The sequence below is a fragment of the Tenacibaculum sp. E3R01 genome (assembly GCF_003318185.1).
In the GTDB taxonomy this organism is placed as follows: Bacteria; Bacteroidota; Bacteroidia; order Flavobacteriales; family Flavobacteriaceae; genus Polaribacter; species Polaribacter halocynthiae.
In genome coordinates this window covers 115,344-173,014 of record NZ_QOCC01000025.1, presented here as the reverse complement: position 1 = coordinate 173,014, position 57,671 = coordinate 115,344, and the positions used below count along the sequence as shown (strand labels likewise).

Below are 57,671 nucleotides of genomic sequence, written 5' to 3'. Positions count from 1 at the left end.
TTATGATTACTCCATTTAAAGGCAGCACTAATTAAATTTTTATAGTTCCCAAGACCTGGCCAAGAGGAATTATTAGTTTGTATTGGATACCCACTATCAGCTTTGTCTAAAGTTTTATTATAACGAACATACTTTATATCATCTCTAAAAAAGTAAGCTTTATTATTTATAAAATCATTCCAGTCTAAACCAGCAATAATATTTGTATTGTTTATAGCTACAGAACTAGTTTGTCCGTTTAATAACAACGTATAATTAGTATCTCCTTTAGAAGGTGCAGTATCTACATAGTATCCTTGTAAACTATTTACACTTGTTAAAAATTGATTGTTTCTATAAATTTCTATGTTGCCGGATGAAGAAGCATGCCAATACAAAGTATTCGAATTTTTCATCATTACTTTTTGAGCTCCTACCTCACCTATTAAAGATGTTGATGTTAATTGCCATTCTTTTTTTATTGGAATATTTAAATGTGTTAATACAGTTGGAATAATTGAAGTTTGTGCAACATTTCCATAAATACCATTAAAATCTTTATTAGGTATAGTTCCTATGTAATTATTAAATTCTGCATTCCCTAGTTTATTCATTCCTACAAAAATTGTTTTTTCAGACATGGTTTGGTTTCCATGACCATACCCACTATTTTCTCTTCCGTGATCAGTAGTAACAATAATAAGCCAGTCTTCATTTTTTGTATTTATTCTATTTTCTACAGCATCCATTATTGTACCTAATCGTTTGTCTGCTCTTGAAATAGCACTATTATAGTTTGAACCAAATCCACCTGAATGGCCAACTCCATCTACCTCATCTAAATGAACAAAAAGAAAATCTGGATTGTGATTTGTAAGCTCATTGACAGAATTTTTAACCGCATTATCATCATTACCTCCCTGATGTTTATAATTTATAAACTGTAATTGATCTCTTAAAAAACCATGAATAGGTGACCAAGTAGCAACACTTGCTGTTTCTAAATTATTATCATGTTCTTTTATAAATTGAAAAACGCTTTTAACTTTAGACTTATGTGAGCTACTATTGTTTGGTACTCCATGTTTATTTAACCATACTCCTGATAAAATAGTCGTCCAACCTGGTCCACTTTTAGTTTTTTGTTCAGAAGTTGTTCCTGTAATTCCTCCAGAGAACCCTTTATTTATTAATAACTTATCGAGATTAGGTGTGGCTGTATTACTAATTTTTTCTATTTGCAAACCATCAATTCCAACTAATAAAACTTTCTTTTTTTTAGAAGTTTTTTCTAGTACTACTCTTTTTTTTGTTTCTTTTGTACGATGAATTTCGTGCTCATTTTGACATCCAATAAATAATAATATTGTTATTAAAATAACTTGTTGAATGAAGGGTGATTTTCTCATAATTTATTTACTATTAGTTAATTTATGAGCCAAAAATATACTATTAGTAAACAATATTCAACAGTTTTTTATAGTCTTAAAAGAAACTTAATTTAGGTAACATTTAAACAATGATTTAAAAACAAGTACTTTACAATAATTTAATTTAAAGAATTGACATATTTCAATTAAGCTATCTTACGTATTTTCAAAATTTCATTTATTCTTTTTTAGTGATTTTAAGAGTATCTTACTAACTACTTAAAAATTGATTTAAAAGAAAACAAATACCCCATAACTCTTTATATTTTTTACTTAATTGAATAATCATATTTATATTGATACATTATCTATATCAACTAATGAGTTTACAATAAAATCAGGGTTCATTGATTCTAATTGTTCTTTCGTTTGTGCACCAGATAATACTCCTACAGTTATTCCACAATTAGCATTTTTACCTTCTTCTATATCAATTGCTGAATCTCCTGCTTTTAATACAAGTTTTGAATTTTCAATATTAAAAATTTTCATCGCTTTATATATCATATCTGGGTGTGGCCGTCCTCTTTCAACATCTGTCGCTGTTAATAATAAGTCATATTGTTTGTTTTCTTCCCATTTAAGTTTTTTAAGTAAAAAAGTAGCTATTTCTCTACTGTATCCAGTATTTAAAACAACTTTTATCTTTTTATTTCTTATTTTTAATAATACATCTTCTACCCCTTCAATTGGTATTACATTTAAATTCTCATAAGCTTCATTTAATAAAACTTTAAAGCGATTGAATATTACAAGTGATTCATTTATTTTATTCGATTTTATATGCTTTAATATGTCTTTTATAGCTTGATGCTTCTCTTTTCCTGCACCTATTTTTAATACTAAATCTAAATTTATCTCTACACCATGCTCTATAATAGCTTTATGTAATGTTTTATAAACTACATTTTGCTCATTTACTGTTGTTCCGGCCATATCAAAAACAACCATTTTAATCTCTTTTAACATCATTCTATTTATATAATTCTATAATATTTTGTTTTGAATACCCAGCACTACCAGTCATTCCTTTACCGCCTATTCCTGTTACTATGTGAATATTACTTCCAATAGTGTTCTCAAATAGGTCTTTTGTTTTACATTGACTATAAAAACCTGCCCATCTATGTTGAATTTCATAAGTAGGTAAATCGATGATTTTTTTAGCTTCATTAATCATAAAAGCATCAATTTCTTCTTTTAAATCAAACCCTAAACTATCTATATTATTTGCTGAAGCATATTCATGAGAATCACCAATAATAACAGATCCATCCATAGCTTGTTTAAATAATATATGTATCCCATATTTTTTTTCAAAACTATTCGGGCTTTCTTTCGTTTTCACATATTTCCATGATGAACATTCTTCAAAAGCCTCATACCTACGAATTGTTAATCCAGTTAATATTGAACCTTTTAATTGATAGTTTATTTGTGGTTTAGTTTGCATCATTTGCAATTTTGATACTACTAAATCACTTTTATTGTATATTGAAGGGAATAGCATTTTAAAATCATTACCATTACATATAATCGTTTTAACCGATTTGTATGTTTGTCCTTCAGCTGTATATACAATTGTTTCTCCATTTGACTCTTCAACATTAACAACTGAGGTATTAAATAAAATGGTAGCATTTAACTCTTTTTGCATATACATATGCAAACGATTAATCATTACCCTAGGCTCTACTGTTACTTCATCTGGAAAAAACAATCCTGCTTTACAATACTCTTTTTTAAGTCCACTATACTTATCTAAACATTGTTGTTTCGTTAATAATTGTGAACTATAATTATTGTTTTTATTAATTTGATGTAATTCTTCTATTAATTGTACTTCATCATCATTAGAAGCTAAATAAACGGTACCATTCTGTCTAATTGAAATATCAAATTGATCTTGGATTTCTTTATAAATATTTAAACTTTCTCTTCCATAGTTTTGCCATTTCTGATTCATCCCAGAAGGCACTACTTGACCAAAATTTCTAACAGTAGCACCTTGTGGCATAGTGTTTTTTTCTAAAATTGCAACTCGTAGCCCTTTTTTTAGTGCATGGTATGCATGAAATGTTCCTAAAACACCACCTCCTACGATTAATAAGTCGTATTTATTGTTCATAAACTAATTGCTTTATTGTAATTGATTTTTTTTGTTTTTTCTTAAAAAAGTAGATGCTATATATCGTTATTAGAAAACCTAAAAAGCCTAAAATATATAATGAATCTATAAAAAATGATAACCAGGAAATTGAAGCCTTTCCAAAGTTTTTATATATTAAAATTAAAATACTACCTAAATATCCAAATGCATCTGCTATGTATATTAAAAAACCAACATTTCCGTTTATTTTAAAAGTTGCAATCATTCTATCGAAAAATATTCCATTAAACGGTACATATGAGCTATATAAACCTAGCCCAGATATTATCATCCATATAAAAGGTGAAATAACTCCCAATTGAAATAAATAAGTTGAAATTAGTATTGATATTGAGCCTATAATTAATACATAATGATAATACATAAATGCTTTATAGTTTGTAGTAATACTACCTATATAACCTAATATAAAAAGAACTGTTAAGGCTATTGGTATTTCAGATATTGTAAAAATAGTTGCGTCTTTATAGCCTAATGCATCCCATATTTCACGTGCAAAATTGTCTCTAAAATCTCTTATTGAAGTTAAGGTTATGAAAAAGATTACAATAAGAGTTAATGGTGCGGCATATTGTTTAAATATAGTTCTACGTTGATTCTTATTTAATGGTTGTCGAATTGTTTTTAATAATTGATCCTCTTCTGTTGGTTGTGGTAATTTTTCTAATAAAAAAGCAAATAAAACTAAAGGTGTTATAAATAACAATCCAGTTACAAAAGGCATCCAGTTTTCAGAAACATTAAGAGCATCTATTGTCCATTTCCCTATAGATTTCACAACACCTGATGATACTATAAAACTAGATGATAAAATCACCCCTAATAATTCAGATGCCTTACGTCCTTCTATATAAGAAAAAACAATTCCCCAAATCATTCCTAAGGGTAATCCATTTAAAAATAAACATATGATTGTATAAGGTGCTGGAATAATAGCAAAACCTAATAAAGCCAATTCAGCAAATAGAATAAACCCAATTAAATATAGTATTCTCTTTTTTGATTTCATTTCAGAAATCACTTTTATTCCAAGAAATTTAGATATTGTATACCCTATTATTTGGGCAATAATTAATAGTATTTTGTAATCTATCCCCCAAAATACTTCATTTGAAAAAGTAGCTACTGTAAAAGGTTTTCTGAAGGCATACATACAAAAATATGTACCAAATGCTGCTAAAGATGCTTGTAGTATAAAACGTATATTCATAGTGTTTTTTTAGTCAAAAAAGCTCCATAAACGTTGAACTTATTTAAGTTAATAGAAATGGTGTTGTTATTGTATTATTGGTAAATTTTCTTGATTAACCTCAGCGCTAATAACGTTTACTTTTAACAATTTTTGAATAGTACTTGCTATTTGGTTGTTATATAACTGTAATTCATTTTTCATTTCACCTTTAGCTTCAATATTAGGCCCTAAAACTGCTAACCAAGTCTCATCTGAACCTTTTACTGTGAAATTTTGACCATGATATTTTAAATTTTGACCATGACTTTTCCAACTTTCTAATGGTACAGTACCCCTTCCATGGTCTGTTGTTATTATAAATGTGATTTTTCCTTTATAATATGTATTAGATTGACAATATTCCCATAATTCTTTAATCATGTTATTTGTATTTTCAATAGCTAATAAATAATGAGCGTAATCTCCATCATGAGCAAAATCATCAGTTTCGCCATAAGATATATATACTAGTTTAGGTTTACTCTTTTTTATAAACTCGAGTGCATAATTATGAGTAAACATATCTTGTCTAACTGTTTTCCATGGTTGTATAGCCTGTTTCTGTAACCCATTTAAATACTTCTCCTTCTTTGTTAAATCTTTTCCCTTAGCTTCTCTATATCCTGCATTAACATAAATTCCACTTCTTTCTTCATTAATTATATATGGAAAAACATCCCAACTTCCAAAAGCACCTACTTTACCTTTATAATCTGGTAAATTATTCACTAATTCTAAAATTGTTTTGTTAGGGTTATTTACTTTATCGTTACTATTAATTCTTGAATCATCAGCAAAGCCACATAAAATCTCACTATATCCTGGATAAGAAAACCAATGAGTATTCTTTAAATTTACTTTATTACTATATTTTCTGTTACCATATAACTGACCATTTTTAGCTATTTTATTCCAAAAGAAAGGTGATAATAACTGTTTTCTTTTATCTGGTGAAGTTTTCCAGTATTTTGATTTTATATAAGCTGAGTCTTTGGTATATTTAGCATTATTAATTAATAATGAATCTGCTCCTGTAAAAAGCTCTTGCCAACGAACTCCATCTAAAGTAATTAAAAATACTTTTTGACTTTTATCTTCGTCTTTTTTAATCTCCTTATTATCTTTTATAATTTGAGTATTGCATCCTATTAGAATAGATACAAAAACAACTAAATAAATTATTGTTTGTTTCATAATATAAATGCCCGTTATAAAAATAACGGGCAATGTTTAAATTTTTTATTTATCCCACCATGATTTAGAATTGTAGTCATTTCCACTATTTAGCCAACCTAAAGCTTGAGAGTTATTTGTTTTATTAGTAAAAGTTTCTTCTGTTGGATACTTAAATCTAACAGGAATTTTATCGCTATTACTATTATTTAAAGCTGGATTTAAAGTAGGAAAACCTGTTCTTCTATAATCAAACCATGCTTCATGTCCTGACATTATATTAGCTAAATATTTTTGATTTATAATGTTCTCAAGAGTTCCTTTCCATAAACCTTTAGAAGTGTTTGATAAATAATCAGAAGGAAGAGTTATTTTTTTATAGTTAAAATTCGCTTTTATAGCATTTTCATAATGCTGTTGAGCATTTGATGTTATGTATCCTTTTAAAGCAGCCTCTGCCAATATAAATTCTTGCTCATAGTAAGTTATAAATACCATATCTAATACATCTGCTGCTCTTAAATTACTACTTAACCCTGTATAGTTACCAGCTCTATCATTAGATCCTGGTACAATTCCTACATAATTACCTGCATCATTGGGTTTAAAGTAAAAAGCTAATCTTGGATCATCTTTATCTTTCAACATTTTTAGAACTGTTGTAGTTATACTGTATAAAGAAAAGTCTCCATCTCTTACTTTAGATAAAAACCAATGATTCGGTTCAGATTGAAAAGATAATATTGCATTATCTGTATTTGATGAAAAAATATTTCCTGAAGCTACAATTTGCTGAATTTTAGTAGCAGCTGCAGGGTAATTACTACTAACTCTTAATAAATAGCGTAATTGCAAAACATTAGCTAATTTAATCCAACGCTCTCTTTCTCCTGAGAACATTATATCTCCAACTATTGCTGAATTATCTGTAGAAAGTGTTGAAACTGCTGTAGAAAGTAAATCTAAAACTCCGTTGGTAGCTGTATAAATTTCTTTTTGTTGATCATATTTAGGAGTTAAATTATTTTTATCTCCAGCTTCAAAAAATGGAACAGGACCATATAAATCTGTTAACTCTGCTCCTATTACGGCTTTTAATATTTTAGCTACTGCTTTAGTAGATGTGCTAGTTTTATCTCCATTTATAACATCATTCATGTCAGCAAGCACCTTATAATTAGTTACCCAAACAGCACTATTGGTTTCTATTTCGTATTGATCTACATCATTAAAATCAAACTTACCATGATACTGCATTAATGTACTACTAAATGTAAAACCGTTAGTTGCAGTTTGATTTCCTATCGTATATAATGCATTTGTTAACAAATAACTTGCTTCAGGCTTAGTTGGTTCATTAGGATTGATATTCAATTCCGTAAGGTCAGTACAAGAGGAAAAAACTACAATTATCCCCAATAATATGCTTTTAAATAAATTACTTTTTTTCATTTTAATATTTTTTTTGAATTAGAATTTAAATAAAAAGTTAATTCCGTAACTTCTTGATGATGGATACGATACATCCTCTATACCAGGTACAATATTACTTCCTTGTAAAGCTAATGTCTCTGGATCAAAATGTGGATTTGAAGAAGGAGTCCATAAAGCTAAATTTCTTCCAACTAATGAAATTCTTAAGCTTTCCATTCCTAATTTTTCAGCAAATGAATTAGGAACATTATATCCGAATTTCACTTCTCTTAATTTTACATAAGTTGCATCTACAATTCCAGTTTCTTGATTACTTTTTCTATTGTATAATGGTTTATAGTATGACCACCACCCTATTGCATCAGCACTAGTTAAAGGTTGATAAGAACCATCTGGCATTTCTTTTACTCCATCAGGAACAATGTCTTTATAGTCATTTCTATCAAGTGAACCTTCTAAGTTACCTGCGTAAGTACCTACTTGTTTTGTTCTTGATATTAAAGTTCCACCTTGTTTCCAGTCAACTAAAAAAGAAAAAGAAAAACCTTTATAATTGAATGAATTATTAAAACCTACTGAAAAATCAGGATTATAATTACCTAGCAACTTTAATTCATCTTCAACTATAGGAGCACCATTTTTATATATTATTTTTCCGTTATAACGTTTAAATCTTCTTCCATACATATTACCTAGCCTTTCCCCTTTTCTTGCTTGAATAAAAACTTTTGATCCTTCAGCAGAATACACAGAAGCAAAATTTGTGGTTAATACATCACCAGTACCCTCAGGTAACTCTAAAACTTTACCAACATTTTTTGTGAAGTTTATGCTTGATGCCCACTGGAAGTTATCAGTTTTAATAGGCTTAACAGTAACTAATGCTTCAATACCTTGATTTTGAATTTTACCTCCATTAATTACTTGTCGTTGATACCCTACTGTATTTGATATTGGAACACTAATAATTTGATCTTCTGATATTGATTTATAATAAGTTACATCTAAATTCAATCTATTCCCAAACATTCGTATATCTGTTCCTACTTCATAAGAAGTAATTTGTTCTGGTTTCAAGTTCTCATTTAATAAAACATTTCCTCTACTTAATGTTCTATTCCCTGCATATGGAAGTTGATATTGGTATGGTGTTTTTAAATTATAAGGTTCTGTATCATTACCTACTTTTGCCCATGACGCTCTTAATTTAAAAAAGTTAAATGCCTCTGGTAATTCAAAAATATCACTCATAATTGCACTTAATGATGCTGATGGATAAAAATAGGAGTTATTATCTTCTGGCAATGTTGAAGACCAATCATTACGAGCTGTGATATCTAAAAAAAGTTTGTTATCAAACGACAATCCTACAACTCCATATATACTTCTAATTTCTTTTTCTAATTTATATTGATCAGTAACTAAAGGCAGTGCTGAATTTTTTAAATTATAAATTTCTGGAATTACTAATTTATTAGCAACATTAGATAAAAAATTAGCTTCTTGTTGCATTATATTTCCTCCGAAATCAACACTCAATCCAAAAGAATCATTAAGGTCTTTCTTATATGATAATAACACATCAGTATTTACTTCTTTAAAATCTACTCTTTCATCTTTATAAGCTCCGTTTAAAAAGCGTTGAGTGCTATAAGCTCTTTTTGATTCCCGCTTATCAGCATAATAATCCATACCACTTCTTGCTTGTAATTTTAAATTATCAGTAAATTGGTATTCTAACTTTATATTTCCTAAAATTCTATGCTTGTCAAATGAATTTGTATTTTCATTTAACATGAAATATGGGTTATCATGCCATGCATAATTATAATTAAACTGCTCTAAGCCTTCATAACCTCTTTGCCAGTATTCTTTTAATGAATTTGTATTTACAGTTCTTCCATACCATGTAAATATGTACATTGCAGACTCAGAACCGTACCCAGAGCTTGGACGGTTATTACTTTTTGAATTAATATAATTAGTTTTTAATGAAAGTTTCATTTTATCAGTTACATCTACGCTTCCATTAACTCTAAATGATTTTCTAGTTAAGTCTGTATTAGGAATTATACCTTGGTTATCTAGTAAGCCTAAACTAAATAGAATATCTGATTTTTCTCCTCCAAAACCAACTGATGCTCCTATAGTAGAGGTATAACCTGTTCTAAAAAAATCTTTAACATTATTAGGTTTTGCTTCAAATGGTGTTGCAATGATATCATTAGGTGCTGTACTTGGTGAAATTATTCGTCCATCAGCATCTCTAACCCAACCTCTAGCAAAAATATCTCCAGCTCTTAAGCCATTAATTGTTGGGCTATCAAATTGTGTTATTAGTTGTCCATTTGCAAGTGGACCCCATGAAACATCCTCTTGATCATTAGAACCTAATGAATTATTTAAACCATCTACATATTTAAAATCTCCTGCCCAACCTTGACCGTATTTATTTTGGTATTTAGGCAAACGTAAAACACTTTCCATTGTTAAACCTGTGTTTACAGAAACTTGTAGTTTTTTGTTCCTTCTTACAGATTTTGTATTGATTAATATAACTCCATTAGCACCACGAGATCCATATAATGCTGTAGCACTTGCACCTTTTAAAACACTCATGCTTTCAATGTCATCTGAATTAATCTCAGCTGCTCCATTTCCGTAATCAACTTCTTGCATTTCACTCCCTCCTGTGTTCTGCATAGTACTTAAATACGTTCTATTATTAATAGGAATACCATCTACAACAAATAGAGGTCCATTTTTACTCGAATTTAAAGACACTTCCCCACGAATAACAACTCTTGATGAAGATCCAACCCCTGATGATCCATTAGTTATTTGTACACCAGCAATCTTACCGTTTAAAGTATTTACTAAATTCGTTTCTTTTGCTTCATTTAATTCCTTTGGCTTTAGAGTAGATACCGAATATCCTAAAGATTTTTCTTCTTTCTTAATACCTAGTGCAGTTATAACAATTTCATTTAACTGCTCAGACAGTTGTTTTAAAATAACTGTTTCAATATTTTTAGTTTCTCCTGGAGAAATAGTAATATTTATTATCTTAGTTTCATATCCTATAAAAGAAATACTTACAACTAAATTTCCTGGTTTTACATTGTCAATTTTGAAATTTCCATCAAAATCTGTGTTTGAACCTTTTGCTGTGTTTACAACCTTAACACTTGCTCCTGGTAATGGGTAAGTTCCATCACTTACAACTCCTTTTATGGAGGCATTTTGTGCATAAAAGCTTATACTTACTATAAAAGTAAATATTGTTAATAATAATTTTCTGTTAGCCATCTTGTTTTCTTTGTTTACAATAGTTAAAAAATAACACCACAAATCAACATTTTTTTTATTATTTGTAAATATTTTTTATGTTAAGAAAACTTTTACGAATCGATACTATTATGTAATTTTTAAGTTAACTATGTAAAGTTTTATAGTATGACTATACTTAAATAATAGGCTAAATATTTAATAGCAAATGATTAAACTAAAAATGGCTACTCATATAAATATGAATAGCCATTATTTAAAACTAAATTACTGGTGACTTACTTTTTTATTGTTTGATAAGACTTTTATATACTGTTTCTCTCATTTCTTTTGCTGAAATAAACCAACCGCCATATTCTTTTTTGTAGTCTTTAATTATAGTTTCATCTTTTGAAATATCTTCCAATGTTTTTCCTTCTTCTATAGCTTTAGCTATTCTGTCTCTTACGGTAGTAAGCATTTTAACATATGTCTTTAATTCATTTTTAGTAGCTATACTTCTATGTCCAGGAATTATTTTTGTTTTATCATCTGCTAATAATAACACTTTGTTAGCTGATGCTATATAACCATCAATACTTCCACCATTATCTAAATCTATAAACGGGAATTTTCCTTGAAAATAAGTGTCTCCCATATGTATAATATTACTGGTCATAAAGTAAACATGTGCATCACCATCAGTATGTGCATTATGAACATGTGAAATAAGAATATCTTCACCATTTAAGTGTAACATCATATCTCTTGAAAATGTCACTATCGGTAATTGTTTTTCTGCAGACGGCTGTACTGTCCTCCCCCTAACTACCTGAACTTTTTGCATTCTTTTACGTACATTTTCATGTGAAAATATTAATGCCCCTTTATCTTTAAAACTACTATTACCACCAGTATGATCTCCATGCCAATGGGTGTTTACCAAAAACTTAATAGGTTTATCAGTTATTTTTTTTATTGCTGCTATTATTTTACTTGACACTTGTTTAAACTGACTATCAATCATAAACACTTCTTTATCAGAAATGAATATACCTATATTTCCTCCCATACCTTTTAACATGTAAATATTATCTGTTAATTTATGGGGTATTATTTGAATCTCTTTTTTTTGTGAAATTCCCTTTATACTTATAAGTAGTATCAGTAGAAGAAGTATTCTTTTAATTTTAATCATTTCCTTAATAGTTTATGCTTTACAATATATGGTTAAAAAACTAGTTCTTTTTTTAGTTATTTAGACTAAATAAATATTATTTTTGTGTTTTTTACTACCCTTCAAATGATAAAAAAAACTAAAACTACTTTTAATACTATTCTTCAAGAAGAAAAAGTATATAATAATTGTGGAATTTATTCAAAACACTACTCGATTAGTCAAAAATATGGCAAAGGAACATTAGTTAGTCATTCTTTTGACGGACTTTTTATTGAATACTTTCACGGAAATTTTAATGAAAATTATATTTTTGAGTCTAAACCTCTTGTTAATACGTTAGAGGTATCAATATTAACTCAAGGTGGAAAAATAATTAATTGTAAACATACTGGTGAAGATTTGGTACATGAAGAACAGGAAACATTCTTATCTTTTTCTGAAAATCTCAACGGATTTGTAAAATATTATAAAAATGTAGTAGTAAGAGAAGTAAAAATTAAACTTTTTTATGAGTTTATAAAAAAGCATCAATTAATCAGTTTGTTTTCTACAGTACAAGAGTCAACTAATAAAAATAATTGTAATAGTTTTATTATTCCTATTTGTGATAAAACTCAAAATATTTTGACTGAACTTTTAACTGATAATAGAGTGGGTATTTTGAAACGTTTATTTTTAGAAGCCAAAGTATTAGAGCTAGTATCATTACAAGTTGAACAACAAAAGAAGGAAAATAATGGTACTGAAAGCTTAGTGAAAAAATTATACACAGTTAAAAGTATAATTTCTTCTAATTTAAATGAACAATTTTCTATTAAAAAATTATCAAAAAAGGTTTTATTAAATGATACTGTATTAAAAAAAGAATTTAAACGTATTTTTAATAGTACTATTTCAGAGTTTTCAACTTCCATGAGAATGAATAAGGCTAAAGAGTTGCTTTTACATACTACCAAACCTATTTATGAAATATCAGATATCGTTGGTTATAAAAACCCCACTCATTTCTCTGCTGCTTTTAAAAAAAATAGTAGTTTAACACCTAAGCAATACAGAAACACTTATTGTGAGGTTTAACATATTGTTTTTATTTAACCACTTGTTTTAATTTTCTTTTTTGTGCATTAATAATTAATTCCATTCTTCTTAAATCTTCCGGTTGCATGTTTAAACAAGCATCAACCCAAGTATCAGTTATATCTAATAATTCTTTCTTTTGTAATGGAAATACCTTCTTAATGTTTTTATAATGACAATATTTAAAATTAAAACTGCTATTGTTTTTTTTTATATACTTCACAATAGTTTGCATTCCCTCCTCTTCTTCAATACTATCTAGCAATGCATATTCTTCCATATCTTTAGCGGTATACACTTTACCACTATATAATATTTCTGTGGCTGTTTTAATGTTTAATTTCCTGCATAAAAAACTATAAGCTCCCATTCCTGGAAAAAGGTTAAACTTGTTTTCTGGTAAGCAAAACTTAGCTTTTGTATTTGCTAAAATTATATCATGTGCTAAAACACATTCAAATCCTCCACCATATGCATTTCCTTCAACAAGAGTTATATTTAAAACAGGTAAATTAAATGATGTATAAATATTATAAATGGCATCTATACACAAATAAGCATACTCTTCTAATTTTTTCTTTTCTCTATTTTTAATACTTTTAAAAAAGAAAGGTAAATCTCCTCCTAAATTATATACTTCTTGGTGACTAGATGATGATACAATATATTTTAAGGGATATGATTTATCAGAAAACATTATTTGAAGATCTTTAGAAAATCTTTGAAATTCTTTTAAGATAGCTAATGAAAAATTAGGAATTCCTTCTGTTTTTATTTTCCACAACACCAATTCATGTTCAGGAAAATAATTTACTTCTATATTTTTATATTCATTTAACATTATCAATTCTTTTTATGCTTTTTGTTTGCTTAACCATGCTTCATCTCGATATTCTCTTGCTTTTTTACCTCCATCAAGATGATTCCAACCAGGAGGCATAAAAACGTATTTAACTTTATCTAATAACTTAGGTGCTTTAACTACATCTGACCATAATTCTTTCCACAATAAAAACTGTACATGCCATATGTTTTCGCTATCTAACTTATCATGCATTATTCCATATAAAATTTGCTCATCTTTTAATTCAGTTTGAAATGTTCTAAAAATTCGATCCCAAATACTAAATGTTTCTCCGTAATTTCTATCTAAATAAATATGGTTTTTTGCATGATGCACTCTATGTACAGAAGGGGTTATAAATATTTTTTCTAACCAATACTGTTTGCCCATAAATTTTTCACTTAAATGTGAATATGTAGCATACAAACGTGCAATAGGCTCAATAATAAAAATCATTAGTGGATGAAAACCTAGAATAGGAAGCCATATGAAATTAAAAGGAGTAAAAACAAAGTCGAAAATAGAGCCTCTAGCAACCACTGTTAAATTCATATCTTCTGCAGTATGATGAACTCCATGTATACACCATAAAACTCGAACTTTATGGCCTAAAAAATGAATAAAAAACACTGTAAAATCATATAATAAATACCCTACAATCCACACATACCACTCAAAATTAAGATCAAAAAAACGATGTTCATATAGCCAGAACATGGTACCAACAATCATAACTTTTGAAAGTAAAAAATAAGGTATACTTTGAATTAAATATGATATTATACTTACAATTCCTTCTTTTTTACTTTCAACGTAATTTGTTATTATAAGTATTCCCCATTCAACTAGCATTAATATAAGTACTATTAAACTCATATGTTGTAGTTGGCCTACCATGGTTTCAATGGATAATAAATTCATAATTATTTATCTCTTTTTTTTGAAAAAGTATTTTTTAAAAACGTACATATTTGATTTAAAGCGGCTTTTGAAGCTTCAGTTTCTTTTAAAGCATTTAGCACAATAAAATCATGAATAGTCCCCCCATAACGAGTAGATATTACTGGTACATTTGCTTCTCTTAATTTTTTAGCATACGATTCTCCTTCATCTCTTAGTACATCATTTTCAGCAGTGATTATTAATGCTCTTGGAAGTCCTTTCAATTCTTCTTTTGTAGCTTTTAATGGTGAAACAGTAGGTAGATTTCTAAGCTCCATTTGAGGAGCATAAGAGTTCCAAAACCAAATCATTGCATCTCTAGACAAATAATGCCCTTTTGAAAACTTTTCATAAGATTGTGTATTAAAATTAGCATTCGTAACTGGGTATAATAATATTTGTGCTAATAAATTAGGACCTTTTTTATTTTTTGCCATCATAGCAACTACCGTAGCCATATTACCTCCTACACTGTCTCCGCATACAATAATATTACTTGAATCTAACTTATTCTTTTTTCCTTCCTTTTCCAACCATAACAATGTAGCGTACCCTTCTTCATTTGCTATTGGATATTTTACCTCTGGTGCTCTAGAATATTCAACAAAAACAACGGCAACCTCAGCTTTTAAAGCAATATCAGCTAACAGTCTTTTATGAGTAGAAAAACTATTTAAAATCCATCCACCACCGTGAAAATAAACAACTACCGGTAACCGTTTTCGCTTTCTTTTTTTAGGCCTTATTATTTTAATGTTTAATTCTCTATCTAAAAATGGAATTGATTTATGTTCTATAAACACATATTGATTGACAGACACCTCTTTTTGTAAATCTTCCATAGCTTGCCTTGCTATATTTAAAGGAAGTTCTTGAATAGGTGGCCCTTGATATGCATGAATGGTTTCTAAAAAAATTTGCACTACTGGATCTAAACCATAACTACCAGCTAAATTCACTTGACTAAAAGAGTTTACACTTTTTAAAACAAGCAATAAAACGATTAACTTAATTTTCATTTTTTGTAGTTTTATTTAATTGCTATTTGTTTCTCATTTAACTCTTCTACTCTTTTTTGTTTAATCGCTTCTTGAATTATATTTTTAAACCACAAAACAGTAAATGTTATTAAAGTAAATACTACTATAATTGCTAGTATTTTCAATTGATGAGACTGTTGAGAGTATCCAAAAAACAGGATTCCCCAGTAAATTACTACCCATTGAATAAAATAGAAAGAAGTAACGTTTTTGCTAGCATATTTTATAACTGAAAATACTTTAGGGTTAATATGCTTTACAATGATATTTCCAAACCAAATTAATAGAAGATTTATTCCCATTAATACAATGGTTCCTCCAGGTCCTAAATGGTAGTAATCTCCAAAGTGATATTCATAGTTTATATAGCATAATCCTCCTCCAAATAAGAGCATTCCTAATCCGTATGGTAACATTTTACCAAACATAAAACGTAAGTCATAGTTTTGTTCTTTGTACCACATACCAAAGAATAAACCTATTAGAATAAACGACATCCATGGGAACACTGGAAAGTAAACATTATAGGTTTTTGCCCATAATAAATCACATATATAATCGATACCTATAATATCAAACCTGAATCCACTAACTGCTCTTGATGTTAGCATTATGATTAACGCTAAAATTAAAGCGGCATATTTATTTTTAATTACTTTAATGATAATCCCCATAATTATTAAAGATATACCTGCTAATTGTAATATGTCACCTAACAGCGTATAAAAAATATAGTTTTTAGGATCTCCTGGAGTTAATCCATTAGCTTTTATAAAATCTTCTGGAAAACCTCCAAATACGACCATAGGAATTATAAATCGCATAAGATTTAACAGGTATCCTAGCATTAAAATTCGTATTCCTCTAATAAGTATTTTTTTCATACTTAGATTTCCTGAGAAAACAAATGATAACCCCATTACTACTAAAAACATTGGAGTTCCTTTTTCTGCAACTTGAATTATTTTTCCTAGCATGCTAGTATTCCAAGTATCCATTGTAGAATACACAATCATTACATGTACAGGTATCATTAATAATACACTTACTCCACGTACAAAATCTATTGCTTCTACTCTTTTATTATTTTTTGTTTTTGCTTCCATTATTATTGTTTATGCCAGCTTATTTTTTTTGATATTGGTTTTCTTTTTCTATTTACTTTGGGTAAATTTTCTTTTAGATATCCCATATAAAAAATTCCTAAGCACTTTTCATTTTCTTCAAGTTTTATTGAATTATTTATATAATTTATAGTTGCTTCTCCAGTATCCCAATAACTACCAATATTAAGACTTGTACAGCTTAACCACATATTTTGTACTGCACACGAAATAGCGGCTACTTCCTCCCACTCTGGTAATTGAAATCTACTACTTGGTTGAAATATCAAAACCAATAATGTGGCATTCTTAGGATATGTTTTTGTTTCTTCAAATCGTTCTGTAGAAAATTGTTCATCATCATATAACTCTCTGTAATAATTTGCCATATAGTTTCCTAAACTCTTATGATGCTTTCCTTCTAAAACTACAAACCTCCAAGGTTGTGTTAGTTTATGTGTTGGTGCCCAAATACCATTGTTTACAATTTCTTCAATGGTACTCTTTGCTATTTTCTTATCTAAAAAATCAGTTGCATAATGACTTCTTCTTTTTTGAATAACCTTTGTTAACTCTTTAAATAACATAGTCTACTTAGCCTCTATTAGTACTTCTTTTTTAATATCTTTATTTACATACTTAGCTATTGGGTTCTTTAAAACTCCTTCCAATTTTAAACTTTGAATTGGATCAGCTAAACTTAGCATTTGTTTTGTATTAGATAATTGTAACCTATTCAAACAACATCTATCAAACTCTGGTACAAAAAGGTTGTACTTTTCAAATTTTGTGGTCAATTCTGGGTGTTCATTTTGATAGTCATAAATACAATCTGCTACCAATTCCCAAAAATTATCTTCTAAAAAACCTCCATAGGTTTCTAACTGTTGTGCCATAAACCTGAAAATACAGTCAAATACATCTGTAAAAATGGACAGTACTTTCATTTTATCTGTTGTTTTTGTAAATAACCTATCTGCATGTTCTGGTAAATGTATTTCTTCATTGAAAACAATTACTTCTTCCGTAATGTCTTTCATTAATACATAAACAGGTACTTGATTTTCTAATACTAGTATTAAATTTTCACCATGAGGCATAAACACCATTTCATATTTATAAAAACAATGTAACAATGGGCTTAAGTACGCTTTTAAGTACTTCTCTATCCACGTATTTACATTCAATTTTGATGCTTTTATAAATTCAACCAATAAAGAAGTCCTAGAATAATCTACATGTAATAATGCTGCCATTGTTACTACTTCTTGATCTGAAGTAATTTTAGTGTACGGACTTTCTCTCCAAAGAGCTGATAACATTTTATTATGAGGGTTTGTTTTACCCAATGCCTCATAGTAATGATTATGATACCCAACCGTAGCTACCTCACCTAACATAGTAAAACCATTTGTAGTTAAATACGTATCATCTTTTAACAGGTTATTTATCCATTTCGTTATATGAGGTGTACTTTTCATATAATATGGCGAAAGTCCTCTCACAAACCCCATGTTTAAAATAGATAAAGCAGTTTTTGTATATAGCTTGTTTGGATGAGTTTTATTAAATAAAGTTCTTATAGATTGTTGAGCAGAAAACTCGTCATCACTCTCACCTAAGAAAACTATATTTTGGTTAGCAATATCACCTGCAAAAACATGTATTAACTTATTGTTCCATTGCCATGGGTGAACAGGCATAAATACATAATCTGTAATATCTAAATCTAGACTTATTAATTTTTTATTAAATAATTTAAGCTTATTCTCTCCCAACTCACTTCCTAATAACTTCCTGTATCCAAACTCTTCAGTAGCTGTATAAGTAGCATATTTTTTATGACCCGCAATCCAGTAAATTTTAAAAGGTTTATCTGTTTCTGGTGCATATTTTTCGTAATCATTTATATTAAACCCTATTCTACCATTATTTGCCACAAAACAAGGATGTCCTTCAATCATAGCATGTTCAATTTCTTGAAAACTTTTATAGGCTAATTCTTTTGATGAAAATTTTTGTTTTTTATATTTATATGCTGAACTAATTAATGTACTTGTAATTTCTTCTAAATAAGTAGCTAGAAATCCATTAGGTATTTGAAGTTTCTTTTGAAACTCAGTAATAAACCGTATAGCATCTACAGTCTCTTCTTGTTCATTTATATACTTTTGAATACTTTCCACCTCTATATACCAATGATCTAGCTCAAATTTTCTGGCATCAAAGTAATAGGTATGTTTACCATTATCTGAAGTAATACTATACGTATTGAAAATTTCTTTATTAGTATGTTTTTTAGGGATAAAAATAAGCTCGTGAGAAAATTCACTGATCGCTTTTTTTACCAATAATTTATTTACAATACTCCAAGTTTTAGGCTCTATATATGATATTGTTGAATCCATTATTTCTCTGTTAATTTTATTAACGCTTTTTTATAAGTTTCTCTAGTACAAAAAGCTAAAGCGGCTATTTTACTTGCCAGTTTTATTTCATGTTGATATACAAAACCAGCTTTCTTATTAAGTATATGTATTTTGGTATTATGTACATCTGGCTCTACCACTACTCTTTCTACATAAGGCAAGCTGAAAAAATAATTGATGATTGTAGAAAATACATACCATGTAAATTTTGGTATTCTTTGTTTTACCGGCGCTACCAGAATATGCATACCATAATCATTTAAATGAGCATGGTAGTGTTTTCCAATTATATCTTCTGAAGCTTTATAACGTTCCATTAGAAATATAGGCTCATTATCTAACATTCCAATATAAGTATGATGGTGAGGGTTCTTTTCTATTTCATAATAAGCCTCATATACTTCCTCTTTTGTAGATGTTAACATACCCCAATATTTTGCATGAGGATTAGTAATCCATTTATATATAGTATCAATATCCTTATCAAGATGTATTGGACGTAATGAAATAACACCTACATCTAGTATATCTCTACTATAAAGTTGCTGTTCAATATGCGTTGTCATTATACTTCTTCTAATTGATTTTCTTTTTTAAATACTGCTATTGGATTTATTAAATTCCCAGCAAATTGAAGTAATACAACGGGGTCATCTAAATCTATCATTTGCTTATTATTATTTAACTGTAGTCTATTTAAACAAGACAACTTAAATGTATCAGCAAATAAATCATATTTTTTAAACTTGTCGTTAAACTGAGGATTCGCATTTTGGTATTCTTGTAAATTCTCAGCAACTAGTTTCCAAAAACTTTGCTCTGAAAAACCAATATGCTCTTCAAGTATTGGAGTTAAAAACCTAAAAAAACCATCAAAAATATCTGTGAAAATTGAAAGTAATTTAACATCTTCTGGAACAGGAGCATACATTCTCTTTAAGTGTTCAGGTAACTCAACATTTGGATTTAAAATAACTGCTTCTTCTGTTATATCTTTTAATAGAATTTTTACTGGTTTATTGTTTTCTAAAACTAAAATTATATTCTCTCCATGAGGCATAAAAACTAAATCGTATTGATAAAAACAATGCACTAATGGACTTAAATAAGCCTTGAAATAATCTTTTAACCAATTTTCTATTGTTAACCCAGAGCTTTTTATAATTTCTGGTAATAAAGCCTTTCCATATTGATCTATATGTAGTAAAGCAGCCATAGTTATTGGCTTTTGATTTTCGGAAATAGCCATATAAGGGCTTTCTCTCCACAATGAAGCTAACATCTTATTATAATCGTTATGAACTCCGAATTCTTCAAAATAAGAGTTTACATAACTTACAGAACCTATTTCACTTAACATTTTAAATCCTGTTTCTTGAATAAATGGATCATTGTAAAGTAAGTTTTCTAACCAAACAGCCATTTTAGGAGCCGTTCCTAAATAATATAAAGGTAAGCCTCTCATAAAGCCCATATTTAAAATGGAGAGTGCGGATTTCGTATAAAACTTTTTTGGATTAGTTATATTAAAAAGTGTTCTTATTGATTGTTGTGCTAAATATTGATCAGGACCATACCCTAAACATAATAAATCTCCTTTTGCTATTTCAGGGGCAAATATGGTAGCCAACTTATTAAACCACTGCCAAGGATGAATTGGTATAAATAAGTAATCATCAGAATTATATCCTTTTTCAGTAATAAGCTCATTAAAATGATTAATAGTATCAATCTCTAACTCTTGCTCTATTAATTCCTTATAAGGCAGTTTTTCAATAGCTGCATAAACTGCTTTTGCTTTATGGCCTGCTAACCATAAAAGTGAAAATGAATTTCCTGCTTCTGGAGCATATGATCTATAATCACTACTATCAAAACCAATACGTCCATTGTTAGCTACAAATCCAGGGTGTCCTTCGGTCATAGATTGCTCAATTGTTTGAAAATCGGCTGCTGCAAGTTCTTTAGCACTTGGATTTCCTTTTACAATTTTAAAAGCACTTCCATATAATGTACTTATGATTTCTTCAAGATACACCGGCATCTTTTCATTATCTATTCCTAAAGTTGATTTAAATTCTTTAATAAATAAAATAGCATCTAATTCTAGTTCTACACCACTTTCAGTTTTAACAATTGTTTCTTCATTTATCATTAAATGACTTAAAGCCAATTGCTTTGCTTCAAACCTATACTCTATTGCTTCATTATCTGTTTTAACTAGGTATTGATTCCATCCATTCTTTAATGATGAAACTAATGTTGGTGTTATTAGTAATTCATGAGAAAATTCACAAATTGCTTTTTTAACCAATAACTTATTTGACTGTTGCCAAACTTTTGGTTGTATATGTTTTATAGCTTGTTGTGGTGATACCACATTATCTAATGTATTCATTGCACTACGTTTTGAAGGTGTAAATAACTTTATGTGTTTACTATATGTTTGTCTATTTAAAAAAGCTAACTGTGCTGTTTTATGTGGTAATTCAACAATTTTATTTAAAGTGAAACCTATTCTTTGACATAAGGCAAACATTTTTTTATTACGTATATCTGGTTCAACCAGTATTCTTTCTATATTCTTATTAGAAAAAATAAAATCCATAATACATTGAAACATATACCAGGTAAAATGATCAATTTTAGGAAGTTTTGGAGGAGCTATTATAATATGAACCCCACAGTCTGTACTTTTAGAACTATAATAATTCGTTATACTATCTTTTTGTGGATTGTATCGTTCTAAAACAAAAGCTATTTCATTATTAAACTCTCCTACAAAAACATCATAATGTTCAGGTTTCATTAACTTTACATACTCCTCCTCTACTTCTTTTAATGAAGTATTTTGCATTCCCCAAAAAACAGCATAATCTTTATTTACCCAGTTATGAAGTATAATGCTATCTTTTTTTATATCAAATGCACGAATTGTAATTGTTCCTAAATCAGGAATACTCTTTGTAAATAGTGTCTCTTTTTTCATATTTAAGAAGCTTTAACAATGTTTTTGGGTACAGAAACTAATTTAAAAATGAAAATGTATAACACAATTGTTACTATAAAACCAGACAAAGCAATTATAAAAGGTAAGCGTAATCCGAAGTTTTCAACAACTAAACCAACACTTAATGACGCCACTAAAACTCCTAAATTTTGAAAAAAATGAACCTTACTATAATCTAATGCATACGATTCGGGAGTACTCATTTCAAATAATAAAACATCAAATTTTACTACTCCTTGAAAAATAGCCCATCCGTAAATAATTCTTCCTACAATAACTACACTATCTAATGGTATTCCTTGTAAAAACAAACCTACTAAACCTATAAGTAAAGCCATTATAATGCCTTCATATCCATTCGATTTTTGCTTATTACTAATCCATAATGCTATTAATGCTACAAACCCTGGTATGGCATAAATTGTACCTGATATTAATTTTGAATCATAATTAGAAAAACTTTCCCAATACATTGAAAAGAATGGTCGTATTATAAAATCACTGAAATAAAGAATCAACGTTAGCAACCCAATTTTTAATATCAATCCATTTGATAGTGAGTTTTTTTCTTTTTTATTCTCAGCTGAAATTATAACAGTAGTATTAAACTTTTTACTTTTTAATAAATAAGCGCTCATCAACATTTGAATAAAATCACCAAGTGCCATAATTAAAAATATTGAACTAGGATCAATATAATCAACTGTAAAACCTCCAATTACGGCTCCTAGGATTCCGCCCAAGTGAACAATTACAGATAATAAACCAATAGTTGATACATGCTCTTCCTTTTTAATTATTTTAAGTATATATGGATATACTAATAAATAGCTACCTTTAAACAAAACCATTATTAATGACACTATCCAAAAACTTATATAAGAACTCGTCCAATAACAATAAAGTGCTAAAACACCAGCTATAGCTTGTGTGTAAATTAATATTTTAAGCTCAGCTACTTTTTTTGATATATATGCCCAAAAAGGAAACGCTATCATTACCATAAAACAAATTGCAGCAAAATAAAAACCTACATTCTCTGGATTGGTCATTCCGAAACGAATAGCAAAAAACTGAGGATAAAATGGGTGTAATAAATAATCACTTACTACCGCTATAAACGTCATTAGAATTAAAAATGATTTCAACTTCATTCGACTACTACATTTAACGGTTTTTCTATTTCCTCCTCTTCATGTACACCGAACTGTTGAAAAGCGATACTTGTTTCAACTGGGTAATATTCTTTGCCTGTTATCTCTTTTATTATATATGAATTTCTATAGCAAGCCATACCTAAATCTGGAGTAACAAAACCATGAGTATATAGCTCAACATTTTGCACAAAAATCTCATTATGGTTTTTATCTATACTATAATTTCTATGTACATCATAACGCCCCTTATTATCCCATTCTAATCTATTTGAAATACCTTCTATAAACTCTGGTAACTTGTAATAATACCCTGTTGACAAAACCAGACCTTCTGTGTTAATTTTAAGATATTTATCCTGCTCTACTTGATGTAACTCTAAAAGAGTTTGATTTTCTTTTACAATTGTGTTTTTAAGCTCGGTATTAGTTCTTAGTGATACCTTTAAAGGTTTTTCAGAATACGATCTTTTAGTATATAATAAATCATGAATATCATTAATCAAATCTTGATTTATACCTTTGTATAAATGCTTTTGATTTTTAATCAAATCATCTCTTTTCTCTGATGGTAAATTGTAGAAATAATCAACATATTCAGGAGAAGTCATCTCTAAAGTAAGTTTAGAATACTCTAATGGAAAAAATCTTGGAGATCTTGTTATCCAGTTCAATTCATATCCTTTAGTATCTATATCCTGTAATAAATCATAAAATATTTCTGCAGCACTTTGTCCACCTCCTACTACTGTAATTGATTTTTTAGTTTGTAATTCATCTTTATGATTCAAATATTTTGATGAATGTGTAGCTCTATCTTTTAATTTTTTAGCACAGTTAGGAATGTATGGTTGCGTACCAGTTCCTAAAACAATTTTCTTAGCTTTATAAGTTTTAATTTCATCTGTTTTAGTACATTGACTTGTAACTACATAAACTTCTTCTTCTTCGTTAAAATGAATATTCTTTACCTCAGTATTAAAATAAATATTAGGTAATTTATTTATTGCCCATTGACAATACTTATTATACTCATTTCTTAATAGCAAAAAGTTTTCACGAATGTAAAATGAGTATATTCTTCCTTGTTCTTTACTATAATTCAAAAAACTAAATGGACTTGTTGGATCTGCTAATGTTACTAAATCTGCCATGAAAGGAATTTGTAACGTGGTACTTTGTAACATCATACCAGGATGCCAATCAAATCTCTCTTGTTTATCTAAAAAAATCCCTTCTACTCCATCAATTGGATCAGTTAAACAAGCTAAACCTAAATTAAATGGGCCAACACCAACTGCTATAAAATCTAATATTTCTTTCATTTTAATTATTTATTGAATATTCTTCTCCTTTTTGTTTGATCATATTTAAAATTTCACGGAGATTTTTAACTGAATTCATAGGGTTTAATAGCGTAAACTTTAAATAAATATTCCCCTGTAGTTTTGTACTTGCTATTGAAGCACTACCTGATTTAAATAATGTGTTTTTGATGTATAAGTTTGTAGCATCATGCACTTTATTATCAGTTTCATTTAATACTTTATATCTAAATACAATTGTGCTTAACTCAGGTACATGAACAGTTTCAAATAGTATATCTTTCTTTATTTCATGATAAATAGTAACTGCTAAAAAATGTACTTTTTCTAAATATGAAGCTATGGTTTTTGCTCCCAATGTTTTTAATGTAAACCAAACTTTTAAAGCATCAAATCTTCTTGTAGTTTGAATAGACTTCTCTATTAGGTTTGGTCGTTCAGGGTCTTTATCTTCTAGTGGGTTTAAATAATCAGCATAATATGACACATATTTAAAATGCTCTTTGTTTTTAACAAGATAAGCACTACAAGAAACAGGTTGAAACATAGTTTTATGAAAATCAATAGTTATAGAATCTACTGATTTCATATTTTCAAAATAATGTTTATGAGTATCAGTTAACACAAAACACCCACCATAAGCACCATCAGCATGCAACCACATATTATGCTCTTCTGCTATAATTGAAATTGTTTCTAACGGGTCAAAACTTCCATAATCTGTTGTACCTAAAGTAGCAACTACAGCAATTGGAATATTACCTTCTTGTTTAACTTTTTCAATTGCTAATACTAATTCATTAGCATCCATTTTCATTTCACTATCAGTTTTTATTGCGATAACTGAATCATATCCCATTCCCAATAAAGCTGCATTCTTTTTAATGCTAAAATGAGATTTTTCTGAGCAAAAAATCCTAAACTTACTTACTTCATTAAACCAACCTTGCTGTTTTAAGTTAACTCCATAATTTGCAAAAGCATAGTTATCTCTTGCCATTAATAAAGCCATAAAATTTGATTGCGTTCCTCCACTGGTAAAAATACCATCAGAGTTAATTGGCATTGAAAACTCATTACATATCCAACGAATAACTTCTTGTTCTATAAATGTTGCTGAGGTACTTTGATCCCAAGTTTCAACTGCTGTATTTATAGTTGATGCAATAGTTTCTGCTAATATTGAAGGAATAACTACAGGGCAGTTTAAATGGGCTACATAATTTGGACTATGAAATGATATTGCATTATCTATATAAAGTTCGTTAAGAGATTCTAATGCTTCTTTAAATGTATATGTTTTATCGTCAATCTTAGCATCTATTTTATGTTGCTTGATTGCTGTTATATTATCCCCTTTATAAAAAGTTTTTCTTTTATAAAATTCTTTTAAAACATTGTTTATTGATATAGTGTACTCTTCTATTTTCCCAAATGACTCATCACTTAATATTCCTTCATAAAGTGATGAATCAACGAGTACGGGGGTTTCGTCTAGTGTCATTTATTTTTATTTAGTCTTAATAATAGTTAAGACAAAATTATGACGTTAGTAATAGTAAAAATGACGAAAGTGTGATAAAAAATGACGTGAAAAGTTATAGTGCGTTCTTATACGTACTTATAGCTCTTTCTCTAGCAAATTTATGTTCTACTATAGTATTTGGATACGTTAATTCATTGAAATCAATAATCCACTTATTAATATAAATTAACTCTTTATCAAACTTTTTTAATTGTGTTTCCGGATTGAAAACTCTAAAATAAGGTGCAGCATCGCAACCAGTACCTGCAGCCCATTGCCAATTACCATTATTTGATGCTAATTCATAGTCTAATAACTTTGAAGCAAAATACGCCTCTCCCCATCTCCAATCAATTAACAAATGCTTACATAGAAAACCTGCAGTAATCATGCGAACCCTATTATGCATATAACCGGTGGCATTCAATTCTCTCATACCTGCATCTACCATAGGATATCCAGTTTCTCCTTTACACCATTTTTCAAATTCTTCTTTATTATTCCTCCATGGAATAGCATCATATTTCGATTTAAAATTTTGAGTAACCACCTTAGGAAAATGATATAAGATTTGCATAAAAAACTCTCGCCAAATTAATTCACTTAAAAAAGTACTATTAGTTTTTAAAGCATGAATAACCATTTTACGAATACTAATCTGACCAAATCTCAAATAAGGTGATAAATTAGAAGTTCCTTGTATAAAAGGATAATCTCTTACTTCTTCATAATTAGATAAGTTATCTATAGAGTATGGTTTTACTTTGATATTACTTATAGTAAAACCCAAGCTTTCAATACTTGGAAAAGTAATTTTAATTGATAAATAATTTTTATAATATTCATTGCAATCAAAATATTTAGTATTATTTTTTGTGTCGAATTTTTTTAACCATTGATTTTTATAAGGAGTATAAACAGTATAAGGAGTATTATCTTTTTTAAGAACTTCATGTTCTTCAAAGATAACTTGATCTTTATACGTATTAACTTTAATATTGTTTAGCTCTAATAAATCAGTTACTTTTTGATCTCTTTTAAGCGCATAAGGTTCATAGTCTTTATTAAAAAAAACGCTTTCAATGTCATATTCCTTTATTAATTCTTTCCAAACTAAAAATGGATCACCTTTCTTTATTTGAATAGAGCTTCCCAAAGCATTTAATTTTAGCTGAATTTCTTTTAAGGAATTATATATAAAAGTTATTCTAGCATCATCTTTAGGTAATTTATCTAAAATCTCATCATCAAAAATAAATATAGGCAATACTAATTTTTCAGCTTTCAAAGCATGATATAAAGAGGTATTATCATCGAGTCTCAAATCTCTTCGAAACCAATGAATAGAAATTTTATTGTTCATTAAATAATGTCTCTAATGTTTTAAAACGATGTTCAAAAATAGTAGTTAATTGTTTTTTAATAAATATTTTCTGAGCAATTACTCCTAAAAAACCAAAAGGTATTTTATACGATATTTTATCATTCATTACTGTTTTACCATTAGGTAATTCTTTAAACCAATGTTCATGATGCCACATTTTATAAGGACCGAAGCGCTGCTCATCAATAAAAAAATCTTGTTCTTTTACTTGTGTTATTTCAGTTACCCAATTTTGTTTTATACCTGGTAAAATTCCTACTTTATATGTAATTATTTGACCAGCATATGCTTTTTTATCTACAGATGAAGTAATTTGAAACCCCATATGTGAAGGTGTAATTTTTTCTAAGTTTTCTGGAGAACTAAAAAAATTCCATGCTTCTTTTAAACTTACATTTAAAACTTGTTCAGTTTCTAATGTATATATTCCGGAGTGCTCTTTAAATTCTAACATTTTTTACGCGGTTTTTTGCCATATTTTGTCTGGAGTTAATCTAAAGCTACCAACAAAATTAAAATTACATTCATTTGGAGTTAATATTGATAAAAAAAGATCATCTCCTTTCCTTCTATACAAATGATACTCTTTTCCTACAATAGGTTCAAAACTAAATTTTGCATTATATACAATATCATTGTATTGATATTTGTTCATCAATGATTGATATGCTTTTTTTAATTCGTCATATTCGGCTTTGAATTGATTGTTTGCCTTATAAATGTTTTGCTTTTTCCAACTTATACTATCAGTAATTTTAATAACTGGAGAAGATAGGTTTGTAGCATAAGGCTTTAAATACGCATCGTACGTATTTGTTTCTTCATTGAATACAATATTATCTGGCTTTTTACTCACTATATTAAGTGTTTTTTTATTTTTGAACTTGTAGGACTTGTTGTTGAATAAAAATAATCAATAAACCTTCCATTCTCATCTATTAAATATTTTTGAAAATTCCATTTTACAGCTGAATTAGATTTACCATTAAAAGATTTCTTGGTTAACCAAGTATATAAAGGATGCTGCTTTTCTCCTTTTACATTTATTTTTTCAGTTATGAGAAAACTTACTCCATAATTAAGTTCACAAAAGGATTGAATTTCTGAAGAATTTCCAGGTTCTTGACCTCCAAATTGATTACAAGGTATTCCTATAATCATTAAATTCTCTTTATGTGTATTATATAGCTCTTGTAGACCTTTATATTGATTTGTAAATCCACATTTTGATGCTACATTTACAAATAATATTTTCTTTCCTTTGTATATACCTAAATCAATAGGCTTGTTATTTATATCGTTTATTTTAATATCATAAACCGAAGTTTTTGGTTCTAACGTTTGTGCTTTTACTGATGAACTAAAAATTGACATAATTATAAATAATTTTAAAAAAAGTTGTTGTTTTATTTGAAGCTTACTCATAGTGCGTTTTAATTTATACTAATTTTTTCTATGGTTAATTTAAATTCTTCATTTTTCTTATTTCCTATTAATACAGCTATTTCTTTTATTGTTGATTCAGAAAAATTATCAATGTTCAATTTATATCCTCTAAAAGACGCATAAAAGCTATTTAAAGGAATCACAATTTCTTCCATTTCGTTTGAAGTTTGAAACGATTGAACGTACCAATATCTTTGGTATTTTCTTGATTTTATTCTAAACTGATATTTTTTCCCATCTCCTTTTACTCTTAAAATAACATTTTTAGAAGACTTCTTTAAATTTACATCTACTGATAATCGAGTCATTGCAAAACCTCCATTATTTTCAGTAGAAACACTTCCCTTAAAAACACCTACACCACTATCATTAATAATCATATTAGAAGTAGATATCCCTCCCATTACGCTATCATTAGTTTGGTACCAGTCATTTACTTTAATTGATTTTTTAAAATCAACAATTGTAATTTCATTATTAAATAACATAAAAGCACACAATAAAATTAATTTTTTCATAATTTAAAGCTTTAAACTTATTATACCAGCATCTATAGGAAACACTTGACCTGAAATAGATTTAGATTCATCAGACAATAAATAGTTAGCCAAAGCAGCTACTTCTTTAGGATCTAAATAATCCTTTAAAGGATGACGTTCTTTCATTGTCTCTTTTTGTTTATCATTTCTCAATAAACGAGCTGCTAAAGGTGTATCTGTAACAGTTGGAGCAATTACATTAAATCTAATTTTTGTAGCATATTCAGCAGCTAAAGATTTAGCCAAACCTTCAACTCCTGCCTTGCTAACAGCAATACTTGCATGAAAAGGCATTCCAAGTTTCGTTGCTACAGTACTAAATAGTACAACACTTGCTTGATTATTAATTAATGATTTTTCGTATTTTTTTATAACTTTTACAGCTCCTAAAACATTAATATTAAAATCATTTTGAAAATCTTCTATTCTAAGGCGAGTAAGTGATTTCAAGTTTATACTACCAGGGCAATATACTAATCCATCAATTTTTTCAATATCTGGTAAGTCATCTGCTAAAACATCTAATGAATACTGAGTCACATTATCACTAATATCAACTTTAGAACGACTCATAATTATAATATTACAAGTATTCTTCAATTTATCAACTATTGCTTTTCCAATACCTTTACTTCCTCCAACTACAAGAACTGTTTTCATCTTTAAATAATAATTTTAAATTATAATTACTCTTTTTACATTCTTCCCCTTAACCTCTTCTCTATTTTTCTTTTAATTTCTGTTATACGCTTCATTGTATCCATTAAGGTTTTATCTTTTGTTTTTTTATAGATACTATTTAATGACAAAACCAATTCCTTTGCTTTTCTAGAAGCTAATATTTTTTCATTTCTAGTTCTAAAACTTTTATAATTACTCTCAAAATTTAGAACTTCTTCCATTAAATTTAGTGTACTCATTTTATATAATTTTGTAATTCAACTATTTTTTCTTTTGTATTAAAAACTCCTCCATAAAAACAGGTAATTGTTGAGGATGAATCATCTTTTACACCTCTAGATGATACACATAAATGTTTCGCATCAATAATAACAGCTACATTTTTAGTATTTAAAATAGCCTGCAAATCTGTTGCTATTTGATTTGTTAAACGTTCTTGTACTTGAGGTCGTTTTGCATAATATTGCACTATTCTATTTAACTTAGATAGCCCAATAACTTTTCCTGAGGAAACATACGCAACATGAGCTTTACCTATTATTGGTACAAAATGATGCTCACAATTAGAATAAAATTGAATGTCTTTCTCAATTAACATCTGATTGTACCTATATTTATTATCAAACAAGGCTATTTTAGGTTTATTTTTAGGGTTTAAACCAGAAAAAATTTCATCTATATACATTTTAGCTACTCGCTTAGGTGTTCCATTTAATGAGTCATCAGTTAAATCTAACCCCATAACATCCATTATTTGAGAAAAAAGACTAGCTATTTTTTCCTTTTTCTCATTATCAGATAATGAAAATGCATCATTTTTTAAAGGTGTATCTATTCCTGTATATAAATGATCGTCTCCTATATCTTCTATTGAAAAATCATTTAATGAATTTTTATTTATAAGGGTATTCAACAAAGTTTCTTGGTGTTTCATAAAGTTTAATTTTTAATTCCAAATCATTGGAAATTTCTTTTATTATTTCATCATATATTACTACTGCAATATTTTCTACTGTTGGGTTTTTATTTTTAAATAAAGGAACATCTAGGTTTAAATTTTTATGATCAAATGGCTCTAATACTTTCTCCTTAATAATACTTGACAATATTTTGGTGTCAATAACATACCCAGTATCTACATTAATATGACCTATAACTGTAACTTCTAAATCATAATTATGTCCATGATAATTGGGGTTATTACACTTACCAAAAACTTCTTCATTTTTTTCTTTGCTCCAATGTTTATTATGTAACCTATGCGCTGCATTAAAGTGTTCTTTCCTTGTTATCGCTATTTTATTCATTTATCTTTTTGATATCTTATTATTACTAATACTGCGTTGCCTTGAACACTTAAACCGACCTAAATCATAAGTACGCTTAGCTTCATGTTTAGTTTTCCTTCCTTGTACTCGTTTTCTCCATAATTTAAAGCTTGAAGGCTTTAAGGTTTTCCTCATTAAAACTATTACATCTTGTTCTTTTAAATTGAATTGGAATTTAATAGCATCAAATGTGGTTCTATCTTCCCAAGCCATCTCTATAATTCTATTTAAATCTAAATCGTTATCTAAATTGATACTCTTCACTTATTTTACTTTTTAATAAAAGTATTTTCTGAATAATACTTTTGTTTTCATTTTTACGTTTTCCTTTAGTTAGCTGTATATAACTTGAATTGGAATGAATACTAAAATAATCTCCATTAAAAATTACAAGTTTGTAATAAGGTATTACCCACGAAAATCGTTTGAGTTGTTGTGTAAAATGTACTATAATACCTTTCGGTCTTAATTCAATATTTGCATAATTAATGTCTGAAACATTATTTATTAACTTTTTAAAATTTTCACTTACAGAATAAATTATCATCCTCTTGCTACCAATTCCTTTTAATTTTATTTTTTTAATTAAAGAAAATGGTAAACCAACCAATGCGTTTATTTCATTTTCTTCACTTTTATCCGTGTATGTGGTATTAAAAACTAGCATAATTACTTAACTATATGTTTATTTAATATTCGAATACTTTCTTCTATTACATCTTTATCTTTTCTCATATTCCATATAACATCTGATGCTTTCCTTCTAGTAGATGATATATTTACTATAGGTTTAGGATAATTTACACCTAGGTTAAAATTGTATAACTTTTGCTCTAAGGTTGTTAATTTATAAGGTTCATGCCTAAACCTTACAGGTAGTTGTTCAAGTTCTGGAACCCATTTTGTAATAAATTTGGCATCTGAATCATGTTCTAAACCATTTTTTATAGGATTATAAATCCTAATAGTATTGATTCCTGTTTCACCAGCTTGCATTTGTAATTGAGGAAAATGAATTCCAGGTTCAAAGTCTAAAAATATTTTTGAAAGATATTTAGAAGCATCTTGCCATGGTTGCCATAAATTATGAATGAAAAAGGATACAAGCATTGCTCGCATTCTGAAATTTATATATCCCGTTTCTATTAAACAACGCATTGATGCATCAATAAAAGGAACTCCAGTTAATCCATTTATCCAAGCTTTTTGGTATTTTTCAGAAATTTCTTTTTTTAATTTATGAAACCCTTTATTTAAACTTTCACTTTCCATAATACATTCCATTTCAAACTTTTGAATAAAATGTGCTTGCCATCTTAGTCGTGAGGTAAATGCGTCAATAGCTATTTTATTTTTTGCTTTTATTCTATAATCTTGTGCATATTGAAAAACTTCTCTAACTGATAAGTTTCCCCAAGCTATGTATGGAGAAAGTCTACTACAACTTTTTCTTGCTTCATTAGGTTTTGATATATGTTTAGAATAATTAACATAACGTTCATTAAAAAAAGAATTTAAATATTTAATCCCTGTTGATCTTCCTCCAAATTGAAATGAAGTGTTTTTATTTGTTTCTAATGATAACTTATCTAAATTCTTTTCTAAAGATTCTATTTCTTCTTGATTAACAAAATTATTTTGAGACTTTGGATTAAATAGAAACTGGTTAGATTGCATATAAGACTCCCAATCCTCTTTCCATTTAGTTCTATCAGATCTTCCTCTAAATACACCATTATTAATATTCTCTATCCAATCAATTGAATTATTCCTACAAAATCGCTTAAAAGTTTTATCTCTATTATATGTTTTTAGGATGCCTGTTTCTTGATGAGAGAAAACAGATTTTATTTTTTTTTGTGATGATAAATAACTAAAAACTGGAAGTATTTCTGATTGTACAACTAAAACTTTTGTATTTAGCTTTTCTAATTCTTTATTTATATCATAAATAGATTCTTTAATAAAGTTCCAGTGTCTTTCCGAATAATGAGGATCATTTAAAAGAATTGGTTCAAATACATATAAAAGCAACACTTTATTACCTGACTGAATTGCATTAAAAACTGCTTCATTATCATGTAATCTAAGGTCTCTTTTAAACCAAACAACTGCTATTTTTTCTTTTTTGATCATTGTTATAATACTAACCTAATCAAAGATACTATTTTTGTTTAACAAAAACAATATTTAGTTAAACAAAATAAACAATCAATAGTTATCTGGTTCATTAATTATACTCTTAGCCCTTGATTTAACTGATTCTAGAAGCTTTAAATCCATCTTATTTAAAAGATTAAACATCATAAACATTCTTCTATTTTTTTGCAACTTTTCTTGTTTTGAAGCTAAAAAGTTCCAATACAAGCTATTAAAAGGGCATGCGTTAACAGAAGTTTTATCTTTTTTATTATAACTACAGTCTAAACAATAATTACTCATTTTATCAATATAATTCGCACTAGAAATGTAAGGTTTTGTAGCTATGATTCCTCCATCAGCATATTGACTCATCCCTCTTGTGTTTGGTAATTGTACCCATTCTATAGCATCAATATATACTCCTAAGTACCATTTATCTACTTCTTCAGGGTCTACCTCTAACAATAAAGCCAAGTTTCCTAAAACCATTAATCTTTGAATATGATGTGCATATGAATTGTTTAATGAATTTTTCAAGCAATTTTTAACACAATTCATTTTAGTATTCCCTGTCCAAAAAAAATCAGGTAACTTATTTTTATGTTCAAAAAAATTAGTCTTTTTAAAATTAGGCATTAACTTCCAATACATACCTCTCATAAACTCTCTCCATCCTAAAATTTGACGAATAAAACCCTCCGCTTGTGATATACTTATAGCTTCATCATTATAATATGATGTCTCAACTTTTTTAACAACCTCCTTTGGAGTTATTAATTTTATATTTAAAGCAAATGACAACTTTGAATGATAAAGATACACTTCATTAACATGCATAGCATCTTGATAATCTCCAAATAAAGGTAGCAACTCTTTAACAAAATAATTTAGCTGCCCAATGGCCTCATCTCTATTTAACGGATAATCAAAACACCTTTCATTAATAGTACCAAATGTTTTGACTCCAGCTCTTTTAACTTCTGCTACAATTTTTGTTACATCGTGTTTTATATCATATGGTATAGGAATAAGGCTTTCTTCTTTCCACTTTCTTCTGTTACTTTTATCAAAATTCCATTTTCCTCCTACAGGCTTGTCATTCTCAATTAAAACTTGATGTTTTTTTCGCATATGTTGATAAAAAGACTCCATAACAGTTTGTTTTTTATCTTTAAAAAAAACAGTTAGCTCTTCTCTTTCTGTATAAAAATGTTCAGAAGAAAGTACAGATGTACTTATAGGTAAGCTAGAAGCTAGTGTTTCTAATTCTTCATTTAACCTATACTCATCTGGATATTGGTATTCGAAATGTTTAATATCTTCCTTTTCTATTAATTGTAGTATGTTATTTTTAAAATCATGAAAGTTATTTTCATCATTTATTTTAAAGTATATCAAGCTATGTCTCTTTTCATTTAACTTAACAGAAAAATCTCTCATAGCCCCCAAAAAACCAACTATTTTTTGAATGTGATGCGTAACATAACTAGCTTCTTGCTTTGTTTCAAACATGCAATACAACACATTATCATTTACTTCTTTAAACCAAGAATGTTTTATGTTCAGTTGATCTCCTAATATTAGTCTTAATGTTTTCAAAATACTTATTTTAACTCTTTAACCATTTTTTTCTGTATTCTCCTTCTGGATCATAAAATATTGCCTGTTTTTTTACATCAAAAGGGTTGTTTCTTAAATTATTACCAACCCCAGCTATATACATCCAGTTCCCATAATTACTATGTACATCATAATCTAGTAGTAAACTTTCAAAATATGCTGCACCTATTCGCCAATCTTGTTTTAAGTCATGAACAAAAAATGAAGCTGTATTTTGTCTCCCCCTGTTACTCATCCACCCTGTTCGTTTTAATTCTAACATATTTGAATTAACAAAATCATCCGATGTATTACCTTCTACCCAATTCTTTATTACTTTATGATCTATTTTAGTATTAACTTTTTTATTTTGAATACCTTCTTTTTTGAAAATTAAATTACCATGCTTCATAGATACGTACTTAAAAAACTCTCTCCATAAAAGCTCAAAAAACAACCAATACGTAGATTCGTTAGCTATAATTTTATTTTCAAACTCTTTAATTTTCCAATAAATAAATCTTGGAGAAAGAGAGCCATTAGCCAGCCATGCAGAAAATTTAGAGCTATAATTAATACCCAATAATTGATTTCTTGTTTTTTTATAAACTGTTAAATTTTTAGTTTTAAAGAAATAATCATTTACTCTTTTAATAGCCTCATCCTCTCCACCTTCAAAGGGGAATGCTGTTTGTTTTTTATATTTAGGCTCATAATTTGTTGCTTGAAAAAACTCTAAAGTCTCCCCTAACATTACATCTATTTTATCTTGAAGTGGTATTTTATAATTCAATAGTTTAGGAACATCGCAATGTTTTTCAATTTTCTTTCTAAAGCTACTAAATGATCTAGGAAGCTCAGAAAACAAATTCATTACATCATCTACATCAAATAAAAATTGATTAAAAATTGGCTTAACAATTGTCTTTTTTGATAAATGAACTATAACTTTTTCTTCTCCAATTAATTCTTCCTGAGTCCAATTTTTTTGAAAAAATAGATTTACTATTTCAAAATGTTTATTTAATTCAAAAAAAACTTCTTTAACAGAGTTATTATAAATAAACAATGGTATATTATATTTTTTCAACTTGTTTTGAATACATAATACTGTTTCTGCTAGGAATTTTAAACGGAATTTGCCAACCTTTCTATATCCGAATGCTTTGTTTAAGTAACTTTCATTATTAAATAGAAATATGCCAATTATTGGAAGTTTCTTTTTTATAGCTTCATCTAAAACTTTATTATCATGAAGTCTAAGATCATTTCTAAACCATACTAAAGTACATTTTTTGAGTTTTTTCTGCATTTTTTACTACAGTATTTAACAGTATCCCAACTTTTTTCCCATTTCTTTCTCCATGAAAAAGGTAATTTACACACTAAACATGTTTTAAAAGGAAGATGCTGTTTCTTTACGCCTTTCACTATTATTTTTTCACTAAATGATTTAACATACCCTGAAAAACAAAAGCATGAAAAGGCAAAACACTATACCAATACAACCTTCCTAATATACCTTGAGGCCTAAAAACAGCTCTTTGATACAACTTTCCTTTTACTATTTTGAATTCTAACCAAGCTTCACCAGGAAGTTTCATTTCAGCAAACAGTAGTAATCTTTTTTCTTCCTTATCAGCTAAAAGAACCCTCCAAAAATCTAGTGCATCACCAGCAACTAAATCTGTTTTATGTCTTCTACCTCTTCTTAATCCAACTCCTCCAAATAACTTATCTACATATCCTCTCATTTTCCATAAGAAGTTGAATGTATACCAACCATTTTCTCCTCCAATACTCCATATTTTATCTAAAGTTTGCTTTTCATTTACTATTTCTTTACTTCTTACATCTTTAAAACAGCCATACTGTGGTACATTAATATATTGCCCTAATTGTTTATTAAAAACCCCACTTATCATTGCGTCTTTCCAGCTAGATATAACTGAATTTTGGGCTACTTTAGCAAAGGCTTTATTAACTGCTTCCTTATAAGAAATAGGTTCAATTTTTATTATAGAATTAATATTAGAAGGTTTTCCTATTACCTCTACCTTCATACTATCTACTAAAGAACTAGCTAATTTAAATGAGGTAGACGTAACGAAATACAACCAATAAGAAGATAATTTAGGAGTTAAAACTGGTAAGGTTAAAATAAACCTTTTAAAGTTTCTAGCCTCAGCAAACTGTAGTAACATCTGTTTATAAGTGAGTACTTCAGGTCCATAAATATCATAAGAACCATTATATAACTTCTCCTCTAACAAAGCTTTATTTAAATATGTTAAAACATCTCTTATTGCAATTGGTTGCGTTTTAGTTTTTAGCCATTTTGGAGCAACCATAACCGGTAACTTCTCTACTAAATCACGTATTATTTCAAATGAAGCACTACCACTACCTACAATAATTCCTGCTCTAAATGTTGTTAGTCCATAGTTATTAGATTTTAAAGTTTGTTCTACCTTAAAACGAGACTGTAAATGCTTTGACAATGATTCATCATTAACAATACCGCTTAAATAAATTACTTGCTTACAAATAGTTTTTTCTATTATAGATTTAAAATTTATAGCACATGTATATTCTAACTCTTCAAACTTCTCACTACTTGTAGACATAGAGTGTATTAAATAATATGCTACATCAATATCCATAGGAACGCTAACAGCTTCTACATTTAAAAAATCTATTTTAAGAAATTCTATTTGCTTTTTATTCTTTAAATCCTCTGGAATTCTAGTTAAATCGCGAACACAACAAACTAAACTGTGATTATTTTCTAGTAAACTAGGAATTAAACGTTTTGCTATGTAACCTGTAGTGCCTGTAATAAGTATTTTCATATATATTATTTTTAGGCAATTACAGAAAAACCTTAGTTTTTAGGTCTTTGATAACTTAGCCTTTTTTTTATTTTTGGAACTGTATAAGCATCCAATCCATTAATTGCTGCAATATTACCTTCTAATAAATCGATAAAACCATCTTCTTTTATTAGCGAATCATTAATATGCAAATCGATAATTTCTCCTAAAACTAGTATTGTACCATTTGCTTTTATATAATACTCATCTATATATTTTAATCCAATTTTAATTGGACAGCCTTCAACAAAAGGAGCATAAAAATCATTCAAATACTCTTCTTTTAAATTAGTTTTATCGAATTCAGATATTTCTGATGAATATTTAGCAGAAGTATGATGCGCATCTTCAATAATATCATGATGAATATGATTTATTGTAAAATAACCTGTTTCTTTAATATTATCATATGTATTTCGCCTAACAGAAGTAGGTCTTACTACGAAACCTAGTATTGGTGGGGCTGAACCGTAATGAACTACTGAACTAAAAACCGCTACATTTGTAATATTTTTTGTTGATTTAGTACCGATTAGATTCGCTGATTTAAAACCAGAAACACTATTAATTAAGTTAATTTTATACAAATGCTCTAAACTATCAATATAAGCCCTTGTTAAATACATTTATAAACTTTTAAAGTTATTAATTTGAATATGGTTCGCTTTTAAATCATGCATTAAATTATACAATCCAAAAAATGTTCTGTTTATATATATAAAATGCTTTGAACCTCTATTACCATTCATTTTTTTTAATTCAGTGCTTTTAGCATATTTCTGACCTAACTCAGCTATTCTATTAAAAAAAACGTCATCTGAAAAATCAAATACCTCTTCATGAAAAGGTTGGGTAAAAAGAGATAACATTTCATAAAATAATGATTTAAAAAATTTCTTTTCTTCATCAGTATCATCATCTCTTAAAATTTCAAGCTCATATAACTTACTTTCAAAAAACTCAGGGTTTTCTATATTCTCTTTTTGAGCTAATTCAAAATAGGGTACATAAAAACTATCAGGAACCTCTTTCATACACCCAAAATCAATTACTATCAATTCATTTTTTTCTGAAACTAAAAAATTACCTGGATGTGGATCTGCATGTACTTTTTTTAAAACATGCATTTGATACATATAAAAATCCCACAAAGCTTGTCCTATTTTATTTAAAACTTCAACAGAATTATTTTTTGAAGTAAATTCAGATAAATGAACTCCTTCCATCCAATCCATAGTTAAAATTTTCTCTGAGGAATATTCAGAATAGTAATTTGGAAATTTCAAATTTGGTATATTCTTACACTGTTCAGCAATTTCTTTGCTTTGTTTAAGCTCTAATACATAATTAGTCTCTTCAGTTAATTTATTTTCAACCTCTTTAAAATACTCATCTGAACCTTCCCCTTTTATGTTAAACATTTTAATAGCTATTGGCTTCACCATTGCTAAATCAGAAGAAATACTTTCAGCCACTCCAGGATATTGAATTTTAACTGCCAAATTCTTACTTCCTTTAGTTGCTTTATGAACCTGCCCTATACTAGCTGCATTCACTGATTTAGCAGTAAACGTATCAAACACTTCTAAAGGTGATTTTTTAAAATAATTTTTAAAGGTTTTCACAACTAAAGGAGGCGATAATGGCGGAACAGAAAATTGTGATAACGAAAATTTTTCTACATAAGCACTTGGTAAAATGTTTTTTTCCATGCTTAACATTTGTGCTACTTTTAAAGCTGATCCTTTTAAGGTTTTTAATCCATCATAAATATCAGTTGCATTAGCTTCATTTAAATTTTCCTTAGCCTCCTCTTCTGATTTTACTATCTTCTCTCCATAGTATTTAGCATAATTAACTCCTACTTTTAATCCAGTAGTAATTAATTTAGAAGCACGTTGAATTTTTGATGTTGGAATGTTATCTATACTTTTCATACTGTAGGCATTTTTTCTTTCCACAAAAATTTAGCAAAATCAAACACACTTTGAACAGGTGTTATATCTCTTAAATCAAAACTTGCTTTCACTGATTTTTCAATAAAAATATCTGTTTTTTCAAAATTTTCTGACTCATCATCTAGCCAAAATTGGATTGTAAATAGTAAATGCATCCATGAAGCTTCTAAAAACCCTTTGTCTTGAATTTTATTTGCTGTTTTATTTTTAAAATCAATTTTATCTGTGTGAATTTCTGCGGAAATATATTCTTGAAACTCTAATCTTAATTTTGATAATAATTTTAAAGATTCTAATTTATTCTTGTTTTGTTTCAACTTTAAAGTTACATAGGACCTATTAGCTGATAACAATTCAAAAAATGTATAGTAAAAACTTAATAATTTACTTTTAGAATCATACATTTTGTAATCATCATTTTTTAATAATAATTCAACCGTTTTACTACAAAAAATTGCAAAAACTTTTTTCTCAAGAGTTTCAAAACTATTGAAGTGTCTATAGAATTCACTTTCTTCAAAATTATTATTCTTTGAAAAAGCATATATTGTACTTGAAGTATTTGTTCCCATTAATACTTCATCCATATATAATTCTATTATTTTATCTGCTGTTATATTTTTTTTTCGAGCCATTGTTATTTATTTTAATTGTTTAAAACTATATAAGCATTTAAACTAGTTGCGATAGTCATCCAAACCAAATAAGGTACTATTAATAGGGTATAAACTCCTAAGGTTTTTATGTATTTAAAAGTAAAATAACCTATTAATAACCATAAAATTATTATTACTACAAGTCCTAATATAGTTTGATGATTATTAAAGAAAGCTAAGTTCCAACTTACATTCAATATCCACTGAACAGTATACAATACAATCAATTCTTTATTAAAAAAATTAAACTTAAAGCTCAATTTAGTCATGTAGAAAGAAAAGAAGAACATAATTGATGACCAGGCTGCACCAAACACCCATCCAGGCGGAGTCCACGGAGCTTTATTTAGCGAAAGGTACCATTCAGCTCTAGGTCCATTTTCCATTAATATTACACCTATATATAACGCTAAATAATTAACAATTAAAAAAACAACAAAGCGTACAAGAGGTTTATTTTTCATGCTCCCTTTTTTTTAAATAATTAAACAATAATTGTATTGAAAACAGTAAATTAAAAGCGTAAAACACATCCTCAAATGGAATAGTAAATATTCTAAAATTTAAATTTTCAGTATTATCATACCATACTACTGGTTCATCAATAAAACTTCCTGTTAAAATTCCGTTTATTAATAAAAATGGAATCATTATTACTATAAAACTTGGCAAATAATTAGCTAAAACATGTAAATGATTCTTAATACTATAAATTAATAATAGTATGAAAAATATAAAGTTTACAGTAGTATACCATTTACCAAAATTAAAAATTAATAAAAAACACACTAATACCAATAGCAAAGTTGAAACTATAATTGTTGTTCCTTTTGATAACTTAAAGTTTGGTAAATAGAATTTTAAAACTTCATGAGTAAATAAGCAAGCATAAGGAATACAGAAAAAAAACATACATTCTTCAAGTGGCATTCCTAGAATATCAATTGATAAATGATAATCTGGATTAAATCCCCAAACTCCATAGTAAGTAAAAATACCATCCCATATTAAAAATGGTATCGCTACCAAAACAATACTTAATACAACTGCTTTAAAATATTGAATAAAGTGAAATTCTTTTTCAAAAAAACTATACATTAAAGGAATACTTAAACTCCCTAAATTTAATATGAGATATAAGTAATTGTTCATTGCTACTGTCTTTTTTTGAAATATTTAAAAGGAACAAACAACATTCCAAAACATTCTCCATCTGGTTTTCCTAAATGTTTGTGATGAATTTTATGTGCTTTCCTTAAACCTCTTAAATATCTATTACTTGTGTTTTTAAACCAATTAAATCTACGATGAATAAGAACATCATGAATTAAAAAGTAAGCTAAGCCATAAAGCAAAATACCTAAACCAATAAAAAATAAAGAATTTAATTCAGGCCTAATCCCAAAATAAAAAAGTAAAATACTTGGTACAGCAAAAACTACAAAAAAAGCATCATTTTTTTCAAAAACATGAGGATATCCTGGTTGATGATGATCTTCATGTAAAAACCATCCAAATCCATGCATTACATATTTATGTGTACACCAAGTAACACCTTCCATAATTATAAAAGTTCCTATTGTTACAACTGCAAATGTGATCATAAAGATGTATTCTTTTTTATATAAAAATCTAAATAGTCTGAAGTGTCTTTTATTTTCATAATATTACTTAAGAACAATTTATCTTCTGTTATGTTTGATTTATAATTTAGTAACGAAGGAACATTCTCTTGAATAACTAATCGTATGTATCTTAAATCTACATTATCAGGGTTATCCCTAATTAATCCTTCTAATTTCTTTTTTCCCTTATTAAAAATTGATAATTTTTTCCAAGGGAAAAATTTATATTTAGCTTGCTTCATTTCTAAAGAAACTACATAAGCAATAATATTTATTTTAGAACTGTTTTTGTATTTATTTATAAACTCAACTTCTTGCTTTTTAGTTGTTGCTTTATGATATGATTGAACATAATCAGGAATGCTATTAAAAATTAACACATTAAAAAATAAAAAGTTAAACAACCACTTCATTTATAATAAATTTAATTTATACCTAGCATACCCTCTCATAAGTAAGCTAATTTTCAAGCTATTTGAAATTCTAATTCTTGTATCCATTATTTGAGAAGAAGGGACGGACTTTAATTTTTTTAATAATTTTCTATAATATCTATAAGCAATATAAACTCCAAATTTAGCTTCAACTGGTAATTTTAAAACTCCGTTTTTATAAGCATACTCAAAATCATCTTCAATTTCTTTTATAATTTGTTCTTTTGAATCCTTATCTAACTGTTTTAAATCGATGTTTGGGAAATAAGATCTATTCAATAATTCAATATCATCTTTTAAATCACGTAAAAAATTAACTTTTTGAAAAGCTGAACCTAATCTCATTGCAGCTTTTTTTAATTCTTCGTATTTCTTATTATCACCTTTAACAAAAACTCGTAAACACATTAAACCAACTACGTCAGCAGAACCATATATATATTCATTATATTCTTCTTGAGTAGTATATTCCGTTTTAAATAAATCTGCTTTCATGCTTTTTAAAAATGCTTGAATTAATTCATCTTCTATATGATATTTATTTACAGTTTGTATAAAAGAATTCAAAATAGGATTTAAACTAATTCCCTGATGCTTGCCTAAATAATAATTTTTTTCAAACTGATACATCAATGCTTCTTTGTCATATTCATGAAATGTATCAACTATTTCATCTGCAAATCTTACAAATCCATAAATATTATATACTGCAGCTCTAATTTCGGGGGCTAACATTCTTGTTGCTAAAGAAAAAGAAGTACTGTATTTTTTAGTTACTAATTTACTGCAATTGTAGGATACTTGATCAAATAATTGTTTCATTATTTACGTGTTTTTAAGATTAGTTCTGAAGCTACTTTACCCGAAATTAAAGACGGTGGTACACCCGGTCCTGGAACCGTTAATTGTCCTGTAAAATATAGGTTGTTTACCTTATTACTTTTGATTTTAGGCCTTAAAAAAGCAGTTTGTGTTAGAATATTAGCTAATCCATAAGCGTTTCCTTTGTAAGAATTGTAATCTTTTATAAAATCATTTACACAATAACTTTCTTTAAATAAAATAGAATCTCTTACTTTTTGACCTGTTAATTTTTCTAGCCTTTCTATAACAATATTAAAATACTTTTCCCTTATTTTAGGGGTATCTTCTATACCTGGCGCCAAAGGAATTAAAATTGTTCCAGCTTCTTTATTTTCAGGAGCAAATGAATCATCAGTTATTGATGGAAAACTTGCATAAAATAGAGGTTTTTCTGGCCAACTAGGATTGTCATAAATTGTTTTTGCATGTTCATCAAAGTCTGTATCAAAAAACAACGTGTGATGACATACATTTTTTAATTTTTTATCAAACCCAATATAAAACAATAAAGATGATGGTGCAAATGTTTTATTTGACCAATACTTTTCTGAATATTGCCTAAACTTAGTTGGTAATAGTGTTTCAGTATGGTGATAGTCAGCACCACTTAAAATTAAATTTGTTTCAACTCTTTCCCCATTTACCTGCATTCCTGAAACTTTATTACTTTCATCTACTTCAATAGAATTTATTGTAGCATTAGTTTTAAACTGAACTCCTAAATCTTTTGCCAATTTAGACATTCCTTCAATTACCTTATACATTCCTCCGACCGGATGCCATGTACCTAAAGAAAAATCAGCATAATTCATGAAATTATAAAATGCAGGTGTATTACTAGGTTTTGCACCTAAAAACAATACAGGAAACTCTAGTATCTGAATTAATTTTTCACTTTTTATTTTCTTTCTAACTTGCTTTCGTATCGTAGAAAAAAACTGACTTAATCTGACTGCTGTTTTAAATGAAATCAACTCTAATGGTGAAACCCCTGGCTTATATACCATATCTTTCACAGCTATATCATAATTATCTTCGGCAGATTTCATAAACTTAATTAAGTGTTTAGAACTGCCTTTTTCTTCTTTTTCAAAAACATCACATATTTCTTGAAAATTGTCGGGAATAACAATACTATCGTTATCTCCAAAATAAACTTGATAAGCTGGCGATAATTTTTCTAACTTGTAATAATCAGAGGGTTTCTTACCAAAATCAGCAAAAAACTTTTCAAATACATCTGGCATCCAATACCAGGTAGGTCCGATATCAAATGTAAAACCATCATTTAAATATTGTCTTGCTCTACCTCCAACCGTTTTATTTTTTTCATAAACTACAACTTCATAACCGTATTTAGCTAAATAGCATGCTGCAGACAATGATGAAAAACCTGATCCAATTATTGATATTTTATTTTCTTGTTTAATCATATTAACACAAAGTTAAACAAAATTAATTTATATATAGAATTTTAAGTGTCATTTTTTTGTTAAAACAATAACAACTTAACAAATTAGAGACTAAATAACTATATTTTCTCTAATACTTTTATAACCGAAGGATAAACCTTTATATTCGAATTGAATAGTTCATTTTCAACTAACATGGCTTTATTACCAATACCTATGAATTTATGGTTAGTTGTACTCAGTATTTCATCTATTTCTTTAAAATAACCCTTTATTTTATCTTCGTAAGGCTTTACAGTCATTGAAGAAACAAAACACATTTTTGTATCACTATCAAAAAAGTAACTTAAATTATTCAATGGCAAACTTTGTCCTAAATAGATAGTTCTGTATCCCCTTAATACCAGTTCATAATTTAAGTACAAAAGCCCTATCTCATGTATTTCACCATCAGGAAGGAATAAAACATACGTAAGATCTTCTTTAGTGGTTATGTACTCTAAATTTTCAGTATTAAGTTGTATTTTTTGAATTATTAAATTAGATATAAAATGCTCATGAGCTGGAAGTAAAGTATCTGTTTGCCATAATAAACCAATATTTTCAAGAAAAGGAACAAATACATCTTTAAAGATTTGCCTAAATGTTTTTTTATGTAAAAGCTTGTTATATGTATTATTAAACAATACTTTATCAAATTGAAACATTGATATTTTAAAAGAATTTATAGCTTCATCTCCTACAGCATAATTAAAAGATAATTCACGAGCAGTCACTTTTACTTGCTCATCAGACATTTCTGCAATTTTTGATATCTTATACTTATGCTTATTTAATAAGGCTACATTTAATAACTTTAAAAGGCTTTCTGAAGAATAATAACGAATGTTGGTGTCCGTTCTTTTAGGCTGAAATAAATTATATCTTTTTTCCCATATCCTAATAGTATGTGCCTTGATTCCAGAAATATTTTCTAGATCTTTAATTGTGAATATGGTTTTTATATTGTTCAATATATTTTTATTTTCTTTAAACAAAGATAGCTTTGTTTTTTTAAAATAAAAATTTATTTGATAAAAATTCTCAAAACTAGGTTTGGAGTCATACCTAAAGATAGCTGCTCACTTTGTTGAATACTATATTTTGTACCATCCCAAACACTACTATAACTTCTCCTCAAGTAGTTTGTTCTGTCGTATAAATTTAATAATGAAATCCCTATTTTTCCTTTCCACTTTTTATTTTTATCAAAATTAAAAGAATAACTGGATGATAAATCCATTTTATGGTAAGCAGGCAGTCTTTTTGAATTAAGATCTCCTAAGACAAGATTTCCATTATTTTCAATTCTTTCAACTGGTGAATAAGGTGTTCCTGTTTTCCAAACCCATGCTAATGAAAAACTAAAGTTACCTAAATTCAAATTATGTGCCCACAAAAAACTATTGGTTGTATCAAAATTTGTAGAGAAAAATTTCCCATTATTAACTTCATCAAAAATATACCTAGATTTACTGTAACTAAAGTTCACCCAAGTGTTATAATTGTTAATAGATTTTTTTAACAATACATCAACTCCATCAACCTTACTTGTACCTTGATAAAAACCTCTAATATTTCCTTCAGTAGCCTTTGTAGCTGAAGTTACTCCTTTACTATACTTTCTGTAATAATCTATGTCAAATGTTAATCCATTAGCTTTATATATAGCACCGAAAGTATACTGTTTATTTCTTAAAATTGGTAACTCTTCATTATCAATCAGCAACCAAACTTCATTTTCTAAACCAAAATCTGAAGTATGAACTTCTAACAACCTTCCTATATTTTGCTGTTTGAACTCAAAAGAAGTTTTAAATGATAAATTAGGTAATAATTGTTGTTGAAAATAGATTCTAGGTGCAAAATAAACTTTATCAGAAAGTGTAAAATAGTTTGTTCTAACTCCTACGTTTACAATTGTTTTTTTATAATTATTAAATCCATAATTAAAAAACCAAGCATGGGAATTATTATTTCCAGAGTCAGCTATTTTATATTTTGTACTTGAAATTGTAGATTTAACTCCTCTTTCAATACTGTAACTTACACTATTATTTGAAAATTCATAACCTGTTAGAAAAGACGATTTTTCATTTAATTTTTTCTCAAAAACACTTTTAAATCCTAAATCTTTAATGATATTACTTTTCAGCGCCTTTTGCGTGTATGGACTACCATAGTCAAATGATCCATTGTATTCATAATTCAAATCATAAGTTGATGAATAAAAGTTTGTTCTTAAAATAGAATTATTTCCTAGTTTACGTTCCCACATAGTTCTAATTCCAGTATTCTTTATTTGTAAATCATCTTCTGTTATATACCTATTAGAGTTTTTAGTATTAAAAACATAGTTTAATTTATTCCTAACTAATAAATAATTAAATGTAATAATATCTTTAGAAGAAGGTTTATAAGTAAGTTTGGAATTAACATCAAAAAAATAAAAATCATTTTTACTATCATATAATTCTGTCCCAACACTTTCGTTTCTTGATATAATTGAGTTTTGAAAAACTTTTTTTGATAATCTATTAAACGTATTTGTTTTGAAAACGTCAGTAAAAGATCTTCTTCCTGATAAAGAAATTCCAATTTTTTTTGAAATAGGTATATTCATAAACGCATCAAAATGTGTCATATTTACACCAAACCCTCCATTAAAACTTTTAGGTATTTCTTTATTTGTTTCTATATCAATTACACCAGAAGTATGATTACCATATTCAGCACTAGCTCCACTTTTAAAAACTTTAACCTTATCAACAATATAAGGATTAAATGCAGATATCATTCCAAAGAAATGTGATGAGTTATACATTTTAATACCATCAAAAAGTATTAAATTCTGTTCAGGAGTACCTCCTCTTATAAACAAACCTGAAGCAGTTTCATCAGGGCTGTTAATTCCTGGTAATAATTGTACACTTTGTAATATATCGGGTTCAGTTAATCCAGAAACTGTACCTAACTTTTTAGGAGAAATTACTAAAGATCCATCAGTTTTTTTATCAATACCTCCAACCATGTAGTCGGAAACTAAAACTTCTTCTAATAAAGTAGTAGATTCACTCAATATTAATGATAATTGTTCAGAAGTCAATTCTTCATTGACTATTAATGTTTTAGTATCATAACCTATAAAGGACACTTCAACTTTATCACCTTCAATAAGGTTAGATAGTTTAAAAAAGCCATTTTCATTAGATATCACACCTTTGTTTCTACGTAACGAAACAACACTAGCTCCTTGAATTGGCTTTTTATCTTTTTTATCAAAAATATTTCCACTAATCTGATATAATTTTCCTGATTTTGAAACAGTAATGTATCTTTCTGTTATTTTTTCAAACTTTAATTTAAAATTAATAGCTACTTTATCAAGAACTTTGTTTAGAGGTAGTTTAATAAATGAGTTTTCTACAAACTTATTTTTAATGAGTTTATCATTGTAGGAGAATTTTATTTCATGTTTTTTTTCTAAAAGAACAAAAAGGTCTCTTAATTGTATAGAGTCCTTTTGTTTATTTTTTTGAGCATGTAAAGAATTTATTGCCCAAAAAAAAGGTAATATTAATAAAACATGAAATTTAAAATTCATTTACTTTTTAACTAATGTAACCATTTTTGTATCTGTAAAGATAACTCCTATTTTCATAGGTTCAAAAACAGTTTTTAAAGCAACTTTTAAATTGTCATGAGTATAACTTCCAGTAAACTTTTGAGTTAGGTCTATATCAGAAGTTTTTATTTTAATATGATATTGATTTTCAATAGATAAAACTATAAATTTCAAGGCTATACTTTTAAATGAAGTTTCTCCATTTTTCCATGTAGGCTCTTCTTGATCTATATTCCATTTTTCTTCTAGACCATTATTAAAATTCCTTACTGCTTTACCTTTTGTTAAAATATTATTAGCCTTTCCAGAGTTTACTCTTACTTTACCTTCAAAACAATGAACTTCAATATATTCCTTGTTTGATTGAACATTGAATTGAGTACCTAGTACTTTAACCTCCCCTAAATCGGTAACTACTTTAAAGGTTTCTCCTTTTTTCACTTTAAAATGTGCTTCACCTTTCAAAAATAGTTCTCTAGAGCTCTCCCAATCTCTTTTTTTGAAACTAATTGATGATTTTGAATTTAAAAGCACTTCAGAACTATCTGGTAATATTATTGCTAACTGTTCACCATAACCAGTTTCATGGCTCGTAGAACTATTAAAAAAATATAAAGCACTAAATATAATTAAAACTGACGCTGCTGCTGATAACCAATTTAGTTTATAAACCTTAGACTTTCTTTTTTCTGTACTTAACAAAGCACTTGTACTTTCTTTTATACCTTCAAATACCTTTTCTTTTTCAAATATAGGTTCTTCAAACTCTGACGATACATTCATTATTTTTTCATACAAAGCATAATCAGAAGTCTTTTTAAAATCTTCTAATTCATTTTTTGTAAGCTGATTATTTAACCACTTAGCTAAAAAATCATCATCTATCTTTTTATTCATTTTCTGCCTTTCTTATTGTATAACAAGTAAAGTATAAGCTACCCTACTTTAAATTCCTCCCTATTTTATCTCTTAATGCTTTTAATGCCAAAGACATTCTTTTTTCTACTGCTTTAACAGATATATCTAGCATTTCAGCAATTTCTCTATATTTTTTTTTATCAATTCTATTTAATAAAAAAACTTCACGCTGTTTTTCAGGTAAATCTGCTATAGCATTTTTAAGCTTACTTAAAAACTCTTTCTCTTCAATTATAAATTCGGGGGTCTCATTTGTGTAACCTTTCTTGTTTTCAGAAGAATGCTTCAATACAATCTTTTTATGTGCAACATGATTTAAAAACATGTTGTTAGCAACAGTAAATAAAAATGATTTAGCTTTTTCTATAAGTACTTTTGAACAATTCTCCCATAACTTAATGAAAGATTCTTGAACAAAATCTTCTGCTAAATCTTTATCACCACATTTGTAATACATAAAATTATGTAAAGATTTTGATTGTTTATCATAAACATCTTCAAATACTTTTGGTTGACAAATTGTTTTTTTTGTTTTCATTGCAACAAACTTAACATTTTTTTAAAAAAAAGGTAGGGTATTTTATTTTTTAATTGTTTTATAACAAATTAATTATATACTGGGTGCTATTAGTGAACCTTAACCCTTCTTAAAGCTAATGGCACCATTTTTTATTTTCTTTTTAATTTCCTTTTTTCACTATTTAACTTACTAGTTGTTGTAATTTTGTAAAATGCATAAAACTTCAAATAATTCTAAATTAGAATTCATTACTTTAATGGCTTCTTTAATGTCATTAGTTGCCTTATCTATTGATGCTTTACTACCTGCTTTGGATCAAATAGGATACTCTATCAATCTAAAAGACACAAGTGATAATCAACTTCTTGTTACTATGATATTTTTAGGTCTTGGTTTTGGTCAATTAATTGCAGGTCCTATTTCTGATAGTTTTGGTAGAAAACCAATAATATATTTTGGCTTTATTATTTTTGTTTTAGCTAGTTTTATTTGTGTTACAGCTTCAAGTATTGAAATGATGGTAATTGGTAGAATTTTACAAGGAATTGGTCTTTCAGCACCAAGAACCATTAGTATAGCAATGGTACGTGATAGTTTTAGTGGTAACTATATGGCTAAAATAATGTCTTTTATAGTTGTAATTTTCATTTTAGTACCAGTAGTAGCTCCTTCATTAGGTAAAATTATGCTTGATAATTATGGGTGGAAATCTATATTTTATAGTCAATTAATATTTGGAGTATTAATTATGATATGGCTGTGGAAAAGACAGCCAGAAACTTTAAAAAAAGAGCATAAAACTACTTTTTCATATAAGCTTTTTATTAACGGATATAAAGAATTTAAAAAACAGAAGCAAGCATTTGTTTTTACTTTAATTTCTGGGCTAATTACAGGCTCTTTTATGGTATACTTAAGTGCTTCACAATATATTTTTCAAGAACAATATAGCTTACATGAAGAATTTCCTTTTATTTTTGCTGGGCTAGCTATTTCTGTAGGTTTTGCAACATTTTTAAATGGAACTTTAGTCATGAAGTTTGGTATGTTTAAACTAGTCTATTTTTTTACTTATGTTTTTATTCTAGTTCCTATTATTTATATCGCTTTATTTTATGGTTCTAAAAACCCTAGTATTGAAATTATTTTATTGTTTTTTGCGCTTCAATTTTTTTCGATAGGTTTTTTATTTGGAAACTTAAGAGCTTTAGCAATGCAACCTATAGGTCATATTGCTGGTATTGGCGCAGCATTTAATGGTTTTATATCTACAATAATGGCAGTTCCTATTGCTATGTTTATAGGTAGTTATATAACAACGACATCTATTCCTCTTTTTGTAGGCTTTTTGGCTTGTGGATTACTTTCATTAGCGATGCTAGTATACGTTAAGAAAGAGGTACAATTATAAATCAAATCATTCATTTAAAAGTATTTTTAATTTTGAAACTAGAAGTTATTTATCAAGACGAATATATAGTTTGTGTAACAAAACCTAACAATGTTGTTGTACATCATGCACATCATTCTAGAAATGTTTCTGACGAAAAATCATTATTACAATTACTTGATGAACAAATTAAGGGTAAATATTATCCTATTCATAGACTAGATAGAAAAACTTCAGGAATTATTTTACTTGCTAAAGAAACCAAGTTTGTTTCAAAATTTCAAAACCTTTTTACAGAAAATTTAATTCAAAAAACTTATTATGGGATTGTAAGAGGTCATTCTCCACAAAGTACCATTATTGATAGTCCAGTAAAAGGAAGAGATTCAAATGTATACAAAGAGGCAGAAACTAAACTTGAAACTATAAAACAGAAGATTTTAGATATACCTGTAAAACCATATGATACATCAAGGTATAGTTTAGTGAAATTAACTCCAAAAACTGGAAGATTACATCAATTACGAATACATACAAACAAAATAAGTCACCCCTTAATAGGTGATCCAAAATATGGAGATAAAAACCATAATATGATGTTTATTGAAAATTTTGATTGTGACAACTTATTTTTACATGCACATAATCTTGAATTTATTCATCCTTTCTTAAACAAAGAAATCAAATTAACATCTAATTTCACTGAGAATTGGAAAGTTATCTTCAATAAATTCAATTGGGAAATTTAAGAGAATAGTACTAAGAATACTACAGGAAACAACATCCCTAAAACGGCTAATTTCCAGCCTCTTTTAGAAAAACCATTTTTACCAGCAGGAATTAAAACTCCAGTAATTGCTATTAATAACATAGCTACTCCAAAAATATCTGAATACCAAATCCAAAAACTATTAGTAGACTTGTGTAAATACATGGTATGTCCTAATAATGGTACTTTTCTCTTGTACTCTATTATTCCTTTTCCTGTAGCTGTATCAACATCTAATATTATATTTCCTTTAAAATATACTCTAAGTGTATTCTTTCTTACTCTATGGCCATCATATTTTTCATCTATATTCCTTACTTCTTCTTGAATATATTCTTTCGTTAACAAATCTAAGTTCTCAGGTAAATTAAGTTGAACGTCTTTACTTTCGAAAGTATAATTCATAGGATACCAATCTTCTCTGTGATTTAAAATAATTCCTGAAAAAGAAAAAGCAATAATTAAACCTACATAAAAATAAGCAAAGTCACGATGTAAACTTCTATTTGTTAATTTCATTATATTAAATAATATTTATTTTTCAAATATATTGAATTAACCCGAACTATTATGATACTCTATATTTTCTATATCTAGAAATTACTTTACATTAGTCAATAAAAAAACTGCCTTTATTTAAAGGCAGTTTTTTTATTACTTTTTTTAGAAAGAACTATATTTCTTTAAAAATAGCATGCATTAAACGCTTTTTATCATTAATACTTTCTTCTAATGATATCATAGTTTCAGTTCTATTTACACCATGAATGTCATCAATTCTATAAATAATATCTTTCGCATCGTTTGTGCTCTTTGCTCTAACTTTACAAAAAATATTATATTTTCCTGCTGTAACGTAAGCTACAGTTACATTAGGTATTAATCTTAAGCTTTCTAAAACATGTTGTGTCATTGATGTTTTTTCTAAAAAAACACCTACATGAGCTATAAAAGAATATCCCATTTTTTCATAATTCAATGTCAATGTAGATCCTTCTATTATACCTTCATCTTCCATTTTCTTTACTCGTACATGAATAGTTCCTGCAGACACTAATAACTTCTTAGCTATATCAGTAAAAGGTGTTCTAGCATTTTCTATTAAAATGTCTAAGATTTGATGATCTATTTCATCTAATACAAATTTCTTCATTTTTGTTTTATTTCAAGTAATACTGCTAAAATATGATTTTTTTTCAATTTTTATATACTTTCATTAGAAGAAAAACAAAGATCAATCATTTATGTTAAATTCTTGATGGGACAAATATGATTTTAAATCTCCTTCTTTCTCCTTAATTAAAGTAAGCACAAATTTATTACTTTCTATCTTCTCAGCGTACTGATATGCTATATCTTTTTCATTATTTTTTGATCTATAAATAACATCATAGAAGTTCTTGATATTGTTAGGAATAGAAAAATATTCTTCATAATTACTGAACTCAGTATTTGTTGAAATATGAAAAAAACCTTGAATTAAAGCATAAAAATTGAACTTTCTTACTTCTTCTCTGTCATAATCATTAGGATAATGCCCAGCTTCAATCAAAATAGTATTATGTCCTAATTTTTGAAAGTTATCTCCAGTTGCTGTTGGATAAAACTCGTCTGTATATCTTCCAACATGATTCGGTATGATTTGCTGCAATAACTTATTCATTGCTATAATCACATTCATCGTTTCTGCTCTACCCTTAGTAATTTGCCTAGATTCTTCTTCTGAAGGGGCTAAAAACGAAATTGTTGCTGGATTTGAAGTACCCTCAACGCCAAAAATTGTTCTTTGATCATGCAAATTAAAACAGAATTCTGGATTAATTTCTTCTAAAACAGACCTTAAAAGCTTGCTTTCTTTAGCTATTAAATCAACAGCATCTCTATTTAAATCAATATTATTTGCATTAACTCTTGTATAAGCATGAGCTCCATCAGGATTTAGCATTGGAATAATATGAATTTCAATATTACTTAAAATAGTTTTAATTATGCTTTTTGAAGAATTTTCATTTATAAAGTTTAAAAAATCAAAAACCGCTTTTGTTCCAGTACTTTCATTTCCGTGCATTTGACTCCACATGAAAACTTTTTTCTTTCCTCTTCCTAATTTAAGTTTATAAATAGGAGTGCCTTTTTCTGAAGTACCTATAATTTTTGATTCAATATAATTAGGTAATTTTGAATATAAACTTTCAATATCTTTAAAAGTGATCCACCTACCTTTAAGTCTATCTTCTTTTATAATGAGATATTCTTTTTCTAAAGAATCAATGTCTAATATTTCCATTTCTTAAATTAAATAGCAAACCATTCAGAAACTAATTGTTTTTCTATTGATTCAACTGAATTATGTACATAATCATTTTTAGCTAAACTATAATGATAATCTTTTGACCATTCCTCAATATTTTTAGCTAATAACTTTAATGAATCACAAATATAATTTACTTCTTCATTAGTAATTGTTGGATGTATTGATAATCGAACCCAACCTGGTTTATCTGTACTACAGCCTTCTAAAATTTTATCTTTAATTTTATGAGAAGTATTTTGGTCTACATTTAATAAAAAATGTCCATAAGTACCAGCACATGAACACCCACCTCTTGTTTGAATTCCAAAATGATCATTTAATAATTTAACGACTAAATTAAAATGATATTTTTCAAAATAAAAAGAGAAAATACTTAATCTATCTTTATGTTGTGGCGCTAAAATTCTTACTCCACCTATACTTTCTAAGCAATCAAAAATAACAGGATTTATTTCATCCTCTCTTTTTTTCATGCTCTCCGTTCCCATTTTATTCTTTAATTGTATTGATAAAGCAATACGTATTGTTTGTAAAAAAGCAGGTGTACCACCATCTTCTCTCGTTTCAACATCATCAATATAATCGTGTTCTCCCCAAGGATTAGTATATGTTACCGTACCTCCTCCTGGGTTATCAGGAATCGTATTTTTATAAAGTTTTTTATTAAACAACAATACACCTGAACTTCCTGGACCTCCTAAAAACTTATGTGGCGAAAAGAAAATTGCATCTAAATGTTCATTTTCATTATCTGGATGCATATTAATATCTACATATGGTGCAGAACATGCAAAATCTACAAAACACAATCCATTATATTTATGAATTAATGCTGCAATTTTATGATAATCAGTTTTAATCCCAGTAACATTAGATCCAGCAATAACTGATGCTATTTTTATAGGTCTATCGTTATATTTTTTTACTACTTCTTCAAACTTTTCTAAACATACTAATCCAGCATCATCACAAGGTACAACTTCTACATCCGCTATTGTTTCATACCAAGATGTTTGATTAGAATGATGTTCCATATGACTCACAAAAACTATTGGACGTTTCTCATCAGGTATTTGAGTATACTCTTTTAAATTTTCAGAAACTTTTAAACCAAGAATACGCTGAAATTTATTAACTACCCCAGTCATTCCAGAACCTTCAGTTATTAAAACATCATCTTTATTAGCATTTACATGATCTTTAATTATATTTCTAGCTTTAGTGTATGCTAAAGTCATAGCAGCACCAGAAGTAGATGTTTCAGTATGTGTATTAGCTACAAAAGGTCCAAACTCATTTAATAATTTCTCTTCAATTGGCCTATACAATCTTCCGCTCGCTGTCCAATCTGTATAAATAAGTTTTTTTTCACCATAAGGTGTTTTAAATGTTTGGTTTATACCAACTATATTATTTTTAAATTCTTCAAAGTACAGTTCTAAACTCATAACTAAATTCTAAATTTACCTCCTATTAAAATATTGTTTTGAAAAAAGTAAAACCCTTGTGATGCAGTATCAGAAGCATTTACAGTTGTTCTTATATTTGGCATATAAATATATCCTCCTTTGATATCAGCTTGTATAAAAAAGTGTTTTAAAAATGTAATATTTAACCCACCTCCTACTGACGCTCCATATCCAGAAAAATGAAAATCATCATGCCTTTCATTATTTAATAATGTTGTATTTGTTCTAGGAACAAGAACACCAACACCAACACCTTCTGTTAAATTAATTTGAAGATTTTCAAGTTCTAACCCAAACCACTTACTTATATCATCGAATCTATATAACTGAACATTTACGTAATTTAAACCATCTGTATGTTCAAATCGTAAAAAATCACTAGCTAAATTTATATCAGAATTATTATAAACTCCATCATACTTTGGATTACCAACATTAATAGTACCATCAATTTTCACGTTTTGATCTGGTACCATTACATATTTCATATGATCTACTCCAATTGAAATAGTATAGTTTTCTTTAAAAAAATATCCTATTCTAAAATTAGTTTGAGGTATTGTTACCCTTCCCGGATTAAAATAATCTCTAAAAGAAAATTTTGTTGGTCTATCTGTAGCTTTTACATTTTTTAAGGTAAAATCATAATTATTTCCTTTAAAATGTATATCCGAATCAGAATAACTTGCCCAATTCCACCCCCAATAAACAAAAAACTTTCCTTTATTAGTTACCTTTTTAACCTTATTATCTTGTGCATTCATAGATAAGGTAAAAAGGAACAATGCTATTGCTAAATATTTAGTATTCAAAACTTACGCTATTATTTCTTCTATTTCTTTAATAAATCTTTCAGCTAATGCATCAGCTTTCGCTTGAGATATAGCTTCTGTATAAATACGAATAATAGGTTCTGTATTAGATTTTCTTAAGTGTACCCATTCCTCTGCAAAATCTATTTTAACTCCATCTATTGTGTTAACCTCTTCATCTTTATATTTAGAAGCCATTTTTGTTAAAATATCATCTACATTAATTTTTGGAGTTAATTGTATTTTATTTTTACTCATAAAATAACTAGGATAGCTATCTCTTAGCTCTTTACACGATACTTTTTTATTAGCTAAATGAGATAAAAATAAAGCTACACCAACTAAAGAATCACGTCCATAATGTGAATCTGGATAAATAATACCACCATTCCCTTCTCCACCAATAACAGTATTAGTTTCTTTCATTTTCTTTACTACATTTACCTCACCTACTGCACTAGCGGTGTAAGTTCCTCCGTGTTTCTCAGTGACATCTCTTAAAGCTCTAGAAGAAGACAGGTTTGAAACTGTATTACCCCCTTTGTTTTTTCCTAATACATA

57 protein-coding genes (2 of these 57 cut by a window edge) are annotated in these 57,671 nt (G+C 27.8%); 3 read left to right on the top strand and 54 right to left on the bottom strand.

Annotated features, from left to right (window positions below; translation table 11 throughout):
* The 8 genes from DS884_RS13430 to DS884_RS13395 form a co-directional block, all read right to left on the bottom strand.
* On the bottom strand, positions 1 to 1,388 hold the 5' portion of the coding sequence (locus tag DS884_RS13430) for an alkaline phosphatase family protein (RefSeq protein WP_113787090.1). It extends 433 nt beyond the left edge of the window; only the first 1,388 of its 1,821 coding nucleotides appear in the window; the start codon lies at positions 1,386 to 1,388; the stop codon falls past the left edge of the window.
* Positions 1,389 to 1,700: 312 nt separating this feature from the next.
* Entirely contained in the window at positions 1,701 to 2,381 is a 681-nt protein-coding gene (locus DS884_RS13425) for a phosphonatase-like hydrolase (RefSeq protein ID WP_317047339.1), read from the bottom strand.
* A gap of 1 nt (position 2,382) precedes the next feature.
* On the bottom strand, positions 2,383 to 3,537 hold the full coding sequence (locus DS884_RS13420; RefSeq protein ID WP_113787089.1) for a TIGR03364 family FAD-dependent oxidoreductase: 1,155 nt from the start codon (positions 3,535 to 3,537) through the stop codon (positions 2,383 to 2,385).
* Positions 3,527 to 4,789 carry a DUF5690 family protein gene (locus tag DS884_RS13415; RefSeq protein ID WP_113787088.1) on the bottom strand — a complete coding sequence of 421 codons (1,263 nt, stop codon included), beginning with the start codon at positions 4,787 to 4,789 and terminating at the stop codon, positions 3,527 to 3,529. The genes DS884_RS13420 and DS884_RS13415 overlap by 11 nt, the downstream gene beginning before the upstream one ends.
* Positions 4,790 to 4,855: 66 nt before the next feature.
* A complete protein-coding gene (locus tag DS884_RS13410; RefSeq protein WP_113787087.1) occupies positions 4,856 to 6,004 on the bottom strand; it encodes a phosphoglyceromutase in 1,149 nt (382 codons plus the stop codon).
* Positions 6,005 to 6,049: 45 nt separating this feature from the next.
* Positions 6,050 to 7,435, bottom strand: coding sequence for a SusD/RagB family nutrient-binding outer membrane lipoprotein (locus DS884_RS13405; RefSeq protein WP_113787086.1), 1,386 nt, complete (start codon positions 7,433 to 7,435; stop codon positions 6,050 to 6,052).
* An 18-nt stretch (positions 7,436 to 7,453) separates the two neighbouring features.
* Positions 7,454 to 10,726, bottom strand: a complete 3,273-nt coding sequence (locus tag DS884_RS13400; RefSeq protein WP_113787085.1) for a SusC/RagA family TonB-linked outer membrane protein — start codon at positions 10,724 to 10,726, stop codon at positions 7,454 to 7,456.
* A gap of 265 nt (positions 10,727 to 10,991) precedes the next feature.
* Complete coding sequence (locus DS884_RS13395) at positions 10,992 to 11,882, bottom strand: MBL fold metallo-hydrolase (RefSeq protein WP_113787084.1); 891 nt, start codon at positions 11,880 to 11,882, stop codon at positions 10,992 to 10,994.
* A gap of 105 nt (positions 11,883 to 11,987) precedes the next feature.
* Here DS884_RS13395 and DS884_RS13390 point away from each other — a divergent pair, with 105 nt between their 5' ends.
* Positions 11,988 to 12,941 carry a helix-turn-helix domain-containing protein gene (locus tag DS884_RS13390; RefSeq protein ID WP_093871106.1) on the top strand — a complete coding sequence of 318 codons (954 nt, stop codon included), beginning with the start codon at positions 11,988 to 11,990 and terminating at the stop codon, positions 12,939 to 12,941.
* 10 nt (positions 12,942 to 12,951) lie between these two features.
* Here DS884_RS13390 and DS884_RS13385 read toward each other — a convergent pair whose 3' ends face one another.
* From DS884_RS13385 to DS884_RS13190, 40 genes are all read right to left on the bottom strand, one after another.
* Positions 12,952 to 13,782 carry a crotonase/enoyl-CoA hydratase family protein gene (locus tag DS884_RS13385; protein ID WP_093871105.1) on the bottom strand — a complete coding sequence of 277 codons (831 nt, stop codon included), beginning with the start codon at positions 13,780 to 13,782 and terminating at the stop codon, positions 12,952 to 12,954.
* A 12-nt stretch (positions 13,783 to 13,794) separates the two neighbouring features.
* Positions 13,795 to 14,706 (bottom strand): sterol desaturase family protein, encoded by a 912-nt coding sequence (locus tag DS884_RS13380; protein WP_199488215.1) that lies wholly within the window; start codon positions 14,704 to 14,706, stop codon positions 13,795 to 13,797.
* A gap of 2 nt (positions 14,707 to 14,708) precedes the next feature.
* Complete coding sequence (locus DS884_RS13375; RefSeq protein ID WP_113787083.1) at positions 14,709 to 15,746, bottom strand: alpha/beta hydrolase; 1,038 nt, start codon at positions 15,744 to 15,746, stop codon at positions 14,709 to 14,711.
* An 11-nt stretch (positions 15,747 to 15,757) separates the two neighbouring features.
* On the bottom strand, positions 15,758 to 16,873 hold the full coding sequence (locus tag DS884_RS13370) for a heparan-alpha-glucosaminide N-acetyltransferase domain-containing protein (protein ID WP_113787082.1): 1,116 nt from the start codon (positions 16,871 to 16,873) through the stop codon (positions 15,758 to 15,760).
* A gap of 2 nt (positions 16,874 to 16,875) precedes the next feature.
* Positions 16,876 to 17,457, bottom strand: coding sequence for a nitroreductase (locus DS884_RS13365; protein ID WP_113787081.1), 582 nt, complete (start codon positions 17,455 to 17,457; stop codon positions 16,876 to 16,878).
* Between the two features lie 3 nt (positions 17,458 to 17,460).
* Entirely contained in the window at positions 17,461 to 19,278 is a 1,818-nt protein-coding gene (locus DS884_RS13360; RefSeq protein WP_113787080.1) for an IucA/IucC family protein, read from the bottom strand.
* A complete protein-coding gene (locus DS884_RS13355) occupies positions 19,278 to 19,865 on the bottom strand; it encodes a GNAT family N-acetyltransferase (protein ID WP_113787079.1) in 588 nt (195 codons plus the stop codon). The genes DS884_RS13360 and DS884_RS13355 overlap by 1 nt, the downstream gene beginning before the upstream one ends.
* Positions 19,865 to 22,288, bottom strand: coding sequence for a GNAT family N-acetyltransferase (locus DS884_RS13350; RefSeq protein WP_113787078.1), 2,424 nt, complete (start codon positions 22,286 to 22,288; stop codon positions 19,865 to 19,867). The genes DS884_RS13355 and DS884_RS13350 overlap by 1 nt, the downstream gene beginning before the upstream one ends.
* A gap of 2 nt (positions 22,289 to 22,290) precedes the next feature.
* The gene (locus tag DS884_RS13345) at positions 22,291 to 23,463 is read right to left on the bottom strand and encodes an MFS transporter (RefSeq protein WP_233487160.1); all 1,173 of its coding nucleotides are present in this window, start codon (positions 23,461 to 23,463) and stop codon (positions 22,291 to 22,293) included.
* Positions 23,460 to 24,788, bottom strand: coding sequence for a lysine N(6)-hydroxylase/L-ornithine N(5)-oxygenase family protein (locus DS884_RS13340; RefSeq protein ID WP_093871097.1), 1,329 nt, complete (start codon positions 24,786 to 24,788; stop codon positions 23,460 to 23,462). Before DS884_RS13340 ends, DS884_RS13345 begins: the two co-directional genes overlap by 4 nt.
* A 1-nt stretch (position 24,789) precedes the next feature.
* Positions 24,790 to 26,292 carry a pyridoxal phosphate-dependent decarboxylase family protein gene (locus DS884_RS13335; RefSeq protein WP_113787077.1) on the bottom strand — a complete coding sequence of 501 codons (1,503 nt, stop codon included), beginning with the start codon at positions 26,290 to 26,292 and terminating at the stop codon, positions 24,790 to 24,792.
* Positions 26,293 to 26,386: 94 nt separating this feature from the next.
* Positions 26,387 to 27,676 (bottom strand): cryptochrome/photolyase family protein, encoded by a 1,290-nt coding sequence (locus DS884_RS13330; protein ID WP_113787076.1) that lies wholly within the window; start codon positions 27,674 to 27,676, stop codon positions 26,387 to 26,389.
* Positions 27,666 to 28,151: an SRPBCC family protein gene (locus DS884_RS13325; RefSeq protein ID WP_093871094.1), complete on the bottom strand. Its 486-nt coding sequence runs from the start codon at positions 28,149 to 28,151 to the stop codon at positions 27,666 to 27,668. The genes DS884_RS13330 and DS884_RS13325 overlap by 11 nt, the downstream gene beginning before the upstream one ends.
* Positions 28,152 to 28,154: 3 nt before the next feature.
* The gene (locus DS884_RS13320; RefSeq protein WP_317047338.1) at positions 28,155 to 28,553 is read right to left on the bottom strand and encodes a DUF2452 domain-containing protein; all 399 of its coding nucleotides are present in this window, start codon (positions 28,551 to 28,553) and stop codon (positions 28,155 to 28,157) included.
* Entirely contained in the window at positions 28,553 to 29,071 is a 519-nt protein-coding gene (locus DS884_RS13315) for a glutathione peroxidase (protein WP_113787305.1), read from the bottom strand. Before DS884_RS13315 ends, DS884_RS13320 begins: the two co-directional genes overlap by 1 nt.
* 59 nt (positions 29,072 to 29,130) lie before the next feature.
* Positions 29,131 to 29,661 carry a CIA30 family protein gene (locus DS884_RS13310; protein ID WP_233487159.1) on the bottom strand — a complete coding sequence of 177 codons (531 nt, stop codon included), beginning with the start codon at positions 29,659 to 29,661 and terminating at the stop codon, positions 29,131 to 29,133.
* Positions 29,662 to 29,664: 3 nt separating this feature from the next.
* The gene (locus tag DS884_RS13305; protein WP_113787074.1) at positions 29,665 to 30,342 is read right to left on the bottom strand and encodes an SDR family NAD(P)-dependent oxidoreductase; all 678 of its coding nucleotides are present in this window, start codon (positions 30,340 to 30,342) and stop codon (positions 29,665 to 29,667) included.
* 35 nt (positions 30,343 to 30,377) lie between these two features.
* Positions 30,378 to 30,602: a hypothetical protein gene (locus DS884_RS13300; protein ID WP_093871091.1), complete on the bottom strand. Its 225-nt coding sequence runs from the start codon at positions 30,600 to 30,602 to the stop codon at positions 30,378 to 30,380.
* Entirely contained in the window at positions 30,599 to 31,297 is a 699-nt protein-coding gene (gene folE / locus DS884_RS13295) for a GTP cyclohydrolase I FolE (RefSeq protein WP_113787073.1), read from the bottom strand. Before folE ends, DS884_RS13300 begins: the two co-directional genes overlap by 4 nt.
* Positions 31,257 to 31,670 carry a 6-pyruvoyl trahydropterin synthase family protein gene (locus DS884_RS13290; protein ID WP_093871089.1) on the bottom strand — a complete coding sequence of 138 codons (414 nt, stop codon included), beginning with the start codon at positions 31,668 to 31,670 and terminating at the stop codon, positions 31,257 to 31,259. Before DS884_RS13290 ends, folE begins: the two co-directional genes overlap by 41 nt.
* Positions 31,671 to 31,946, bottom strand: a complete 276-nt coding sequence (locus DS884_RS13285; protein ID WP_113787303.1) for a TIGR03643 family protein — start codon at positions 31,944 to 31,946, stop codon at positions 31,671 to 31,673.
* On the bottom strand, positions 31,933 to 32,358 hold the full coding sequence (locus tag DS884_RS13280) for a hypothetical protein (RefSeq protein WP_113787072.1): 426 nt from the start codon (positions 32,356 to 32,358) through the stop codon (positions 31,933 to 31,935). Before DS884_RS13280 ends, DS884_RS13285 begins: the two co-directional genes overlap by 14 nt.
* A 2-nt stretch (positions 32,359 to 32,360) precedes the next feature.
* Positions 32,361 to 33,827, bottom strand: coding sequence for a cryptochrome/deoxyribodipyrimidine photo-lyase family protein (locus DS884_RS13275; protein WP_113787071.1), 1,467 nt, complete (start codon positions 33,825 to 33,827; stop codon positions 32,361 to 32,363).
* A gap of 75 nt (positions 33,828 to 33,902) precedes the next feature.
* Positions 33,903 to 35,432 (bottom strand): cryptochrome/photolyase family protein, encoded by a 1,530-nt coding sequence (locus tag DS884_RS13270; RefSeq protein WP_113787070.1) that lies wholly within the window; start codon positions 35,430 to 35,432, stop codon positions 33,903 to 33,905.
* A gap of 10 nt (positions 35,433 to 35,442) precedes the next feature.
* The gene (locus tag DS884_RS13265) at positions 35,443 to 36,744 is read right to left on the bottom strand and encodes a DASH family cryptochrome (protein ID WP_113787069.1); all 1,302 of its coding nucleotides are present in this window, start codon (positions 36,742 to 36,744) and stop codon (positions 35,443 to 35,445) included.
* Positions 36,714 to 36,863, bottom strand: coding sequence for a DUF2256 domain-containing protein (locus DS884_RS13260; RefSeq protein WP_113787068.1), 150 nt, complete (start codon positions 36,861 to 36,863; stop codon positions 36,714 to 36,716). Before DS884_RS13260 ends, DS884_RS13265 begins: the two co-directional genes overlap by 31 nt.
* A gap of 2 nt (positions 36,864 to 36,865) precedes the next feature.
* A complete protein-coding gene (locus tag DS884_RS13255) occupies positions 36,866 to 38,284 on the bottom strand; it encodes an SDR family oxidoreductase (RefSeq protein ID WP_113787067.1) in 1,419 nt (472 codons plus the stop codon).
* Between the two features lie 32 nt (positions 38,285 to 38,316).
* Positions 38,317 to 38,931, bottom strand: coding sequence for a flavin reductase family protein (locus tag DS884_RS13250; RefSeq protein ID WP_113787066.1), 615 nt, complete (start codon positions 38,929 to 38,931; stop codon positions 38,317 to 38,319).
* Positions 38,932 to 40,242, bottom strand: a complete 1,311-nt coding sequence (locus DS884_RS13245; protein WP_113787065.1) for an ABC1 kinase family protein — start codon at positions 40,240 to 40,242, stop codon at positions 38,932 to 38,934.
* Positions 40,239 to 40,898: a TetR family transcriptional regulator C-terminal domain-containing protein gene (locus DS884_RS13240; RefSeq protein ID WP_093871081.1), complete on the bottom strand. Its 660-nt coding sequence runs from the start codon at positions 40,896 to 40,898 to the stop codon at positions 40,239 to 40,241. Before DS884_RS13240 ends, DS884_RS13245 begins: the two co-directional genes overlap by 4 nt.
* 11 nt (positions 40,899 to 40,909) lie before the next feature.
* Positions 40,910 to 41,383, bottom strand: a complete 474-nt coding sequence (locus tag DS884_RS13235; protein WP_113787064.1) for a TspO/MBR family protein — start codon at positions 41,381 to 41,383, stop codon at positions 40,910 to 40,912.
* Complete coding sequence (locus tag DS884_RS13230) at positions 41,373 to 42,071, bottom strand: lycopene cyclase domain-containing protein (protein WP_113787063.1); 699 nt, start codon at positions 42,069 to 42,071, stop codon at positions 41,373 to 41,375. The genes DS884_RS13235 and DS884_RS13230 overlap by 11 nt, the downstream gene beginning before the upstream one ends.
* 2 nt (positions 42,072 to 42,073) lie before the next feature.
* On the bottom strand, positions 42,074 to 42,523 hold the full coding sequence (locus tag DS884_RS13225) for a sterol desaturase family protein (RefSeq protein ID WP_176974406.1): 450 nt from the start codon (positions 42,521 to 42,523) through the stop codon (positions 42,074 to 42,076).
* Positions 42,520 to 42,957 carry a hypothetical protein gene (locus DS884_RS13220; RefSeq protein ID WP_113787062.1) on the bottom strand — a complete coding sequence of 146 codons (438 nt, stop codon included), beginning with the start codon at positions 42,955 to 42,957 and terminating at the stop codon, positions 42,520 to 42,522. The genes DS884_RS13225 and DS884_RS13220 overlap by 4 nt, the downstream gene beginning before the upstream one ends.
* Positions 42,958 to 43,800 (bottom strand): phytoene/squalene synthase family protein, encoded by an 843-nt coding sequence (locus tag DS884_RS13215; protein ID WP_113787061.1) that lies wholly within the window; start codon positions 43,798 to 43,800, stop codon positions 42,958 to 42,960.
* The gene (locus tag DS884_RS13210; protein WP_113787060.1) at positions 43,800 to 45,275 is read right to left on the bottom strand and encodes a phytoene desaturase family protein; all 1,476 of its coding nucleotides are present in this window, start codon (positions 45,273 to 45,275) and stop codon (positions 43,800 to 43,802) included. Before DS884_RS13210 ends, DS884_RS13215 begins: the two co-directional genes overlap by 1 nt.
* A 98-nt stretch (positions 45,276 to 45,373) precedes the next feature.
* A complete protein-coding gene (locus DS884_RS13205) occupies positions 45,374 to 46,267 on the bottom strand; it encodes a MerR family transcriptional regulator (RefSeq protein WP_093872036.1) in 894 nt (297 codons plus the stop codon).
* Positions 46,268 to 46,320: 53 nt separating this feature from the next.
* Positions 46,321 to 48,897 carry a TonB-dependent receptor gene (locus DS884_RS13200; protein WP_113787059.1) on the bottom strand — a complete coding sequence of 859 codons (2,577 nt, stop codon included), beginning with the start codon at positions 48,895 to 48,897 and terminating at the stop codon, positions 46,321 to 46,323.
* Positions 48,898 to 49,815: a FecR family protein gene (locus DS884_RS13195; RefSeq protein ID WP_093871076.1), complete on the bottom strand. Its 918-nt coding sequence runs from the start codon at positions 49,813 to 49,815 to the stop codon at positions 48,898 to 48,900. It abuts the gene before it with no gap.
* 43 nt (positions 49,816 to 49,858) lie between these two features.
* The gene (locus tag DS884_RS13190; protein WP_113787058.1) at positions 49,859 to 50,374 is read right to left on the bottom strand and encodes an RNA polymerase sigma factor; all 516 of its coding nucleotides are present in this window, start codon (positions 50,372 to 50,374) and stop codon (positions 49,859 to 49,861) included.
* 193 nt (positions 50,375 to 50,567) lie between these two features.
* Here DS884_RS13190 and DS884_RS13185 point away from each other — a divergent pair, with 193 nt between their 5' ends.
* Together DS884_RS13185 and DS884_RS13180 are read left to right on the top strand one after the other, a co-directional pair.
* Positions 50,568 to 51,767 (top strand): multidrug effflux MFS transporter, encoded by a 1,200-nt coding sequence (locus DS884_RS13185; RefSeq protein ID WP_199488214.1) that lies wholly within the window; start codon positions 50,568 to 50,570, stop codon positions 51,765 to 51,767.
* A 32-nt stretch (positions 51,768 to 51,799) separates the two neighbouring features.
* Positions 51,800 to 52,495, top strand: a complete 696-nt coding sequence (locus DS884_RS13180) for a pseudouridine synthase (RefSeq protein ID WP_113787057.1) — start codon at positions 51,800 to 51,802, stop codon at positions 52,493 to 52,495.
* Here the strand turns inward: DS884_RS13180 and DS884_RS13175 are convergent.
* The 6 genes from DS884_RS13175 to glmM form a co-directional block, all read right to left on the bottom strand.
* Positions 52,492 to 53,034, bottom strand: coding sequence for a PepSY-associated TM helix domain-containing protein (locus DS884_RS13175; protein ID WP_113787056.1), 543 nt, complete (start codon positions 53,032 to 53,034; stop codon positions 52,492 to 52,494). The genes DS884_RS13180 and DS884_RS13175 overlap by 4 nt on opposite strands.
* 154 nt (positions 53,035 to 53,188) lie before the next feature.
* Complete coding sequence (locus DS884_RS13170) at positions 53,189 to 53,668, bottom strand: Lrp/AsnC family transcriptional regulator (protein WP_093871072.1); 480 nt, start codon at positions 53,666 to 53,668, stop codon at positions 53,189 to 53,191.
* A gap of 81 nt (positions 53,669 to 53,749) precedes the next feature.
* Positions 53,750 to 54,802, bottom strand: a complete 1,053-nt coding sequence (locus DS884_RS13165) for a M14 family zinc carboxypeptidase (protein WP_093871071.1) — start codon at positions 54,800 to 54,802, stop codon at positions 53,750 to 53,752.
* Between the two features lie 8 nt (positions 54,803 to 54,810).
* A complete protein-coding gene (locus tag DS884_RS13160; protein ID WP_113787055.1) occupies positions 54,811 to 56,277 on the bottom strand; it encodes an aminotransferase class V-fold PLP-dependent enzyme in 1,467 nt (488 codons plus the stop codon).
* A gap of 2 nt (positions 56,278 to 56,279) precedes the next feature.
* Positions 56,280 to 57,110 (bottom strand): hypothetical protein, encoded by an 831-nt coding sequence (locus DS884_RS13155; RefSeq protein ID WP_410529731.1) that lies wholly within the window; start codon positions 57,108 to 57,110, stop codon positions 56,280 to 56,282.
* 3 nt (positions 57,111 to 57,113) lie between these two features.
* Positions 57,114 to 57,671, bottom strand: partial view of a phosphoglucosamine mutase gene (gene glmM, locus DS884_RS13150; RefSeq protein WP_093871068.1) — the 3' end only. It continues 834 nt past the right edge of the window; the window shows 558 of its 1,392 coding nt (coding positions 835-1,392); its start codon lies off the right edge, out of view; its stop codon occupies positions 57,114 to 57,116.

What these genes read in the sequence shown, in the direction of transcription:
- DS884_RS13335 (WP_113787077.1), bottom strand. Translation starts at nt 26,292, where the DNA reads ATGACACTAGACGAAACCCCCGTACTCGTTGATTCATCACTTTATGAA.
- DS884_RS13275 (WP_113787071.1), bottom strand. Translation starts at nt 33,827, where the DNA reads ATGATCAAAAAAGAAAAAATAGCAGTTGTTTGGTTTAAAAGAGACCTT.
- DS884_RS13255 (WP_113787067.1), bottom strand. Translation starts at nt 38,284, where the DNA reads ATGAAAATACTTATTACAGGCACTACAGGTTACATAGCAAAACGTTTA.
- DS884_RS13160 (WP_113787055.1), bottom strand. Translation starts at nt 56,277, where the DNA reads ATGAGTTTAGAACTGTACTTTGAAGAATTTAAAAATAATATAGTTGGT.
- DS884_RS13215 (WP_113787061.1), bottom strand. Translation starts at nt 43,800, where the DNA reads ATGAAACAATTATTTGATCAAGTATCCTACAATTGCAGTAAATTAGTA.
- DS884_RS13410 (WP_113787087.1), bottom strand. Translation starts at nt 6,004, where the DNA reads ATGAAACAAACAATAATTTATTTAGTTGTTTTTGTATCTATTCTAATA.
- DS884_RS13175 (WP_113787056.1), bottom strand. Translation starts at nt 53,034, where the DNA reads ATGAAATTAACAAATAGAAGTTTACATCGTGACTTTGCTTATTTTTAT.
- DS884_RS13370 (WP_113787082.1), bottom strand. Translation starts at nt 16,873, where the DNA reads ATGGAAGCAAAAACAAAAAATAATAAAAGAGTAGAAGCAATAGATTTT.
- DS884_RS13230 (WP_113787063.1), bottom strand. Translation starts at nt 42,071, where the DNA reads ATGAACAATTACTTATATCTCATATTAAATTTAGGGAGTTTAAGTATT.
- DS884_RS13340 (WP_093871097.1), bottom strand. Translation starts at nt 24,788, where the DNA reads ATGAAAGAAATATTAGATTTTATAGCAGTTGGTGTTGGCCCATTTAAT.
- DS884_RS13225 (WP_176974406.1), bottom strand. Translation starts at nt 42,523, where the DNA reads ATGATCACATTTGCAGTTGTAACAATAGGAACTTTTATAATTATGGAA.
- DS884_RS13385 (WP_093871105.1), bottom strand. Translation starts at nt 13,782, where the DNA reads ATGTTAAATGAATATAAAAATATAGAAGTAAATTATTTTCCTGAACAT.
- DS884_RS13380 (WP_199488215.1), bottom strand. Translation starts at nt 14,706, where the DNA reads ATGAATTTATTATCCATTGAAACCATGGTAGGCCAACTACAACATATG.
- DS884_RS13330 (WP_113787076.1), bottom strand. Translation starts at nt 27,676, where the DNA reads ATGAACAATAAAATTTCTATTCATTGGTTTCGAAGAGATTTGAGACTC.
- DS884_RS13325 (WP_093871094.1), bottom strand. Translation starts at nt 28,151, where the DNA reads ATGTTAGAATTTAAAGAGCACTCCGGAATATATACATTAGAAACTGAA.
- DS884_RS13280 (WP_113787072.1), bottom strand. Translation starts at nt 32,358, where the DNA reads ATGCTAGTTTTTAATACCACATACACGGATAAAAGTGAAGAAAATGAA.
- folE (WP_113787073.1), bottom strand. Translation starts at nt 31,297, where the DNA reads ATGAAACACCAAGAAACTTTGTTGAATACCCTTATAAATAAAAATTCA.
- DS884_RS13310 (WP_233487159.1), bottom strand. Translation starts at nt 29,661, where the DNA reads ATGAAAAAATTAATTTTATTGTGTGCTTTTATGTTATTTAATAATGAA.
- DS884_RS13190 (WP_113787058.1), bottom strand. Translation starts at nt 50,374, where the DNA reads ATGAAAACAAAAAAAACAATTTGTCAACCAAAAGTATTTGAAGATGTT.
- DS884_RS13350 (WP_113787078.1), bottom strand. Translation starts at nt 22,288, where the DNA reads ATGAAAAAAGAGACACTATTTACAAAGAGTATTCCTGATTTAGGAACA.
- DS884_RS13425 (WP_317047339.1), bottom strand. Translation starts at nt 2,381, where the DNA reads ATGATGTTAAAAGAGATTAAAATGGTTGTTTTTGATATGGCCGGAACA.
- DS884_RS13290 (WP_093871089.1), bottom strand. Translation starts at nt 31,670, where the DNA reads ATGAATAAAATAGCGATAACAAGGAAAGAACACTTTAATGCAGCGCAT.
- DS884_RS13185 (WP_199488214.1), top strand. Translation starts at nt 50,568, where the DNA reads ATGCATAAAACTTCAAATAATTCTAAATTAGAATTCATTACTTTAATG.
- DS884_RS13390 (WP_093871106.1), top strand. Translation starts at nt 11,988, where the DNA reads ATGATAAAAAAAACTAAAACTACTTTTAATACTATTCTTCAAGAAGAA.
- DS884_RS13315 (WP_113787305.1), bottom strand. Translation starts at nt 29,071, where the DNA reads ATGTCAATTTTTAGTTCATCAGTAAAAGCACAAACGTTAGAACCAAAA.
- DS884_RS13345 (WP_233487160.1), bottom strand. Translation starts at nt 23,463, where the DNA reads ATGAAGTTGAAATCATTTTTAATTCTAATGACGTTTATAGCGGTAGTA.
- DS884_RS13420 (WP_113787089.1), bottom strand. Translation starts at nt 3,537, where the DNA reads ATGAACAATAAATACGACTTATTAATCGTAGGAGGTGGTGTTTTAGGA.
- DS884_RS13360 (WP_113787080.1), bottom strand. Translation starts at nt 19,278, where the DNA reads ATGGATTCAACAATATCATATATAGAGCCTAAAACTTGGAGTATTGTA.
- DS884_RS13395 (WP_113787084.1), bottom strand. Translation starts at nt 11,882, where the DNA reads ATGATTAAAATTAAAAGAATACTTCTTCTACTGATACTACTTATAAGT.
- DS884_RS13165 (WP_093871071.1), bottom strand. Translation starts at nt 54,802, where the DNA reads ATGGAAATATTAGACATTGATTCTTTAGAAAAAGAATATCTCATTATA.
- DS884_RS13210 (WP_113787060.1), bottom strand. Translation starts at nt 45,275, where the DNA reads ATGATTAAACAAGAAAATAAAATATCAATAATTGGATCAGGTTTTTCA.
- DS884_RS13415 (WP_113787088.1), bottom strand. Translation starts at nt 4,789, where the DNA reads ATGAATATACGTTTTATACTACAAGCATCTTTAGCAGCATTTGGTACA.
- DS884_RS13300 (WP_093871091.1), bottom strand. Translation starts at nt 30,602, where the DNA reads ATGAGTACACTAAATTTAATGGAAGAAGTTCTAAATTTTGAGAGTAAT.
- DS884_RS13375 (WP_113787083.1), bottom strand. Translation starts at nt 15,746, where the DNA reads ATGAAAATTAAGTTAATCGTTTTATTGCTTGTTTTAAAAAGTGTAAAC.
- DS884_RS13235 (WP_113787064.1), bottom strand. Translation starts at nt 41,383, where the DNA reads ATGAAAAATAAACCTCTTGTACGCTTTGTTGTTTTTTTAATTGTTAAT.
- DS884_RS13245 (WP_113787065.1), bottom strand. Translation starts at nt 40,242, where the DNA reads ATGAAAAGTATAGATAACATTCCAACATCAAAAATTCAACGTGCTTCT.
- DS884_RS13405 (WP_113787086.1), bottom strand. Translation starts at nt 7,435, where the DNA reads ATGAAAAAAAGTAATTTATTTAAAAGCATATTATTGGGGATAATTGTA.
- DS884_RS13240 (WP_093871081.1), bottom strand. Translation starts at nt 40,898, where the DNA reads ATGGCTCGAAAAAAAAATATAACAGCAGATAAAATAATAGAATTATAT.
- DS884_RS13400 (WP_113787085.1), bottom strand. Translation starts at nt 10,726, where the DNA reads ATGGCTAACAGAAAATTATTATTAACAATATTTACTTTTATAGTAAGT.
- DS884_RS13170 (WP_093871072.1), bottom strand. Translation starts at nt 53,668, where the DNA reads ATGAAGAAATTTGTATTAGATGAAATAGATCATCAAATCTTAGACATT.
- DS884_RS13250 (WP_113787066.1), bottom strand. Translation starts at nt 38,931, where the DNA reads ATGTATTTAACAAGGGCTTATATTGATAGTTTAGAGCATTTGTATAAA.
- DS884_RS13305 (WP_113787074.1), bottom strand. Translation starts at nt 30,342, where the DNA reads ATGAAAACAGTTCTTGTAGTTGGAGGAAGTAAAGGTATTGGAAAAGCA.
- DS884_RS13200 (WP_113787059.1), bottom strand. Translation starts at nt 48,897, where the DNA reads ATGAATTTTAAATTTCATGTTTTATTAATATTACCTTTTTTTTGGGCA.
- DS884_RS13355 (WP_113787079.1), bottom strand. Translation starts at nt 19,865, where the DNA reads ATGACAACGCATATTGAACAGCAACTTTATAGTAGAGATATACTAGAT.
- DS884_RS13220 (WP_113787062.1), bottom strand. Translation starts at nt 42,957, where the DNA reads ATGAAGTGGTTGTTTAACTTTTTATTTTTTAATGTGTTAATTTTTAAT.
- DS884_RS13195 (WP_093871076.1), bottom strand. Translation starts at nt 49,815, where the DNA reads ATGAATAAAAAGATAGATGATGATTTTTTAGCTAAGTGGTTAAATAAT.
- DS884_RS13265 (WP_113787069.1), bottom strand. Translation starts at nt 36,744, where the DNA reads ATGCAGAAAAAACTCAAAAAATGTACTTTAGTATGGTTTAGAAATGAT.
- DS884_RS13365 (WP_113787081.1), bottom strand. Translation starts at nt 17,457, where the DNA reads ATGTTATTTAAAGAGTTAACAAAGGTTATTCAAAAAAGAAGAAGTCAT.